Source organism: Idiomarina sp. D18 (assembly GCF_057748155.1).
In genome coordinates this window covers 1-57,671 of the sequence record NZ_CM173240.1, presented here as the reverse complement: position 1 = coordinate 57,671, position 57,671 = coordinate 1, and the positions used below count along the sequence as shown (strand labels likewise).

Genomic DNA, 57,671 nt, shown 5'->3' with positions numbered 1-57,671 from the left:
CCACTACCCGCCGGCCCCGTCAGAATGACCATGTCCAAGCTTGTGTCAAGCAGTGCGTGCATCGCCATCGCTTGATATATATTCTTAGGGTGAATCCCCCACGCGCTGTAACCCATTAAGCGCTCATGTCCCAAATCCATCAGCGTTACAGAGGTATCGTCAAAAGTGTCCACCCGAGCTGCGAAATGTTCTGTTTCATCGATAAAATATTCGTTATAGAAAATTTGCGGCATGTGTTCGCGCGAAACCGTGTGATAGGCATCTCGCCCCTCTTGCAACGTACTGACATCACCCACTTGTTGCCAAAAGTCCCCTTCAAACTGATAGAAACCTTTCGTCAATAAACGAATATCATCAATTAATTGGTCTGTGCGATAATCCTCAACATGTTTTACGCCCGCACCTTTGGCTTTTAGGCGCATATTGATATCTTTTGTGACCAAAGTGACCGTGCTACCCGCAAACTTAATTTGCAGTTCTAACGCCACTTGAATAATACGATGGTCATTTTCATTGAGCGCCAAAGCAGACGCACTTTGCTTCAACTCGTAGTCAGGGAAAATAGCTAACGTGCCGCTCGCTTGGTGGTCGCCACTTAACTGCGTCAAAGGGACACCTTTAACTATCTGCTCAGGTGTTGCATCCTTTAACACCTCCTCCAATGAACGAATCGCAACACGCGCATCTCGGCTCACGTCCTTATTGCGATCCTTAATATTATCTAACTCTTCTAACACGACCATAGGAATAACGACGTTATGCTCATCGAAGCTGAGAAAAGCGAGAGGATCATGCAATAGAATATTGGTATCTAAAACGAAGTACTTAGTAGCTTGGGAGGTTTGACTAACATTTGCGGTCATAGCGTACACCTTTTGTTATCGTTTGATTAAAGCTTAGACCAAAATTCGTGACACAGGGATGACAGTCGCATTGTTTTTTTCTAATCTCCCCATTACTATTGCCGACCTTTAAAGTTAGCGCATAGGAAGGACGAAGTGAGCGAGTTTAGTTTAGGGCAACGTTGGTTAAGCGAAACTGAAACAGATTTAGGCCTTGGCGTAGTCACTGCCGTGGATGGACGCCAGGTATCGGTGATGTTCCCTAGCACAGGGGAAACACGAATGTACGCTAAATCCGACGCACCTCTCGCTCGATTTGTGCTGAATGAAGGACAAGAAGCAACACATGCTGATCAATGGCGTTTTATCGTCACCGAAGCAAAAGAGCATCAAGGGTTAGCCATCTATTTCGGTGAACGCGAAGACTCAGGCGAAGAGGTGATGGTGCCAGAGTCCCAGTTAGCTCATCAAATTGATACCAATCCAGCATTAACGCGCTTTATTGCAGGGCAAGCCGATCGCCACGATCTGTATCTTCTGCGCATGCAAGGTCAACAACAATTAGCGCGCTGGCAACAAAGCCCTGTCGCGGGTCTCCTAGGCGCACGTGTGAATCTGTTAGCGCACCAGTGTTACGTCGCATCAACCGTGGCGAACCGCTACCACCCTCGAGTTATGCTCGCTGACGAGGTCGGCTTAGGAAAAACCATCGAAGCGGGCATGATTATCAAGCGCCAGCATGTCACGGGGCGTAGCCAACGTATACTAATTGCCGTACCCGATAGCCTCCGTCACCAATGGCTTGTTGAGATGAAGCGCCGATTTGCGCTTGATTTCAGTGTGTTTGATGAAGCCAGAATCCGAGAAGCGCAACTCGATAGTGATAATCCATTTTCTACTGAACAATTAGTGATTATCAACAACAAAATCCTACACGATGAACAGTGGCATGACGCACTCATGGGTGCCGAATTTGACATGTTGGTGGTCGACGAAGCCCATCACCTTAATGACAGTACACCGGGCTATGAACACTTTACTCAGCTAGCGAAAGCCATCCCAGGCTTATTGTTATTAACCGCAACACCTGAGCAAGAAGGTAACGAGGGACACTTTAAGCGTTTGCAGTTACTTGACCCAGACCGCTTTAACGATTTTAGCGCGTTTGAGGAGGAGCAAACTCATTATCGCGAACTGGCAGATAAAGCGACGGAGCTTAAAGGAGAGGAACTCGACGAACTCCTTGATGAACACGGCACAGGCCGGGTTATGTTTAGAAACCGCCGTCAAAATGTCGGTGGATTCCCAGCGCGTCAATTTCACCCGGTTAAACTACCTGAGCCCGAGGATGACATGCGTGAACCTTGGTGGCTGGGCGACCCCCGTGTGACTTGGCTTATTGACCATATAAAAGGTAACCGGGATGACAAAACGTTGCTTATTTGCCACAGCGCGAAAACGGTAAATGAGCTCGCCGAAGCATTGCGTGTGCTTGAAGGGATAAACGCTGCCGTTTTCCACGAAGGGATGTCATTACTTGAACGCGACCGCGCTGCCGAGTTCTTTGCCGACGATGATAATGGCAGCCCGATTTTATTGTGCTCAGAGATAGGTAGCGAGGGGCGGAACTTTCAGTTTGTGCATCAACTCGTATTATTCGACTTACCTGAAAACCCAGACTTACTTGAGCAACGGATAGGACGACTTGACCGTATCGGGCAAACCCATGATATCGCAATCTACCTGCCCTACACCGAAGATTCCGACGAGGGCATTTTACTGCCTTGGTATCACACGATGAATGCATTCGAACAATGTAACCCCGTCGGACGCCGCATGTATGACGACTTTTCTCAGCAGATTAAAAAGGCTTTGCTAAGCTGCCAGCCGCTTCCGAAAGAAGTGCTGCAGCAGAGCGCAGAGTTACATCAGCAACTCATGGCCGAGGTTGAAGCGGGTCGCGATAAACTACAAGAGTTAAATGCATGCCGTCCAGAACAGGCTAAGTCGGTAATCTTGGCTATAGAAGAAAGCAGCGACGTATCAACTCTGGATGAGTTTATGACCACATTCTGGGAGCGCTTTGGTATCGATATCGAAGAACTCGACGAAAACCGAGTGTTCGTTAAACCGAGCGAGCATATGCGCGTCGAGGCTATTCCAGGCCTGCAAGAAGAAGGGATGACGATCACCTTTGACCGCACCACGGCACTTAATTACGAGGATATCGAATTCTTAAGTTGGGACCACCCTCACGTGCAAGAGGCCTTGGATATAGTGACCCAGCAAGACTTCGGTAGCGTCTGCGTTACTAAACTAAATAACAAAGCGCTGCCTGAGGGCGCTTGGTTCATGGAGGTTGACTTTAGTGCACAGATTAACGCCCCCCAAAGCGCGGTAGCTCAGGAGTTCTTCCCGCTTCAGAACCATCGTATATTGCTTGATAGTCAAGGGCGGGAACTGACGAGCAAAGTGCCACGCGATGCATTAACCAAGCAAGCCGACTTTATGGATAAAAAAACCTCACGGCAAATTTTAAAGCAGTTGCGTGATATCACTAAGTCGCACTTAGAAGTAGCGCGTAGCTCCGCTGAAGCTTGGTTAGAGCAACAAAGCGCTGCTATCGGTTCGCGTATCAGTGAAAACTTAGGAAAGGAACTTGAACGTCTGACCAAACTAAAGCAGCGCAATCCTTCCGTACGCGAATCTGAAATTGAAGCTATCAAAATGCGCCAGCAAACCTTATTAGAATCGCTAAAGCAACCGCAGCTTTCGTTGTTTGCCGTGCGTATTTTGGTCAATCATCACTAATGGCACTGCTTCACTATCAACCACCAACCAACCCTTATCTCAAGATAATACATCGAGATAATGCGTTGGTTGTGGTCGATAAGCCCGCAGGACTGCTTAGCGTACCAGGGAAATTACTCGAACATCGAGATTCCGTTTACACTCGCCTCGCTCGCATATTTCCTGATATCAAGTTAGTACACCGGCTAGATATGGCCACATCGGGTGTGATGGTGTTTGCGCTTGGTAAAGCCGCGCAAAGCCACCTAAGTAGACAGTTTCAACAACGAACTCCAAAGAAAACCTACTTGGCAAAAGTGTGGGGAGCATTGCCCGCTGACAATGGCTGTATCGATTTACCACTTAGCTGCGACTGGCCTAATCGACCGAAGCAACAAGTCGACTTTTTCAATGGCAAGCCCAGTCAAACCTTTTACCGAGTGCTAAAACGTCAAGCTCAGGGATGCACTGTCAAACTATCACCCTACACAGGTCGTTCACATCAGCTACGGGTGCACATGTTGGCATTAAACTGTCCTATTTTAGGTGATAAGTTTTATGCACACTCAGCCGCTTTTGAGGCGGCTGAACGACTGCTCCTACATGCATTTGAACTGCGTATTACACACCCTCAGACCGAGCAAACGCTAACCTTCACCAGCCCCTGCCCGTTTTAGCTAAAGTTTAAAGAATTTCAGTCTTATGACGATAACAAAGCATGAATATTATGCGCGTTGCCATCCTGTTGTTTGTCATCTGCTGGTCTGTTATTTCACACGGACAGGATGATCGTGCTCGTTTCGTCCCCCCTGACGAGATAGTCTGGCTCAAAGACGCGACAGAGAAAGACGTACAGTATTTAGCACTGCAACTTGAGCCATTAAGAAGCTTCGAACGAGGGCAATTTGTTGCCTTGCCGGACTGGGGTCTACACCCCTTGCAATCTTCGCTCATTAAATCCAGTTATCATGAAGCGTCGAAGATGGGTTGGCGTAGTTGGGGATTGACACCACCGAGTATGCTTATCCAACCCACCTCGTTAGCGCATCACACCCCTGACTCTGAGTTTACTCAACCCGATGATAACGCACTGGAGCCTTATAGAGCCGCGTTATTTAAGCGCCTTGAAGCACTGAATGAAAAAGTGAGTCAACACCCCGGTTTCGTTGTGTGGCTTGTTGAGGGAATCAGTGGTGCGCTCTGGATTGATTGGATCAATAAAAATCCTTCAGCCGCGCCCGATGCGGTCATCTTGTTGGATGTGTATCTGCCGCAGCCAGCACTTAATCGAGTCCTAGGCACCAAAATCGCTAAGCTCACCTTCCCGGTACTCGATATTAAATCAGCTTCAGCCAACCGATGGGTCGCTAAGCAATGGTCTATGCATGAAACACTTAGCCAAAAATATCAACAATTAAGCTATCGACCGCGTAGCTTATTGACCCGTCCCCCAGAAGCCGCCAACGAACTAAAGAGTGTCATTCAAGGTTGGTTTAAATTCCATGGCTTTTAATAGCTACCGTATGTCACGGTGTTTTTTGATTGCTTCATAGGCTGATTGGATATCCTGGGCGCGTTTTTGTGCTTCTTTCATCACATGCTCCGGCAACCCTTTTGACGCAAGCTTGTCAGGATGATGGCGCGCCATCAGCTTGCGATACGCTTTTTTAATCTCCGCATCTGACTGTTCTGGCTTCACTCCTAATACTTCATATGCATCTTGAAGTTCATTACGCGACGGCTTAGCCTGTTGGCTCCCCGCGTTTCCTTGCGAACGGTGTTGATGAAACCTAAATGCGGCTTTCTGCATCGCAAGCCACTGATCAATCTGAAACCGCCTGAAACCTAGCGCTTTACCAACATTAACAAGGACTTCATGCTCACCTCGATCAAGTACACCGTCATTAAGAGCCAAAGCCATCAACTGTTCCATAAAGATCTGAAATACCTCACGGTTGCCATAAAATGACTCCCTAAACCGCTTCATCGTATCTTCCAGTGGAAAAGTCGCCTGCTTCCCTTCTCGAAACGCCTCTTGCGCCTCTCCTCTCGCTTCAGAATCGAGTCGGAATCGGTCCATCAGTTCCGATGCTTGTGCAATATCTCGCTCGGTCACGCGTCCTTTTGCTTTAGCAAGATGTCCCATCACTGCAAACAGGGTATATAAAAATAATGCATCTTTATCGGCATCACGTTTGCCACTCATAAATTGCCCAAAACCACCACGGCTGGCAAAGTCCTGAGCCATTCCTCGATCAAACCAGTGTCCAATTAATACGCCGATGATAGCTCCAGGCAATCGCAAAAACAGATAGCCCGCTAGCGCACCAATCACCTTTCCCCAAATCATTATGTTTCCTCTACTTCTTGATTTAACTGACTCAAACGCGTTGGCGTTCCCACATCCGTCCAGGCACCTTTTAGTAGACTCCCCGCCACTTTTCTCTGATTAATGGCATCGAGCAGCAAGGGCTTCAATGGCCTATACCCATCGCCGTAACCGGCAAAAAATGCGGGGTCATATAAGCCAATGCCGGCGAACGTAAATCCAGTCTGCTCGGGAGACTGGGCTATTACCCGGCCATCTTGCAAGGCAAAGTCGCCACTTAGATTATGTTCAGGGTTATCGACGAGTAATAGGTGAGCCAAGTCGTTCGTCTCAAGTTGAGTTGGCAAGTCTGTTAAGTCGGATGAGATAAAAATATCGCCATTAATGACCCAAAAAGGCGCTGTTCCCAGCATCGGTAGAGCATTAATGATGCCGCCCGCTGTTTCTAACCCACCGTCAGGTTCGGGAGAATAAATAATCTTCACGCCCCAACGTGAGCCATCGCCAAGCTGAGACTCAATTTGCCCCCCTAACCAAGCATGATTAATCACAATTTGCGAGACCCCGGCCCCCACCAACTTCTCAATGATGTACTCGATCAAAGGTTTGCCCGCAACGGTTAAAAGTGGTTTTGGGGTCAAGTTAGTCAGAGGTTGCATACGCTTTCCGCGACCTGCGGCCAGTATCATCGCTCTCATGAGTTTTCCCATTTGGGTATAATACGTTGGGTCAGCCATTGGTGGTAGTTACTTAATTCCGGATAACGTGCACTGACTTTACTCAGATAGCCTAATGTACGAGGCACGTCTTTCAAGTAACCGGTTTTATCATCACGGTGCGCTAGTCGGGCAAAAATGCCTGCGGCTTTCGTATGCCGCTGAAGTCCCATCCAGTCGAACCAGCGTTGCCACTGTTCTGGCTCAATATCTGCACTTAGTAGCCCATCCTCCTGCAGTTGGCTCCGTAACCGTTGAGATAGCTCATCGACTAACTCATCAGGCCACTCAATGTAACAATCTCTCAGTAGCGAGACCGCGTCATAGGTAATCGGCCCGATAACCGCATCTTGAAAGTCGATAACACCAAGCCCTTTAGGCGTCACCATCAAGTTGCGGGAGTGATAATCTCGGTGCACACCAACCTGTGGCTGAGCAAATGCATTACTCACTATCAGCTCGCAGAATTCAGACCATAGTTCGTCGTCGCGATCATCCCAGTCAAGATCGAGGTGCTGCATCAACAACCAATCTTTAAACAATGCCAGTTCGCGATCTAACAATGCTCGGTCAAAGCGGGGTAAATCGCCTTCCGCTGTTGCCGTCACACCCATAACTCGTGGCAAAATCGAGAGCGCTTGATCATAGTATTGGCGTGCGTTTTGCGCTTGGAGTTTCGACAATAGTACCGTGTGGCCCAAGTCTGTCTGCAACATGTATCCCTGCTTCAAATCAACGTTCAATACCAGCGGCACGGGAATGTTTGCCGCTTGATAAGCGTCCGCTACGAGAAGAAAAGGGCGCATATCTTCTTTATCTGGTGGGCAATCAACAGCAATTAAGCTACGTTGACCATCTGAAGCTCGAAAGTAGCGTCTAAAGCTCGCGTCCCCAGAAACCACTTCCAGTTGCGTTTGAGGATACCCCGTCTGCGCCTCACACCATGCTGCCAGACCAATCTCACGAGAATCTTCCAAAATGCCCCCTCTGTGTGCCATTATTTGGCAAATTTAATCTCTATTTATGCGTACTAAAATAGCAGAATACGCAGATTTGCTTTATTATACCAAGCTTGTCTCTAATCATTAATTAACAACTCAAAACGGATTAGTATCTTGCCATTGCGTTACAAAGTTGCCAAAGCGTCCGCTGTCTTATTTACCTTACTCAGCGCGTCAGTTTCTGCTCAGCAGGAGCTTACTAATGTGTGCTCAGCCCGCTATAATCAGTGGCGTTTCGAAGAACCCGACTTCGACGTTTCTGCACAACTCCCTGGTAGCATATTAGTCCACTCAGATAACTCCAATGTCAGCAACAATGGCGAAGCGTTATTCTCTGGTAACGTGAGTATCCGTCAGGATGGTCAATGGCTTCTCACTGAGTCTGCACGGATCAATCAAGAAAAACAAACCATCGATGCGAATCAAGGCGTTCTGTTTTCTGACGGTTATATTCAAGTCAAAGGTCAATCGTTTAATTATAATGGCGTTTCAGCAACCGCCGAATTACGCGATACTGAATATCGAATGAAAACCACACAAGCGCGTGGCGAAGCCCAGCTACTGCGTTTATCTGAGCAGCACGTCAATCTGTTTTCTTCAAGTTTCACGACCTGTCCAACGACGGATCCGGCTTGGAAACTGACTGCTGATCGAATCGAAATCAGTCAATCAGAAGACTTTGGTGAGGCATGGGGCGCTAAAGTTGAGTTGTTCGATATCCCAGTTATTTATTTACCGTATTTTACGTTTCCAGTTAACGATAGACGTAAAACAGGGTTTCTTTATCCGACCATTGATACTTCATCTGTCAGTGGCCTTGAGGTAGAAGTCCCTTATTACTTTAATATTGCGCCGAATATGGATGCAACGATTGCTCCCGTATACATTAGTAAGCGCGGGACAATGTTAAAATCAGAGTACCGCTTTCTCACCGATAGCTATGGTGGTCAAATCAATCTTGAGTACCTTCAAAGCGACTCACTTCGACTCGATAACGCCGATCGCTATTTATGGCATATTGATCAGCAAGCTCAACTCGGTGAGCACTGGCGCGCCTATGTGGATGCAACGCAAATCAGTGATGACAACTATCTCAATGATTTTGGTAGTGATTTTGCGGGGCGAGCAGACACCCACTTATACCGTGTGGCGCAAGTTGATTATTTAAAGGATAACTTTTTTGCACGCATCCGTGCTGAAGACTACGAACTACTGGGGCAATATCAAAGCCCGTTTAGAACATTGCCACAAATTTCAATGCGTTACGATGAAGGTGCATACACGGGCTTTAACTGGGCGATCGAAAGCGAACTCACCTACTTTCAAAGCCAAGACGATTCAAACGTATACGCGACACGCGCCCACCTTCAACCCAGCTTAAGTTACGCGCTCGAAGCGCCTGCTTACGATGGTGAAGCTGAAATCACTTATTTATATACGCACTATCGTCAACAAGGGACAAGCCCTGAGCTCGACGAGTCCGTGTCGCGCGCGTTGCCAAGAGCTCGCTTAAGAGGTCGCCTGCACCTAGAGCGCTTTTTTGACGGCGACGGCGTTGACGCATACCGCCAAACATTGGTACCACAACTTCAATACCTCTACGTCCCGTACAAAGACCAGTCTAATATCGGCATCTATGATACATCGCTGATGCAAGACGATTATTACGGCCTGTTCCGCGCCCAGCGCTATTCCGGTTTAGACCGCATTGCAGAAGCGAATCAAATAACCTATGGTGCCACAACAAGCATTTTTGATAAGCGCGAGCGTGAACTGTTGCGCTTTGCGTTTGGCCAAATTTATTATTTTGATAAAAGTCGGACCGAGCTATTGCAGCAAAATACATCGCGGACATCCAGCAATACAGAATGGGTTGCCGACTTAACATGGGCGATTACCCCTCATTGGAGTATCAAGAGCGCGTTACAATACGATACGGAACTAAATCAAACACGAAAGAGTCAGACCGCTTTAGAATATCGCTTTGACAATAAAAACTTGCTTCAAGTGAATCATCGTAAAGCAACCAATATTTTAAATAGCGATATTGAACAAGTCGGCGCGCAAGCGGTTTGGGAAATTAATAACCAATGGCAGGTCGCTGCTAACATTTACTATGATTTGGTAAATCGCCGCACCAATGATGCCATTCTTGGGGTGCAGTACAGCAGTTGTTGTTGGGCGCTACGTGTAAGTGCGTACCGTCGAATCAACCTGAATTTAGAGCCTGCTATGGCTGGAGCGGCAAACGCTGGTATGATGCAAAGCACGTTTGCGGCACCCGAATTTGACAACGGTGTTAGCTTACAGTTTATCATCAGCGGCCTTTCAAGCGACGGAAGCAGTCTGATCGAAATGTTAGAGAAAAGCATTTACGGCTACAGACGACCTTTTTACTTAAGTAACTAGTGGTACAAATAATGAAACAGTTAGTTAAATTCAGCACATCAGTCAGTATCGCGTTGATGATGTGCATAACCGCAACGGTGGCGCATGCACAACAAGTGCTGGACCGCGTGGCAGTTATTGTCGACGATGGCGTTATTTTAGAAAGCCAAATTGAGCAGCTTATAAAACAAGTAAAACAATCCGAAAACTTCTCATCGGCTAATGCACCATCAGACAAGGTGCTACGCACGCAAGCGACCGAACGCTTGATCCAGCAGGAGCTTCAGCTGCAGATGGCGGAACGCATGGGTATTGAGGTATCGGAAGCTCAGCTTGACCAAGCCATCTCGAGGATAGCGCAGGATCGCGGCATGAGTGTCGACGAGCTGCGCGAGAATACAATTAACTCTGGGCAAAGCTGGCCGGCATTTCGCGAGCAGATTAAAACTGAGATAATCACGAGCCAAGTTGAGCGAGCCGCTGTTCAGAGACGTGTTTCTGTCACGCCACAAGAAGTAGAGAATTTAGTCAACTTGATTGAGCAAAATGACGCTTCACCTACAGAGTACCGTTTACGCCAAATTTTGATTGGTGTTGACTCTGACGCACCGAATGAAAAGCAGGAAGCGGCCAAACGTCGAGCGCAAGCCGTCATCGATCGCCTCGAGGAAGGTGAAGACTTTTCGCAACTTGCTATTCGTTCATCGTCAGGCTCAAATGCGCTAGACGGCGGTGATCTTGGCTGGATGACTGAGAATTCCATGCCGACATTGTTCGCAGAGGTCGTAAAAGGTAAATCAAAAGGTGAAATTATTGGCCCTATCCGCAGCGGCGTGGGCTTTCATATTTTACAAGTCGCAGATAAGCGAGGCGAGCAAGTCGTCGAAGTACAGGAAGTCAAAGCGCGACATATTCTTATTAAGCAATCAGTGATTTTATCGGATAACAAAGCCAAAGAAATGCTTGCGCAGTTTCGTGAGCAAATCTTAAGTGGTGAAAAAACATTTGCCGAACTGGCGAAAGAGCACTCCGCTGATCCAGGGTCCGCATCACGCGGAGGGGACTTAGGTTGGTCACGTCCAGATCGGTATGCCGAAGAATTCAAACAACGCGTCAGTACGTTGGAAAAAGGTGTGATCAGCGAACCTTTCCGCACGCAATTTGGCTGGCATATTGTAGAGGTAACTGATCGCCGCACGCTCGATGCCACGCAGGAAAGTAAACGCGACAAGGCATACCAAATGCTATTCTCGCGCAAGTATCGAGAAGAAGTGGACACGTGGCGACAAGAAATGCGCGATCGTGCTTATGTTCGCGTCGTAGCCAAGTAAAATGCGACCATTACTCGCTTTTACCCCCGGCGAGCCCGCCGGGGTAGGTCCCGATTTAGCCGTTATGATGGCACAACAGCATTGGCAAGCAGATATTGTTGCCATTGCGGATGCAGGCTTACTCAAACAACGAGCCACGGAACTCAACCTGCCACTTGAACTCATTCCCTATGAGGGCGCCCGCCCTCAGTCGCCAATGCAACCAGGTCAGTTGCTTATAAAACACGTTCCCCTTGCTGAAACCGCAATTGCTGGAGCGCTGAACGTTGCTAACGGTCAATACGTTGTGGAGACCCTATCCATTGCCTCGGATGGTAATTTAAGCGGAGAGTTTGACGCTATCGTTACCGGGCCTGTACACAAAGGTATTATTAACGAAGCAGGTGTCGCTTTCTCTGGTCATACCGAGTTTTTTGCGAATAAAGCAGACTGTCCTGATGTTGTAATGATGCTGGCAACAGAAGGATTACGCGTTGCGTTAGTAACCACTCACATTCCGCTTGCTTACGTATCAAAAGCGATTACACCTGAACGTCTAGAAAAGATTATCACAATCTTGGACGCGGATTTGCGACAAAAATTTGGAGAGGAGCAACCCAACATATTAGTGTGCGGATTGAATCCGCATGCGGGCGAGGGAGGTCATCTCGGGCATGAGGAAGAAGCAATTATTGCGCCCGTAATAAGGTCATTACAAACTAGGGGAATGACGGTGTCTGGCCCTTACCCTGCTGATACAGTCTTTCAGCCCAAGTACTTGGAGTCGGCGTCAGCTGTCGTTGCGATGTACCACGATCAAGGTCTACCTGTGTTAAAATATAAAGGCTTTGGCAAAGCGGTGAATATTACACTCGGATTACCTTATATTCGAACATCAGTCGACCATGGTACGGCATTGGATATGGCAGGCAGTCCAGCGATTAACTCAGGTAGCTGTCAACTCGCCATAAAGACAGCAATTGATATGGTAAATAACTCAAAATTATGAGCAAAACTCACTTAGGTCACCGAGCGCGAAAGCGATTTGGTCAAAACTTTCTAAATGATGAACACATTATCGAATCAATTGTCGATGCGATTCACCCACAGCCGGGTGAAAATTTAGTTGAGATAGGACCAGGCCTAGCAGCATTAACCGAGCCAGTGGCAGAAAGGTGCCAGCAACTTCGCGTTGTAGAGTTAGACAGAGATCTCGCCGACCGTTTAGAGACCCATCCGTTTTTGAGTCAGCATTTGGACGTCATTCGTGGCGATGCCATGAAAATCGACTTTAAAGCGTTCGCCTCTCCTGAGCAAAAACTACGCGTGTTTGGTAATTTACCTTATAATATTTCGACACCTCTAATTTTTCATTTGTTAAAGTTCAGCGATTATGTCGAGGATATGCACTTCATGTTACAAAAAGAAGTGGTTGATCGATTAACAGCTGAGCCTGGCAGTAAAACATATGGTCGTATCAGCGTGAGTGTGCAACAACGCTGCGAGGTTCAAAAAGTATTGGATGTGCCACCTGAAGCATTTACTCCACCGCCTAAAGTTGAATCAGCTGTTGTGCGTTTGCGACCCTACGTGAAGAGCCCAACGCCTGTAAAGGATGTTGAACAATTGCAGTCGTTATGTTTGACAGCTTTTAATCAAAGACGTAAAACAATTAAAAACAACCTTAAAAAGCTCATTGATGATACGCAATTAGAGGCACTAGGCATTAACCCGAGTGCTCGCCCAGAAACACTCACAGTTGCTGACTATTGTAGAATATCGGATTGGCTGACGGATAATCAGAAGTCCTTATGACGGTAAAAACACAAGTCCATATCGAAGTTTCTACGCAATATATTGCGGCTCAATCTAACCCTAATCAGGGTCAATATGTGTTTTCGTATACCATAAAGATTAGTAATAACGCTGCCCAAGACGTGACACTTAAAAGTCGCGAGTGGCGTATTACTGATGCTGAAGGCAAAATCACCCGCGTCGCTGGCGAAGGGGTCATTGGCCAGCAGCCAACGATTGCGCCAGGAAAGTCATTTAGTTATACCAGCGGTACTGTTATTGCGACTCCAGTCGGCATGATGGAGGGTCATTACTTAATGTTTTCTGAGCAAGGTGAACAGTTTAAGGTGCCAATTCCCTCATTTCGTTTAGCCATTCCCAATATTATTCATTAGATCGATGGCGACATATATAGTTGGTGATATCCAAGGCTGTTATTCCGAACTTATGGAGCTACTGAATCAGGTAGGCTTTTCCCATAAATCGGACTCACTGTGGTGCGTTGGTGATATCGTTGCGCGAGGGCCTGACTCAAAAGCTGCGATAGATTTCTTCCTTAATAGCGGCTCTTCTGTACACACGGTACTTGGCAATCATGACCTGAATTTATTAGCTATCCTGTTGGGTGCGCGCGAAGTGAATCCAAAGGACAAATTAGAGGCTGTTATTTCATCGTCTAGACGACTTGATTATATCGACTGGATCCGTCAGCAACCATTACTACATCATTTCAAGCACCACAACACGTTGTTATGCCATGCTGGCGTCTATCCGCTTTGGTCAACTCAGCAGGCGGCTGAGCATGCAAACGAAGTTGAACAGTTACTAACCAGTGATGACATGCCGCGGTTCGTAAACCATATGTTTTCTAATCAACCTAGCAATTGGCGCTCAAGTCTTAGTGGATTTGACCGATACCGATTTATAATCAATGCGTTTACGCGCATGCGTTTTTGTAGCAAAACCGGTGAGCTGGACTTTCACCGAAAAAACCATCCACGAATAGACACGGACGCTCAGTGGAAACCCTGGTTTGAATTGTCCCATAGTAATGACCGCATTGTTTTCGGACACTGGGCGGCACTCATGGGAGAAACTCAAAATACGAAATATATTGGTTTAGACACAGGTTGTGTTTGGGGTCAACACATGACGCTTTTTCATTTAGAGGAAGCGAAATACTTTACACAGCCTGCTCTGTCCCAACTGTAGTTGTAGCGATGCTGAGGACTATCTTATGAAAATGACTGTTGCAATGCGAGTTATTGGTGGCTTCGCACTGATTACTTTGCTTTTGCTTGTGATCAGTTTGAGCTCACTGTTTAACATTAACAGTATAGGCTCATCGGTTGAACGTTTAAATGATAAGGCAGTTCCTGCCCTAGAAAGCGTAGCGGGTCTTAAAGTCGACGTATTGCAGCTCGGCGCTCTGCAAAGTGAAACGTATTACGATGAGTCATTAGATCAGCTCCAAAGCCACACTCAAAGCTTCTCCAGCACAAGACAACAGTTTTCGAATTCGCTTGATCAAACCATGAACTTAATTCGAGGCGAAGGTTATTCGAAGCTCGTTGAGCGACTAGAAACCGATGCCAATAAGTATGTCGACTCGATAGACAATCTATTCGCACAGCAACGCAAATATTTAGAGCTAGAGCAAACGGCAAAAGCTCAGTTAGACGACATCGCATTTAATATTGATGACGCATCAATCATGATGCTTGATACCTCAGACATGTCAGGTGTGCCTGAGGTTAAACAGCTAGCACGCTCCATAGAATCATCTTTATCGTCGTTAGTAACACTGATGTACGATTTAAGTAAAGCAGATGCAATTGATCGCGCAGAAGTAATTCAGAGCGAGATCGGAATCAATATCGATTCACTGCGCCCACGTTTAGACAGCTTGGAGTCTGCGGTAACGAGTGATAACGAAAAATTGGTCAATGACGGACTTACTCTTATTCGCGGTGCTCTGAGCAATTTGCAAGGCGCGGGGTCTTACCCAGATAACATTGTCGCGCGTTTGAAAACACGTGATGTCGAACAACAAACGTTAGCTCAATCGAAACAAGAATTGGATGGGTTGATTGAGTTAGCAAATGAACTACAAGCTGCTGTGCGTAGCATCGCTGACGAAACACGCACTAATGTTGAGTCATCCATCTCGACCTCAAGCTGGATAAATAGCATTTTAACTATTGTATCTATTGCGCTTGCCGTCGTGATATCGTGGGTAACCGTCCGAAGCATCAGCAACCCGCTCGGCAAAGTAAACCACATGCTCAATATTATGGCCGAGGGAAATCTTACTGAGCGTGTTGCATATGATTCGCAAGATGAGTTTGGTACGCTCGCTGAGAATACCAATAAGCTAACCGACAACCTGCGTAAACTGATCGAAGGTATTGCGAATCGAGCAACACAGTTGGCAACGGCAGCGGAAGAGTCCTCAAGCGTCTCGGATCAAACCACACACGCGATTGAAGAACAACGCAGTCAAATCGAGCAAGTTGCAACAGCAACTCAAGAAATGAATAGCACGGCGAGTGAAATGGCAAGTGGCGCCGACCAAGCGTTAGCTGAAATCCAACATTCCGACCAAGAAGCTAAACGAGTACGCGGTATTTCAGAACAGAACCGCGCTACAATTGAACAGCTCGCGAAAGAAATAGAAGGTGCCTCATCGGTCATCAATCAGCTTTCTGAAAACAGTAAAAATATCGGCGGTATTTTGGATGTGATCCGCGGTATTGCTGACCAAACCAACCTATTAGCGCTCAACGCGGCTATTGAAGCAGCGCGTGCGGGTGAGCAAGGACGCGGATTTGCAGTCGTTGCCGACGAGGTGCGCACGTTGGCGAGTCGAACTCAAGAGTCGACTGAAGAAATTCAAAGTATGATCGAATCTCTGCAAACCGACTCTCAACGTGCTGTCGAAGTGATGGAGCGCGGTCGGGCACAGGCGGAGCAAAGTGTACAGCAGACCGACGAGGCCGCTTCAGCACTCAATGCAATCACCGAGTCAGTGCATCAAGCGGCGGATAGCAGCACTCACATTGCCAGTGCAGCGCAAGAGCAAAGCCGTACGGCGCATGATATCAGTGAGCGTCTGGAAGCCATCGTATCCATTGCAGAACAAACCGCGTCGGGTTCGAAACAAACAGCGCAGGCATCCAATGAAGTTGCCAAGTTGGCAGATGAATTACAAGACTCAATTAAGAGCTTCACCGTTTAAATTAGGTGATTATCCAAAAAAGGCTTGCCCAGTGGGCAAGCCTTTTTTTTATCGCCATCGCGAATTAAACAAAGATAATTTTAGCAAATTTGCGCTTGCCGACTTGATATACGCCTGAATCTTCTTTTGTGCACATCAGTTTCGTGTCAGTGATTTTCTCACCATCCCGCTTGACGGCCGACTGTTTAATCATACGCATCGCATCAGACGTTGACGATACCAGCCCCGCCTCCTTCAAGGCGTTGCCAATGGCGATACCATCGTCTCCAACGGTGACCTCAACTTCTTTGATATCATCCGGTATCGCATTTTTCTGGAACCGCTGGATAAAGTCCTGCTCCGCCTTATCTGCTGCTTCTTCATCATGGAAGCGCGCAATGATTTCCTTAGCTAGAAGAACTTTGATATTACGCGGGTTTTCACCATTAGCGACTTGCTGTTTAAAGTCTTCGACTTGTTCCAACGGACGGAAGCTCAATAACTCAAAGTAACGCCACATCAGTTCATCTGATATCGACATGACCTTGCCGAACATCTCATTAGCGGGCTCAGTAATACCAATATAGTTATTCAATGACTTCGACATTTTCTGAACGCCGTCGAGCCCTTCGAGTAAAGGCATCATGATGACCGTTTGAGGGCGCTGTCCTTCTTCTTTCTGAAGCTCGCGTCCCATCAACAAGTTAAAACGCTGATCGGTACCCCCCATTTCAACATCGGCCTTAAGTTCGACAGAATCCCATCCTTGCACAAGAGGATACAAAAACTCATGGATCGCGATAGACTGATTGGCCTGATAGCGCTTCTTGAAATCATCTCGCTCTAACATACGGGCCACAGTCTGGCGCGCTGCTAGTTTGATCATGCCATCGGCGCCGAGATTATTCATCCACTCTGAATTAAAGCGAATTTCTGTTTTCGTCGGATCGAGAATTTTAAAAACTTGCTCTTTGTAAGTTTCCGCGTTTGCCAGAACATCCTCTCGCGTTAACGGTTTACGCGTAACGTTTTTGCCCGTCGGATCACCAATCATCCCGGTGAAGTCACCAATGAGGAAAACCACCTTATGGCCATAATCCTGAAATACACGCAGCTTATTAATTAAGACCGTGTGGCCTAAATGAAGATCCGGTGCGGTCGGATCAAAGCCTGCCTTGATAATCAGAGGTTTACCCTGCTCTAGCTTGTCAGCAAGTTCACTCTCGATAAGGACTTCATCGGCACCGCGTGTAATTTCTGCTATTGCTTCGGCCACCTGAGGGGTCATTGAGCCAATCTCCTACGTCGTGAATAAAGTGTAAAAGTGTTAGTTTACGCCATTTATAGCCCTGTTTTAACCTCTTTAATACTGGTATTCTTGAATTTTTCATATTATCCTCAAGAAAATCGCCTTGAGCGAAGTTTAAACAAATAACGAAGTGCGCAACCAAATGAATGTCCAAGCAGTACATAAAATCAAACAGTTTATCGTTGATTTACCTCGCTCCCATAGAGTGCTAATCAGCTCTGTGAGTGCGCTGTTATTCTTGTTGCTGTTCGTGCCAACCGAACAAGCAACTGCTTCTAAAAATAGCACAAAGCCAGAGCAGCTTTTGCCGGGTCAACGCTATCAGCTTGATCTCGTTTTTGAGCCCGAGCAACAAGTCGATAATCAACAGCCTGAACTTTTCTGGCAAACCTACGTGGTTAAAAGTGGCGATAGTTTAGCTAAGATATTTGATACGCTGGGCTTTTCCGCACAGCAACTTTATCGCGTAACGCATTCGGGTAGCGAGGCGAAAAAATTACGCAATATGCATCCCGGCGATGAGCTCCGCATTGCAACCGATAGCAACGACGAGCTCGTGCAACTGGTTCATCATATTAGCGGTTTGCAAACCTTAATTATCACACGCCAGAACGAAGACTTTGTATCTGAGATCGAAACGCGCGAAGTAGAGACGCGTACGGAGTTTGCTCATGCTGTCATCGATAGCAGCTTCTGGAGCGCTGCGATGAACGCGGGAATGACCGATAACCAGATCATGAGCGTCGCGAATATTTTTGGTTGGGATATCGACTTTGCACTCGATCTCCGTAAAGGAGATGAGTTCAGCGTATTATTCGAGCGCGAATTCGTCGACGGTGAGTTTGTTGGTTATGGCAAAATTCTAGCGGCCGAGTTTGTTAATCAGGGCGAAGTTTTTCAAGCTGTATTGAACGCGGAAAATGGTCGTTATTACACACCGGAAGGTCGTGCGATGCGCAAAACTTTCTTGCGTTCACCGGTCAACTTCACATACGTGAGCTCAAACTTTAATCCGCGTCGACTGCATCCCGTCACGGGTCGAGTACGTCCTCATAATGGGACCGACTATGTAGCGGCGGTTGGGACGCCGGTCATGTCCGCCGGTGACGGTCGCGTAATAAAGGCAAGCTATAACTCACTCAATGGTAACTATGTGTTTATTCAGCATGGTGAGCGTTACGTTACTAAGTATCTTCACTTGAGTCGTAAACATGTCAAAACGGGCGACCGCGTTTCACAGGGGCAGATTATAGGTCGAGTGGGTTCTACAGGTCGTGTGACGGGTGCTCATTTACATTATGAATTCTTAGTTAATGGCGTACACCGTAATCCACGTACCGTGGAGTTGCCAAAAGCTAAATCGCTTTCAGAGTCGGAGCTGCCAGCATTTAGAGCACACGCCCAACAACTCGTTGCGGTACTCAACGACAACAAGCGAATCTATCTGGCAATGCGCTGATGAGCTTGTATATTGGTTTGATGTCCGGCACCAGCATGGACGCTGTTGATGCAGTGCTATGTGACATCAAACCCGATAGAGTTCAATTTATTGATGCACACGCAGTTTCCATTCCAAACGAGCTAAAGCAACGGCTCGAAAACGCCTGTCGTCCTGATCTATCCGTTACCGATTATCAATACCTTGCTCGCGAATACGCAGCGTTATGTGCTGACGCTACGTTGCAACTGATCGAGAAGGCTAAAGTCGAAAAGCAAGCAATTTCAGCCGTTGCCAGCCATGGTCAAACGCTTTGGCATGCTCCTCCAAAGCACAGCGGACAGGTCGGCTATAGCATTCAGCTCAATGATGCCGATTGGTTATCAGTTCAAGTAGGCCTACCGGTTATTTTTGATTTTCGTGCCCGTGATCTCGCACTTGGTGGTCAAGGTGCACCGTTAGTACCGGCTTTTCATCAGTTTATTTTTACAAACACTCATCGAGCCCCTATTGCAATACTGAACCTTGGTGGTATTGCTAATATCAGCTATTTAGATACTCAAAAGGGCATCGCGCTTGGTTTTGATACGGGCCCAGCCAACACCCTGCTCGATCAGTGGATCGAACGTCACCAAGGGAAACGGTTTGATCAGCAAGGTCGATGGGCGCAACAAGGCACATTACAGGTCAAGCTGTTAGAAGCTCTACTCAATGATCCATTCTTTCAAAACTCTCCACCTAAGAGCAGTGGTCGGGAGCATTTCAATTTAGCTTGGTTGGAGCGCTTTATAGATGAGCCATATCGCCCACAAGATGTGCAACGCACGTTACTAGAATTAACCGCTAAAAGTGCTGTGGATAGCTTTCAATGGTTACCCGAGAGTCCTACTCAGCTCATTGTATGCGGTGGCGGTGCGTTTAATTCGTTTTTACTGGAGCGCATCGCTCAGTGCCTACCCGACAAGGTGACATTGGCAGACAGTGCCCAATACGGTGTCGCGCCTCAACACGTTGAGGCAATGGCATTTGCTTGGCTAGGATGGTGTTTTGACAATAACAAACCAGCCAACCTGCCCGCAGTGACGGGGGCCAGTCGGCTGGCTACTTTAGGTAAACGCGTTAACGCATAGTATTACTCAGCGCCGAGCTCTTTAAACGCATCACGCGTTAAATTTTCATTCTCGGTTTCGCCCACCACAATACTATCCTCAATACGCACGCCGCCGTATGGACGAAGTTCATCCACGCGTTGCCAATTGATATCTGAGCTACCTTCGAACTCCTCAAGCAACTGGTCAACAACGTATAAGCCTGGCTCAATCGTGAACACTTGCCCTACTTCCACATCGCGTAACAAGCGTAAGAATGGGTGGCGTTCATTACGTGGGTAACTATCACCTTTATCATTCTTTAAGAAGCCCCCTACATCGTGTACTTGTAGTCCAATGAAGTGACCTAAACCATGCGGCATAAAGGCACTGGTGATACCTTTTTCATACGCTGACGCCGCGTCAATCGTGATAAAGTCGAACTGCTCTAAGATAGCCGCAATTTTATGGTGCATCGACACGTGCAAGTCGTAATAGCTCACCCCCGGCTTGATTTCAGTCAGGAGCTCTTGTTGTGCAGCATCGACGGCGCTAATCAAATCGGCGTAAAAACCTTCTTCTTTCGCGTAAGTGCGTGTGATATCAGCGCAATAGCCCTTATATAATGAACCCGCGTCAATCAGAAACGACCGGCTCACAGCAGGTGCTTCAGTGTCGTACACATCATAGTGCAGAATCGCGGGGTGTTCATTTAACGCGACGATACTATTGTAAGGAACCTGAGACTCGCGGAAGTTCATCGCCGCTAAGTAGTCCGCATGAATTTCGAGCTCACTTTTGCCTGCATAGAAGGCTTCTTTAGCTGCGACATGCGCTTTTGCTGCAAGCTTATTGGCTTCGCGTAAGTTATTTACTTCCCATTCAGTTTTAACCGCTCGATGAAAGTGCAAATGGTCAATCAAGCCCTGTGGGTTACGCGCTTTCACGTTCCAGCTACAGACCGGTTCGGCAAAGTCTTCGCCGATAAATGCTGAGTTTTCAAGCTCACTCCCCAGATCGGCAACCATCGCATCTAAACTATCGATGATTTTTAAATCAACGTGTTGCTGCCAATCTTCTTCTGGGATTTTCGCTTGCGAGTGCCAAAAGTCGCGTGCTTGAAACAAATAAACAATTGGCTTACCGGCACCCTTTCTGTAGAACACAGCACTTTTGGGGCTTTCAAGTACAGGTACCCAATATTTAAACAGAGGGTTTACTTTATATGGTGCGGGGTTGTCATCTAAAAATGCAACGCGCGGTTGACCTGCGTAGACCAACACAGACTCAAACTGATTGTCCTCTAGCGCCTTGTCAAAACGCTGCGTAACCGTTTCTAAATGCTTTGCGTATAAACTCATAATACTCCCTCAAATCGGAATGGATAGGAGTATTCTACCTAAACGCTGAAATGAATTCAGCCTATTGGCTAAATTGAGAAGCTCGAACCGCATCCACAGGTCGTTGTCGCATTTGGATTGTTCACAAAAAAACGCGAACCTTGTAGACCTTCTTCGTAATCGACAACGCCACCCACTAAGTATTGTAAACTCATAGGGTCAACAACGAGCGTAACGCCATCCTTATCGATCTGCATATCACCCGCGTTTATCTGCTCTTCGAAGGTAAAGCCATATTGAAATCCCGAGCAACCGCCCCCCGTGACATACACACGAAGTTTTAGGTTTGGATTCTCTTCTTCGGAAATTAACTTTTTAACTTGGGCCGCCGCATGTTCTGAGAACTCGATCGGCATTGCTTGCTCTACTGCCATAACATCACCTTGGTGAGCGTATTCAATACGCAATTTTCGCTTATATCGGGCGTTAAGGTCAAGATTGCTGGTTACTTTCTAACTCAAGCGAGCGATTCTTGCGTATACTTTGTGTCCAGTAAAACCGACGTTCCAATTGTCCTTGTCCACCCTCAGTGAGCGTCACCCTAACATCGACGTGCTCAGGAAGTACGCCTTCCGGTAAAATAAAGTCACCTTCGAGCAAACTAAAATAGCGCATTGAAAATGCGTGAGGTCGTGGCTCAATATTCGCTAGCTCAAGTAAGTTATAGCGTTTCACCGTTTTTTCACCGGTTCGTGCCTGCAATTCGATGGTGATATTACCTTCGACAAATTGTCGCCGCTGCTCAATCTGTAAGAGAGCGAGAGAGAAATGGAAGTGTCGCTTATTGGCATTTGGTGTTAACGCAAATGACTCAATCACCACCCCACCTTGCTCGAGCTCAGGCGCCATAATCTTCTGATAAAAAGCGACATCTCGTCGTAGCGCATAGTTGTCATTTTGCAGCTCTGTCAGCTCTGCCTGCAGCTCTTCATTTGCTGAGCGCTCAATATCAAGTTCAACACTCAACACATTGGTTTGATATTCTAAACCTTCAATTTGTTGGTAAAGTTGATCAAGACGTTCGCTTTGTTGCGCTACGGTTTTTTCGTCAACGTCAGCCAGCCGCCCACCTAACCAGTAAGAAAAGTAAATACTTACACACAGCAGTGACATGATGCCGAGATAGAAAGCCAGCGGACCTATACGCTGTTTGAGTTTTTTAGGCAGATTTGTAAACTTCATCATTTGTTAACGTCTGTTTATTCTCGGTATTCATGGTATGTTAGTGCGTATTAATGACCCACTCACCTGCAAGCTGCGTGTAGGACAAAAAACATGCAATTTTCCCGGCAAGCGATAATTAAACGAGCGCGTAAACAACTCGCCGCCCCGACAACAACGGTTGCTATCTGTTTATTAGGACTACTCGGTGGCATTGTCGCGGCTCTTTTTATTGTCGTTTTCCGGTTTGCTATTGACCAAAGTGCCTATCTTGTCGGTAATGTGACTCACTGGCAACAGCCTTTACCGACTTTTTCTCGGTTTGCTCTACCTGTTGGTGCCGCGCTGGCTTTGTTCGTTTTATTTAAGCTGTCCAGAGCTAAGCGCGTTCGTCTCGGTATCCCTTACGTAATCCATCGTATGAAACAGCAATATGGCATGCTTCCCTGGCGTAGTACGGTGAATCAATTTTTTGGTGGTATTATTGCATTGGCGGCAGGGTTTAGTGTCGGAAGAGAGGGGCCGGCTGTGCATTTAGGCGCGGCAGCCAGCACTTGGTTAGGTTATCACATTGATACACCCAAAAACGCAGTACGTACACTTGCTGCATGCGGAATCGCAGCGGCAATAGCAGCATCTTTCAATACACCATTGGCGGCAATGGTGTTGGTGATGGAGGTCGTACTGCGTGAATATAAAGTCCATATCTTTATTCCCGTCATGCTAGCAGCCGTTGCAGGGTCTATTATCACTGACCAAATTTTTGGTCCCGCCACCGAGTTAACGTTGTTGAAGGGGCAAGAATTGCCAGAGTCTCAGTTTGGCTTTGTCATACTGCTTGGTATATCGGTTGGTATTATCGGCGTGCTATTTAAAAAGCTCATGCTAGACGTCATGAACACGGTAAAAGACACCGCAATGCTTACGCGGTTGCTATTCGCAGGACTCATTACCGCTTTTCTCGCTGTCATAATCCCAACCAGTCTTGGCCCGGGTCTATCGACGATTCAACAAGTCGTTCAGTTCCAAGATCAACAAGCCGTACTCTTAACACTGCTACTTGCTAAGCTCGTCGCGAGCGCTATTGCCTTGGGCATGGGAACACCCGGTGGCTTAATCGGTGCTGCCTTTGGCGTGGGTGCAGCGGTCGCCGCGTTATTCGTCAACATCCTCGTGCAATATCAGTTAATTGGCGCGGAGCACTTAGACTCCTATATATTATTAGGCATGGCTGGAATACTGGCTGCGTGTATTCACGCGCCTATGGCCGCTCTACTCGCCATTGTAGAGCTCTCAGGCAGTGTCGAAATCATTGTACCCGCAATGCTGGTTATCGTTCCTGCCTATTTGATTTCGTCCCAACTGTTTAGGTCAAAGTCTGTCTTTATCGCACAGCTCGAATTACAAGACCTGCCCTATCAAATTCCGCCTGTCGCCGTCGCGTTGCAAAAGACAGGAGTTGAACATGTCATGGAGACACAATTTAAATTGTTGCTGGAGCCGACCCAAAACGAGCTCTTAGATGTATTAGAAAAAGCGAGTAACCAAACCGTTATTGTCATGAATGTCGACGACAACAACCTTCCGCAGTATCGGATTGTTACTTACGATATAGGCGCTGGCGACAGTCCTTCACTTAATTACATGCCCATTAAGGGCCTCAAGGTCACTTCGACCTTGTCTGAAGTGTGGGATGAACTGAGTGGTCAGCGTCGAGGCGCTGTCTACATTTTTGATCAAGACAATGGCGAACCCTGCGGTATTGTGACCTGGGAAATCGTACGTCGCGCACTACAACGAGAACTTGCCTAAGAGGAGCTGTACCCACGATGTCCACTTTGCTTTGGATTAAAGCCTTGCATGTCATATTTATGGTGGCATGGTTTGCCGGGATATTTTATCTACCCCGTTTGTTTGTCTATCACGCCATGTCCAATCAACCAGCCGTTGATGAACAATTTAAAATAATGGAACGAAAATTACTCTATTTTGTAACACCGTTTGCCGTTCTAACCTTAATTTTTGGTGTAACTTTAATGGCTATGTACGGTAGTGCTTGGATTGCAGCTTCTGGCTGGCTGCACGTAAAGCTGGTCCTGGTCGCTTTACTGTATGGGTATCACGGGTACTGCTTTAAATTACTAAGTGACTTTAAAAACAACCGTAATAAGCGCAGCCATCGTTTTTATCGCGTTTTTAATGAATTCCCCGTGTTATTGTTATTTGCCATTGTCATTTTAGCGATAGTGAAGCCGTTCTGATTTTTTTGCAGACAATATCTGATATACTGAGCGTCCAGTGACATCCGCTGGCAAAGGGCTTTATACGTTATGAATTTCACCGGCTCCAACATCCTCTCGGTCAACCAATTTGATCGCGACAGTGTCGAATACATTTTCTCCGTTGCGGATAAAATGCAACCCTACGCGCGACGTCAAAAGCGCACAAAAGTGCTCGAAGGTGCCATTCTCGGGAACTTGTTTTTTGAGCCCTCCACCCGCACACGGGTCAGCTTTGGCACTGCTTTCAACCTACTCGGTGGTGAGGTGCGCGAAACAACCGGCATGGAAAGTTCTGCGATTGCTAAAGGTGAATCACTTTATGACACGGCTCGTGTGTTGAGTAGCTACAGCGATGTTATCGCAATGCGACACCCGAAATCGGGTTCAGTCGCTGAGTTTTCTGAAGGTAGCCGCGTTCCAGTGATTAATGGAGGCGATGGTGCCAATGAGCACCCAACACAAGCCTTACTCGATTTGTATACCATTGAAAAAGAACTCGCCTACCACGGCCAGACTATTGATAACATGCATATTTGCATGATCGGCGACCTCAAGTATGGACGCACCGTACACTCGTTATCGAAGTTGCTGACCATGTATAAAAATGTTCGCTTTACTTTAATTTCGCCGCGCGAACTATCAATGCCGAGCTCAGTGCTCGATGCACTCGATGCCGCGGGTCATGCCTTCCATATTACAGAAACGATGGAGGGTATCGTCGATGCGGATATCGTCTACCAAACGCGCATCCAGCAAGAACGTTTTGCATCTCCTCAAGATGCTGACCAATACCGCGGACGTTTTCGGTTAAACCAAGATATCTACACCAAGCATTACAAACCTAATACCGTCATCATGCACCCGTTACCGCGTGATTCGCGCTCAGAAGCAAACGAATTAGATAACGATCTGAACCAAAATCCGAATTTAGCGATATTCAGACAAGCCGATAATGGCGTCTTAATTCGGATGGCACTGTTCGCGCTCACCTTGGGTGTTGTCGATCAGGTCGACCAATATGAGTGCCCGGTAAACTGGTACAGCGATAAGCGTTAAATCTGTCAAACAAGTTTAAGGAACTGTTCATGAGTCGTTCAGAACAATTATTTACGCAAGCACAAATTAGTATTCCAGGCGGCGTAAATTCGCCGGTACGTGCATTTAACGGTGTGGGCGGCAGCCCTATTTTTATTGAGCGCGCCGATGGTGCATACATGTTTGATGCCGATGGTCAGCGCTACATTGATTACGTCGGTTCTTGGGGTCCGATGATCCTAGGTCATAATAATCAAGTCGTTTTAGACGCCACCATCACAGCAGCGCAGCGGGGTTTAAGCTTTGGTACACCGACCGAAGTCGAAATCACCATGGCAGAGAAGATCCGTGAGTTGGTACCTTCTATTGAAAAAGTACGCATGGTGAACTCTGGCACCGAGGCGACCATGACAGCGATTCGTTTAGCGCGTGGCTATACAGGTCGCGATAAGATCCTTAAGTTTGAGGGTAACTATCACGGTCACGCCGACGCACTCTTGGTTAAGGCTGGCTCCGGTGCTCTGACCCTTGGCGTACCCAATTCACCGGGTATCCCAGAAGATTTTGCAAAGCACACGCTGACAGTTGAGTACAACAATATTGACTCTGTTAAAGATATTTTTGCTCAGTATGGCGACCAAATCGCCTGTATCATTGTTGAACCCGTTGCTGGCAACATGAACTGTATTCCTCCCGTACCTGGCTTCCTAGAAGGCTTACGCACGATTTGTGACGACTACAGCTCAGTACTTATTTTTGATGAAGTCATGAGTGGCTTCCGTGCGGCCCCGGGTGGCGCACAAGAGCGTTACAACGTAACGCCCGATCTAACCACCTTGGGTAAAGTCATTGGTGGTGGTATGCCTGTGGGTGCCTTCGGGGGTAAAAAGGAAGTCATGGACCATATCGCGCCAACGGGTCCGGTCTACCAAGCAGGTACCTTATCCGGCAACCCAGTAGCCATGTCAGCAGGACTTGCCGCACTGTCTCAATTAAGTCAGGAAGGACTTTACGAGCAGTTATACGCGCGTGTCGACCAATTACTCGACGGCATGCAACAACTCGCGGACGAGGCGGGTATCCCGTTTACCACTAATCGCGCCGGTTCGATGTTTGGTTTCTTCTTCACTAAAGAGAAACAAGTGACTTCATATAAACAAGCTACCGAGTGCAATATGGATCACTTTAAAGCGTTTTATCACAGCATGCTCAAGCAAGGTGTCTATTTAGCACCTTCTGCCTTCGAAGGTGGATTTATGTCTGCTGCTCACTCCGAACAAGACATTGAAGACACTTTGGCGGCTGCTAAGATCGCGTTTAGCGAACTCTCAGCTTAACCACCAAATAGACGCTCAAGCCAGCTTTTCTCTTCCACTTGGGCGTCACAATTCATATTTTCAGCAAGCGGTTTAGGTATAGCAGGTAAAACAATCGCTTGCTGACAATTATCCGGAATCCTCGTGCCTTGTTTTTGGTGAAAGCTCTGGAACGTCAATCCTTCGACAGGAACGAGCGATAGCGGCTCTGGCTTAACTTGCTGATAAAAGCGTGACACCATTGGTAAGGCGCCCGAACTGCCGCTTAACCAAGTGGTTTTGTTATCATCTGTACCGAGCCAAGCAGTCACCACATAGCGTCCATCGATAGACACAAACCAGCTGTCTTTGTAGTCATTTGTAGTCCCTGTTTTGCCAGCCATCGGTGTCCCCGGAAACGCCTCGCCTAACGCATGTGCCGTCCCTTTACTGACTACCCCTGCCATCGCATAGCGAGTTAAGTACGCGACTTTAGAACTTAATACACGCTTTTTAACCTCTTTTGCATTCTCGTACACCGGTAGCCCGTCGTGCGTAGTAATCGCATTGATCGCTTTCAATGGTTGAAATACACCATCATTTGCAATGCTAGAAAATACCCGAGAAACCGCTAGGGGTGACATTTCGACAGCCCCCAGTGTAAGGGATGGATAGTCACGAATCGGTGTTACTACACCCATTTTTCTTAATTGGGTAATCAGCCTCTCAACACCTACTTGCAAACCAATACGAACTGCTGGCAGATTGCGCGAATAAACGAGCGCGTCATAAATTGTCATGTCTCCCCAAAACTCGTCATCGTAGTTTTGGGGCTTCCACGGCTTACCACGCTCATCCGTTAACGTAACAGCCTCATCAACAACGTGACTATTTAGACCCATTGTCTCGGACTCGCTCATTGCGGTGGCATAAATAATGGGTTTAATGAGTGAGCCTATCGGTCTCAATGCCTTAATCGCACGGTTAAAGCCAACTTGATTCGCATTGCGACCACCGACCAAGGCGACAATATTTCCATGTTGGTAATCACTGACGACGAAAGCACCTTCTAAGTCTTTAATCTCCCGACCAGGAATACCATCAGCCATGACGCGTTCAGCCCGATGCTGTGCTTCGATATCCAGCGCTGTGAAGATTTTGAGACCATTTTCTTGCCAATTGGGTGGTAGCTTGATGCGACTAAGCTCATCTTTTACACGCTCAAGATAGTGAGGAAAGCTATCCTCTACTAGCCGACGCGAAGCACGTACTTTGATGTCAGTCTCGATCGCTGCGATAAAATCGGTTTTACTCAATAAATCGTTTTCATACATTAGCCTTAACACGAGATCTCGGCGCTGACGTACGCGTTCAGGATAACGTCTCGGATCATAGTAAGACGGCCCTTTAACCATCGCAATCAGCATTGCCACCTGATCAGCGGTTAGTTCCTGCACCTGACGCCCAAAGTAATACTGACTTGCAAGCCCTACCCCATGAATCGCATGGCGTCCGTCTTGACCAAAATAAACTTCATTAAAGTAAGTTTCGAGGATCGTGTTTTTGTCGAACCGATAATCGATGACTAAAGACATCATCGCTTCGTGGAACTTACGCCACAATGTTTGTTCGCGTGTCAGATAGAGGTTCTTAACAAGCTGTTGAGTCAGCGTGCTACCACCTTGCACGGTTCGACCCGCGCGGATATTTGCAGCGAGTGCACGCAGCACTGAGAGAGGTGAAACGCCAGAGTGATGGTAGAAATTTTTGTCTTCAACCAATAATAGTGTCTCAGTCATCAAGCTCGGGATCATCTCTAATCCCACTAACAAGCGATCTTCATTGCTCAGCGAGTTAATGCGACCAATGAGCTGAGGCTCCAGTTGAATGTTCTGTAGCTGACGTCCGTCTGGCCAACTCACAATGGTTGCAATTTTTCCACGATGAAAGTTTAGCTCAACGCGTTGCGACATCTTGGGCCCGTCAGCAAAGTCAAACGGCCTTCGATGCACCATGAGTCTATCGCCAGCAACCGAAAAGTATCCTGTTGCTTCGGTTGAACTACTGCGCTGATAACTTAAACGCTCAAGTACATCTATCACTTGCGCCTGACTTATCGAGTCACCCACACGAAGTGTTTTTTCCGCCGCATAGACCAGTGCAGGCGCCTGATAGCGTTGATTGGCAAAAACTCGCGTGAGGGTGGCGTCCAAATAGATTAGATAGAAAGCCGAAATGACGACCACAATCAGGCCGAGTTTTAGGCCTGTTTTAATAATGTAGTTTAACCAGGGTTTACTTGTCATTCAGTTGTCGCTTCGTTTTTACTGTAGCAATTGCGTGTGTCGGATCATCGGGCCATGGATGCTTGGGATACCGTCCGCGCATCTCCTTTTTAACTTCCTGATAGCCTGAGCGCCAAAAAGAAGCCAAATCATGCGTTCGTTGCAATAACCGACCTGCCGGTGAGAGCAAATCTATTGCAATGGCGACTTGTCCGTTTAGCACGGTAGGTGATGCGACTTCACCAAAAGCTTCTTGCAACTTTATTGCAACCTTTGGTGAGCGTTCAGACTCTGTGCTACTCGGATAATCAATGATGACGCGTCGACCACTGGGCGCCAACCAATGCGTCGGGCACCACTTATTCAACAGTTGCTGCCCCTCGTAAGTCAGCGTATTGAGTAACGCCTCATTCGGTTGCCATCCCTTCAACTGTCTTAAGCCCGTCATACCATGCCAATAAGGCAATGCCCAATCGGCTAAGTGCTCAAGTAAGTCCGTTTCATACGGGGCGATATTAAACAGTTCAGGTCGTGCGCGATATAGAAATTGTAGCCTGGCTAATAACCCTGCGGTACCGCTGTTCCAGCCGATGGCGTTAAGGCCCTCAGCCCGCAACCAATGAGTCAAAGCATCATTTAGTGCGTCTCTTGTTAATGCGGCGGGCTCCTGATGCCTATCCAAGACAAGTGCGCCACACATCTGCTCACTGGTTTTTATGAGCCGCTCGCCGTCTTTAGTCCAATTGTAAACCTCTCGTTCGACCAAACCTACTGCGGGATGACTCAGCAGCCTGTGTTTGTCGATCGATAAATATCCGATCAGCCGGTTATGACGTTGTTTTTCGCTCAAGCTCAGTTGCGTAACGATAAAGTAGGATGAGTTGTTTCGGTTACCAAATGAGTTCTGCAAATCGTAAATACGCGCCCCACTTGCAAGTTGTGCCTCATCAGTCCTATCCTGATAAGCAATGCGGTCAGCAAAGCCAAATAATACGGCTTCTTCGATATCTTCAAACTGTGTAGCGCCTTGCCGTTCGATTGAAAATACCTGACACCAATACGCAAACCGCTTCCACCATATCGAACCGCGTGTTGCGTTACGAAAATGTTGCTGAGCGGAAATCACGCTATCACTATTTGTGAAGCGTTTATCGGGCTGCTCATAAGTCGCTAGCCACTGCGCTAGTGCGCGCTGCTTTCCTTCAGGAAGTTTACCCCGGGCGTGTAATGCTATACACGACAGTCTAATATCGGTTCCAAAGCCAGCGACTTCTTGTCCCGCAAGCGTTAGTCGTTGCTCTTTTAACAACCCCATATCAGTCAGCGTGTCTTTAGCGGCTTCGACTAACGCGCTATCCGGTGGAGTAAACCAGTTAAGCTCCTCTACTTCTGTTCCCCACGCTTTGACTTGAACGATCAAATCCGTTAGCTCTTGAGTGGCTACATCGGGTGGACTATACGCGGCTAAGCGCTGTTGAGTATCTTCACTCCATAATCGGTAGGCTCTACCAGGCTGCTGTCTCGCTGCACGACCTGCCCGTTGCTCACTATTGGATTTAGCGATCATTGCCGTTGTGAGACGACTGTCTCGATATTGAGGCAAATATACGGATTGTCGTTCTCGCCCCGTATCAACTACCGTATCAATACCTTCAATGGTGAGTGAGGTCTCAGCGATATTAGTAGCCAAAACCACCCGTTTACTAGCGCCCGCACGAATCACCTGCTGTTGCACATCGGCGGTTAGGCTACCATGCAAAATAGACACATCCTCACCTATTAACGTCTCCTGTAGACGTTGCTCAACATACTTGATCTCGCGCATCCCAGGCAAGAATACTAACACTCCTTTACGTGCGTGTTGAAAAGCTTCCACAATAACCGGTACGCTCTCTTCTAACCATCGTTCTAGGCGAGAGGGGGGTCGATAATGAACATCAAGATCAAACCGTTTCACGTCTACTGAGAGCAACTCAAAGCGTTGTTCTGTCGCGTTCGTGAGCCAGGTCGTTAGCGCTTCCCCCGGTAAGGTAGCCGACATGATTATCAAATTTAGCTCGGGCCGTAATGGCAGCAAGTCTAGCACCAAGCCAAGGCTCAAGTCGCTGTGTATGTTACGTTCGTGAAATTCGTCAAAAATGACAGTGGTAATCTCATGTAACTCGGGATCTTGTTGCAACCAGCGAGTGAATATACCCTCTGTAATAACCATTAGCCGTGTATCTTGGCTGCGTTTTGAATCGCCGCGAATACTGTAGCCGATGGTTTTACCGACAGGTTCATTGAGTTGTTCTGCTAGAAAATTCGCTATTGATAGGGCAGCGACTCGCCGCGGTTGTAATAAAACAATGAGCCCTTCATTGTCACCGTGAAGAGCACTTGAAGCCAGTAAATGTAAGGGTAGAGCGGTCGATTTACCTGCCCCGGGAGGGGCTTCTATAACAACTCGAGCGCCTGGGCAGCGCTCGAGTAAAGATAGCTTAATCGCATCAATCGGTAGGTTTAACACGTCAGCCTACTCGTCATACATTAATCAGCCAATAAGGTTGCAGCGATTGTGCGTGCGCCCATCGCTGTCGCGCCCGCAGCCCACATTGGCGTTGATGACTTCTGATACGCACCGGCCAAATCAAAGTGCAACCAACCTTGTCCATCATTCGGTGCAAAACGCAGTAAAAAGCCAGCCGCGTTGCTTGCACCACCCGCACCGCCACCTTTCTGTGGACGACTATTCGCACAGTCTGCAAAAGGTGAAGGTGTATTTTCCATATGCCATGTTGCCAACGGCAAGCGCCATAAAAGCTCGTTCTCTTGTGCAGCGCAGTTCAGCGCAAGCGCCGCTGCCTGTTCATCAATACTGAACACCGCATTAAACTCATTGCCCACAGCCATTTGCGCGGCACCGGTCAGCGTCGCAGCATCGATCACCTGCTTAGCCCCCGCTTCACCTGCAGCCATTAAGCCATCGGCTAGCACGAGTCGCCCTTCAGCATCGGTATTGACCACTTCCACGCGAAGCCCATTTTTATAAGTAATGATATCGCCCAGCTTGTAGGCTTTGCCACTGATCATGTTCTCTGCGCAGCACAAGAATAGCTTCACGCGTTTATTCAGGCCTCGACGAATGGCCGTTGAAAGTGCACCGGCGAGCGTCGCGGCGCCACCCATATCGCACTTCATGCTCAACATACCTTCACTTGGCTTGATACTATAACCGCCCGAGTCATACGTAATACCTTTACCCACGAGCGCGTAATCAACAGGCGCGTTTTCATCGCCCGTCGGGTTGTAATCGATGACAGCCAGCACAGGCGCATGTTGGCTCGCGCGACCGACAGTATAAATACCCATCCAACCTTCGTTTTTGAGTTCATCGCCGACAATAAAACGTGCACTGACATTCTCTGGCGCAATACTCTTTAAATGCTCACTGACGCGCTCAGCTAAGCTTAACGGATAGATTTCTTCGGCCGACAAGTTCACCAGTTCGCGAGTAAATTGATTAGCCGCTCGCATATCATCAAGCTGTGAGGCGACTCCTTCATCGGTTTCGTTCCATGCCACTGTATTGTCTGACATGGTTGAATTAAAACCTTGATAGAATGCCCACTGACTTTCCATATCCCAACCCGCGCCAGCGAGTTGAACTGAAGCATAACCCTGTCCATCAAGATGACGGCCTGCTTTTTGGATTTTCCGTAAGTTTTCAACGCTGTCCGATCCAACATGAACGTTAACGCCTTGGTCGGAGTGACTCACTAAAGCCGACTGCTTTAAGAACGCCGCAGGTTTATCTAAAGTTAGAAAAACATTTACTGAACTAGACATCAGAATCATCTCCCATTAATTTGTCGATGCGTTTACTTTAGGGTTATAAGGACAGTCATGCAATTTAACAAGCCACTCGAAGTGGGTATCTTACACCAACGATATAAACGATTTTTAGCGGATATCGAGTTTGCTGCACAACCCCAAAGTATCGAAACAGTTCATTGCCCTAACACCGGCGCCATGACAGGCTGCGCGGAACCAGGCTACAAAGTATGGTGTAGTGTATCAGATAATCCCAAGCGCAAATATGCAAAGACTTGGGAGTTAGCACAAAACTTTGCCAGTGATTGGATTGTTATCAATACCCAGCGGGCAAACCAAGTTGCCGGTGAGGCATTACAGCAGGGGCTTATCACCGAGCTCGCTGAGTTCAACGAGTGGCTTGCTGAACAACGCTACGGCGAGCAAAACAGCCGTATTGATTGGCTCGGTGAAAGTAATACGGGCGCAAAGTGTTACGTAGAGGTCAAAAGCGTCACCCTGGTTGAGCAACAATGCGGCTACTTCCCCGACACCGTGAGCGCTCGAGCAATAAAGCACGTGCAAGAGCTCGAACACATGCGTGAGCAAGGTCACCGAGCGGTAATGCTATACGTCTGCATGCACTCTGGCGCAGACCACGTAAAACCTGCCGCCCACATCGATCCAAAATATGCAAACGCCTGTATTAATGCAGCGCAAAAAGGCGTCGAGTTTTATGCATTAAGCACCGATATAAATGAGCAAGGTATACGAGCTACCGGTGTGTTACCTGTCATGCTGAGTCACGAATAATACAGGCTGTATGAGTGTTCAAAAAGTACGAAAAGACGTTGCCTTAGGATGGCCTTTCTGCTATATGTAGCGTCCTTTTTTTCAGCTTGTTTAATTTAAGAGCAGCGAATTAACTGTAGGAGAACCATGATGCCAGAGGGCAAGAAGAAAACGCATGGCATCCTGGCGCTTGCCGGGCTAGAGCCGTATCAAGAGAAGCCGGGCGAAGAATACATGAATGATGAGCAATTAGCTCACTTTCGCAAAATTCTAGAAGAGTGGCGCCGCCAATTACGCCAGGAAGTGGACCGTACGGTTCACCACATGAAAGATGAAGCTGCAAACTTCCCTGATCCGGTCGATAGAGCCGCTCAAGAGGAAGAGTTCAGTATTGAGTTGCGCACGCGTGATCGCGAACGCAAACTTATCAAAAAGATCGAGAAAACTCTGCAAAAAATCGAGGAAGATGACTTCGGTTTCTGCGATTCATGTGGCATCGAAATTGGCATCCGCCGGTTAGAGGCACGCCCAACAGCCGATCTTTGTGTCGACTGCAAAACGCTTGCAGAGATTAAAGAAAAACAGATGACCGGTGCTTAAACCGATTCAACCTCAGTCTTCTGATAGCTACCGGGGTCGGTTTGCACCGACCCCGTCGGGTCCTTTGCACTTTGGCTCACTTGTTGCCGCATTGGGCAGCTTCTTGGATGCACGCGCGCACCACGGTCAATGGCTCGTGCGCATCGAAGATGTTGATAAAACCCGTGCCGTCCCCGATGCCGACACGCAGATACTCAAACAACTGGAAGCCCACAATTTACATTGGGACGAAACAGTTATTTACCAAAGCCAGCGCGACGACGTCTATGCGCGCGTGCTCGCTGATATCAGCGCGCAAACTTATCAATGTGATTGTAGCCGAAAGCAAATACGTGCCCAGGGCGAGTATTACACTGGTTACTGCAGAACACGCCAACCACGCCCGACTCCTTATGCTATCCGCTTCAAAAACGACAACGCGAAAACTCACTTATTTGACCGTCGTCACCAGTACGTCGAGGCAGAGGTCCAGTTTGCCCAAGAAGATTTTATTCTACGCCGCCGTGATGGTTTGTTTGCCTACCAATTAGCTGTCGTGGTCGATGATCTAGCACAAGGCATCACCGATATTGTGCGCGGTTCGGACTTGTTAATTCCTAGCTTCTGGCAAGCAACACTGTGGCAAACATTAGGCGGAAGAACCCCTCGCTGGTTGCACCTGCCCTTAGTTACTGACCCTAACGGACGCAAACTGAGCAAGCAAAATCACGCGCCAGCGATTGATGCAACGCATCCAATAGCGAACCTCATCGCAGCCGCCAAGGTGTTATCACTCTCCCTAGGGGATGCCAACGATTATGATAGTGTCGATGCAGTGTTGACTGCAGCGATTCTACAATGGCAATCACAGTGGCAAATGATCGTATAATAAAGGTACAATATGCGCGCCCATCAATGAGCGTGCAGACTTAAAGCGGAGAACAGTCATTATCAAGCAATTCAAAAAGCTAGCTGAACGAGCAATGTCAAGCTTTAAAAAATCATCGAATAGCCGTTTACCACAGCTAACTAAGCTGACTCGCGATCAGCATCCAATATCTCGCAAAAATATAAGCGATAACGCGCTTAAAGTTTTATATCGCCTCCATAACTCAGGCTTTGAAGCCTATTTGGTGGGCGGGTGTGTACGCGATCTGCTTCTAGGTATTCAACCGAAAGACTTCGATGTCACAACCAACGCAACGCCTGAGCAGGTAAAAAAATTATTTCGCAACTGTCGCCTTGTCGGTAGACGTTTTCGCTTAGCACATATCGTATTCGGGAAAGATATTATTGAAGTCGCGACCTTCCGCGGGCATCACAAAGAAGACGATAGTGAAGCAACATCACAAACACGTAAACAACCGACAGCCAAAACCGATGAGCAAGGTTTTTTAGTGCGCGACAATGTTTACGGCTCAATCGAAGAAGATGCTGAGCGACGCGACTTTACTGTTAATGCGATGTACTACAATATTGCTGATTTCTGCATTTACGACTTTGCGGGTGGCAAAAAAGACTTAGACGCCGGTGTGATACGACTGATTGGCGATGCTGAACAACGCTACCGTGAAGACCCAGTGCGTATGTTGCGAGCCATTCGCTTTGCCACAAAGCTTAACATGCAGATGGATAAGCATGTCCAAGAGCCTATTGTCGAAATGGCATCTCTTCTCAGGAACATCCCACCCGCACGGTTGTTTGACGAATTCCTGAAAATGTTTATGGCAGGTAAAGCCAGCGCGAACTTTGAAATGATGGTGCAGCACAACTTGTTCCAACAGATGTTCCCGGTGCTTAAAACCTATTTAAAAGATGAGCAGTCACCCGCGATAGCTCTTATCCAACGTGCACTCTCGGACACTGATAAACGAGTCAATAACGAGCAGCGCGTCACACCCGCTTATTTGTTAGCGGTCATGCTCTGGTATCCAATGGAAGCACGTCGCTCACAATTGGAGGTTGAGTCAGGACTGCCACCAATGGATGCGCTCAATATTGCCTCTGCCGACGTGATCGATAGGCAAAACCAAACGGTTGCTGTACCAAAACGCTTTTCGCTCCCCGTCCGTGATATGTGGCAATTACAGCTGCGCTTACAAAGTACCCGTGGTGGAAAGGCGATGAAGGTGCTTGAACATAAAAAGTTTCGCGCGGCATACGACTTCCTCATGCTGCGCGCCGAAGTTGAAGGTTCTAATGAGCTGATTGAGCTGAGTCAGTTTTGGACTAAGGCACAGAAAGCGCCTAATAAGGTCATTGGCAAAAAGCCAGGCCGCTCAGGACCTAAACGCCGTCGGCGACCTCGATCACGCAAAAAACCGAAGGGCTCTGAGAGTAATGAGTAATGCCTTTATTGCGTTGGGCGCTAATTTGGGTGACCCAGCGCAACAGCTCAAACAGGCGTTGTTGCACCTGAGCCAATCAGCGCATCTCAACTTGATCAATGTATCGTCGCTTTACCATTCCAAACCTATGGGACCACAAGACCAGCCCGACTACGTCAATGCCGTTTGCCAAGTCGAATGTCATGATTTAACGGCTGAGCAACTGTTAGCGCTTCTCCATCACGTCGAAGACGAATTTGGACGACAAAGAATTCGTCACTGGGGCGAGAGGACACTCGATCTCGATTTACTGCTATTTGATGACGTTCGTTCCGATACTGAAGTGCTTAAACTGCCGCATCCAGGTATTTATGAGCGCCGCTTCGTATTACAGCCGCTAGCTGAGTTTGCCCCACAGCTCGAATTACCCAATAATAATACGGTAGCACAGCAACTTGCCATGCTTACTGATGAACCGCTTGCCGTGTTATGCTCACATTCTGAACTCATGACTTTGCTCAGTTAAGGATAGTCCTATGGTTGCGATGACCATTGCCAAACTACAAAAAAAGAAACAACAAGGCGAGAAAATTGCTTCTCTTACGGCATACGATGCAAGCTTTGCAAAACTAATGGTTGAGCAAGGCGTTGATTGCATTTTGGTAGGCGACTCACTCGGCAATGTTGTGCAAGGCCGTTCGTCGACTGTGCCGGTCACAATGACGGACATGGTTTATCACACTGAATGCGTTCGTCGTGGCGCGCCAGAAGCCTTTATCATGAGCGACTTACCGTTTATGAGCTACGGCACGCTAACCGATACTTTAAAAAACGCGGCTCAGCTTATGCAGGCAGGGGCCAATATGGTGAAGCTCGAAGGGGGTGACTGGCTCGTTGATTCGGTTAAAGCACTCACCCAACGCGGCATCCCGGTCTGTGCACACCTTGGTTTACTTCCCCAGTCCGTCAATGTGCTAGGTGGTTACCGGGTACAAGGTAAACAAGAGGCGCAAGCAGTGCAGCTGATTGAACAAGCAAAACAGCTCGAAGCTGCCGGCGCACAATTACTCGTACTCGAGTGTATTCCCAACTCTTTAGGCAAGCGCGTCACCGAAGCACTTACCATTCCTACTATTGGCATTGGCGCGGGTCCTGACACCGATGGCCAGATCTTAGTGATGCATGACATGCTCGGTATGAACAGTGAGTACTTACCAAAGTTCGCTAAAAACTTTTTGGAAGAAGGTGATGGGATAGCCGGTGCTTTTCGTCAGTTTAGCGAACAAGTGAAGTCGGGTGACTTTCCTGAATTAAAGCATAGCTACGAGGGCTAGTTATGTTAGTACTAAAAAACTTAAAAAGTATGCGTCAGTGGCGCTCGGAACAAACCACTTCGGTTGCTTTAGTGCCTACCATGGGCAATTTACATGAAGGTCACTTGAGCCTAGTTAAAAAGGCACAAACACTGGCAGATAAAGTTGTCGTCAGCATCTTTGTGAATCCCATGCAATTTGGAGCAGGCGAAGACCTTGATAGTTACCCACGAACGTTGGAGCAAGACTGCCGTCTGTTAAGTGATGCCGGTGCGCACGCAGTCTTCACACCTACTGTCGATGAGGTTTACCCACGCGGACTCGAGCAACAAACCCGCGTCGAGGTTCCCGGCATCAGCGACATACTATGCGGTGCGAGCCGCCCAGGCCACTTTACCGGCGTGGCGACTATCGTATGTAAGCTGTTTAACATGGCACAACCCGACGTTGCGGTGTTTGGTGAGAAGGATTTTCAGCAACTGCAAGTAATTCGTTTAATGGCGAGCGACCTCTCATTACCCGTTCAGGTTATCGGTGCACCGATACAACGTGAAGGCTCGGGTTTAGCGATGAGTTCAAGGAATGGATACTTATCAACTTCGCAACGCGAGCAGGCAAGTCTTATTTATCAGCAGCTGTGTTGGGTCAAGCAACACTTGAGTAGCGCCTCTAAAGCCACTTCGTTATGCCGACAAGCAAGCCAACAGCTTTCGCAACATGGTTTTGCTGTCGACTATTTTGAAGTGCGTAATGCTCACGATCTGACGGTGGCCTCTGACGACGCCCCGGAGTGGGTGGTGTTGGCGGCTGCCAAACTCGGCAGCACGCGCTTGATTGATAACTTACGCGTCGCGAATCAAACCTAACTCGCGCATTTCAGTGTGCAACGCCCCTCTTAGGCTCGTTGCTTTCTCAGCAATTTCGCGTTGTTCCGCGATAATTTCACGTAGCATGTCATGGGTCGTGAGCGGATTCGCCAATACGACCCTAAAGACAACGGTCGGCACACGGTAGTAATGCTCAGGTGTCAGCTTTGTACGCGATACGAATGAGCGGCCACTTTCACGCTGCCGCTTCTGAATGTAGCGCGTGAGTGCATTAAGATGCGGAGTTAGGCGCTCCACTTGCTCAACATTGGCTGCTTCCAGCGCTAGCTTCACGCGCTTAGGTACAAAGCGATAGGTTAATAAACACAACTCGGGCTCTGTGATAACCTCGAAGTCATCTTGTTCGGCGATCAAACTAGAGAAGTAGCGGGCTTTTTCAAGGCTGTTATTGATTAGAAGCTCATAACCACGACGTCCGATTACATGCATGGCTGAAAAAACCATCATCGCCATACCCGGCCGTGAACCCTCCATGGTGTGAGAGCCCAAATCTTTCGAACCCTGACGGATAATGTATTCGGCATGATGTTCAATCGCCTTAACCATTGCAGGGTCCTTAAACAGCACCAAGCCCGCGCCCATGGGCACATACATTTGCTTATGCGCATCAATGGTGACACTATCAGCGCGCTCTATGCCACTTAATAAATGTCGATAATCGTTGGACAATAACGTCGCACCACCCCACGCCGCATCAACATGAAAGTGAATACCTAATTGCTCAGCAATATCAGCCATGTCAGCCAATGGGTCTATATGCCCAGTCTCTGTGGTTCCCGCGACGCCTACTATCGACAGCACTTCGCCGCCTTGTTCACGTACGTCCTGACAGGCCTGTCGCAACGCATCAATCTTAATTCGATTATTAGCATCGGTAGCGACGGCCACTAAATTCTTACGACCAATGCCCAGCACATCAGCGGCCTTGCTCAACGAGTAATGTCCGCGTTCCGAAACTAATACCACCAAGCGCTTGTAATTATAATGCGCCAGTCCCGCAGCTAAGCCTTCTGCGGCTATCCCCGCAAAGTCACCGTCTGGCTTCAACAGTTGGTTGCGCGCTACCCAAAGTGCGGTCATATTCGCCACGGTCCCGCCCGAACAAAATGCGCCAAGTGAATGTTGTGCACTATGCATCCAGCGGTTGTAAAACGATGACTCGCGTTGGTAAACCAAGTGATGCAGCATACCAATGACATTACGCTCAAGCGGCGTAAATGCTTTGGAGGTTTCAATTTTGACAAGGTTTTGATTGAGACCAACCATCAATTTCGCGAGCGGCATCAAAAAGTAGGGTAGTGCCGACGTCATATGGCCGATAAACTTCGGTGAAGCTGTATGTACTGAGTGCGCAACTAATTTCTCAAGTAAAAACTCAGTATGGTCTGAGACAAACTGCGGATTTTCTGGAATCGACGCTTTCTCAAAGTCGCGCTCGATATCTTGTAGTGGCTTTTCTTTTGCCACGATATGATCGCCCAAGAATCCTAAAAGGTTTTCAGACAGATCTTTCTCGATTCGGCTTAGCGTTGAGTCGGGCGCCTCGGGCAACGTAAAAATCCGATACAAAGACTCTTGGTTTACTTCCGCGTATGACTTATCGTCAACGTCATTCATATGCTTACCTGTCCACATTCTCAACTGCAGTAACTGCAGCCGTTAAATCAGCGGTTAACCGCCATAGTGCCTGTCCACTGGCTAAATATTTACGCTCAAAAGGTGTCATCGCCTGCTCAGGATCCATCGCAAGGTAACCCACCGAAGCATCCACCTGATTGAGACTTAACGCTTGCGCGACCTCGAGCAAGTAGGTACTCCAATTAGAACGCATCTGTAACTGGCCACCTATTTGAACCACCGCAGGCCACACGGGTGAGCCATGCCAGCGTCGAGATAAATGCGCCTGCTTGGGCCATGGATTCGGGTATAAAATTGTATGCAATTCAACGGGCCACTCAGCTGCCGCAACCAAACGCCAGAAATCGAGTAAATCTGCTCTCACCAGATAGTAACGCTGTCCTCGCGATGAGCCCTCGTAAAAGTCATGTTTATCTAATCGATGACTCGACTTATCGACCCCCACGACTAAGGCGTCAGGATATTGTTCTGCCAACTTAGCGGTACTCTCACCGACACCGCAGCACGAGTCTAAAATAATCGGTCCCTGCCATGATTGCACAGGCTCATTCACCGCATCAAATGCTGCTTGGTTATGAGCCTGTATGGGCTTTAAAAACTCCGACCCCCAGTGCCGACGAGCGACACTCAGGGTATCTTCATGAGGACCTGTTTGGTTCGAGTGTACTGGGCGTGCTTCTTGGTTCACGAACGAATTCCCTTACCTTTTTCTAGCAAGTAATAGGCACCTGAGAAAAACACCACGTTAAAAGCAATTAAAACCCACATGGCAGTCGCAATACCCACATCTGACTGACCTAAAAAGCCATAGCGGAATCCATTTACCATATATAAGATTGGGTTTGCCATCGACACGTTCTGCCAGAACTCAGGTAGCAATGACACCGAGTAAAACACACCACCGAGATAAGTTAGCGGTGTTAAAACGAAAGTCGGTACGATAGATATGTCGTCAAATGTCTTACCGAATACACCATTCAGTAAACCACCTAGAGCAAATAGCGTTGAGGTTAATACCACGGTCAGAATGACATAGCCAATGTGCGCGATGCTAATATCGACAAACATAAAGGAGACGAATGTCACAATGACCGCCACGATCATTGCACGTGCCATACCACCACCAACATAACCAAGAATAATGGCCCACGTCGGTACCGGCGAGACCAGCATCTCTTCAATGTTGCGTTGAAACTTTGCGCTAAAAAACGACGAAGCCACGTTGGAGTAGGAGTTAGTAATCACCGACATCATGATAAGGCCCGGTACGATGAACTCCATATAAGTCACACCACTCATGGTGCCGATACGCTCACCCACAATGCTACCGAAAATGACAAAATAGAGTGTCATGGTAATTGCAGGCGGCACTAAAGTTTGCACCCAAATACGCAGAAAACGCGTGCACTCTTTTATCCAAATTGTTTTTAGCGCTATGATATTGGCCGATGCGTTACTCATTGACTACTCTCCTCTTGTTTTCGGCCGTTCTCAACCATATGAACAAATAACTCTTCGAGACGGTTGGCCTTGTTTCTCATCGATAAGACCTTCGCGCCTTGCCCGCTCAGCTGCTCAAATACGTTATTCAAGCCAGCGTCTTTCTCGACATCAACTTCGAGGGTGTTATCGTCGCTCCAGCGACTGTCGAAACCATCGATTGAGATGTCTTTATGACCTTCTGCCAAATCTAGAATAAAGGTTTCACGGCTTAATTGAGTAAGCAGCTTCTTGATAGAAGTATTCTCCACAATACGACCCGCATCGATAATGCCAATATTACGACATAACATCTCAGCTTCCTCTAGATAGTGAGTCGTTAAAATGATGGTGATGCCTTCTTTATTAATTTGTGTGAGGTAATCCCACATCGAACGGCGTAGCTCGATATCAACCCCAGCAGTCGGTTCATCTAAAATCAGTAATTTGGGCTCGTGCAACAAGGCGCGTGCGATCATGAGCCGACGCTTCATGCCGCCTGAGAGCGCGCGTGCAGGCTGGTCACGTTTGTCCCATAACCCCAATTGCTTTAGATATTTCTCTGAACGTTGATGCGCCAACTTTCGTGGTACGCCATAATAACCCGCTTGGTTAACGACGATCTGACGTACTGTTTCAAACTGGTTAAAGTTAAACTCTTGTGGTACGAGGCCAATTTGTCTTTTTAAATCGGCAAGCTGCGTATCAAGGTCATACCCAAACACCGTTACCTTGCCTTCGGTCTTATTGACAAGGCTTGAGATAACGCCAATGGTTGTAGACTTACCTGCGCCATTAGGACCTAGTAACGCATAAAAGTCACCTTCTTGAACTGTTAAATCGATCCCTTTAAGTGCTTCAAAGCCACCCTTATAGACTTTTCTTAACCCTTTGATTTCTAGTGCATTAGTCATTACTAAAGTTTACTCCTTTCCATAGCCCCAACGGTGCATCAACGACTGTTCAAGACCTAAGTGATCTAGCATCCGAGCGACCATGAAGTCGATTAAATCGTCGATCGTCTCCGGTTGGTGGTAAAAACCCGGTGCAGCGGGCATAACCGTGACTCCCTGCTCACTCAACTGCAACATATGACGCAAGTGTATTGCCGAAAGTGGGGTTTCGCGTGGAACTAGTATCAATTGCCCGCGTTCCTTGAGAACGACATCGGCAGCTCGCTCGATCAAGGTATTACTGCTACCTAACGCCACTGATGACAAAGTACTTGTCGAGCAGGGACAAATAATCATTCGCTTAGGCGCGGCGGAGCCCGAAGCAACCGGTGAAAACCACTCTTCTTTACCGAATACTTGTAGCTGGTTTGAGACAACTTCAACGCCGCGTTTTTCAAGCAACTCGACCCATTGCTGCTGCATCTTTTCAGGGGCCGCAGATAAGCTTACGTTATGTTCAGTTGCCATCACCACACGAGCCGCACTCGAGACAAGTAAATAAACCTGTTGCTTCTGCTGCAGAAGACATTCTATCAAACGAATAGCGTAAGGGGCACCCGATGCTCCAGTAATTGCGACTGTGATGCGGTTATCTTCAGATCTCATTATTAACTACCCAACTCATGATTTATGTTGCTTGTAGAGCTTTGACTAAGCGATTTTGCATACCCTCGAACCCACCGTTACTCATAATAACCACCGTATCACCAGGTACTAGATCGTCGATAGCATGTTGCAACATTGCTTCTGTGTCACTAAATACACACGCATTAGGCACTGCGCTAGCAATGTCCCACTCGATAGACGCAGGAGCAAATATATTAATACTATCCGCATCGGCAAGTGCGTTTGCCAAAGCGTCTTTATGGACACCGCTTTTCATCGTATTTGAACGAGGTTCAAGAAATACCACTAGTCGTCCTGTTTCGCTCTTTTTAAGCGCTTCCACCGTGGTTTTAATGGCGGTAGGATGATGTGCAAAGTCATCGAACACTCTTATTCCGCGGTGCTCAAGCAATAACTCCAATCGCCGCTTAGGGGCCTTAAATGTTGCTAACGCTTCAGCCGCCTGTTGCGGTAATACGCCAACATGGAAAGCCGCGATCATTGCCATCACAGCATTCTGCATATTATGGGTACCCACTAAAGGCAACTTAACAGCGACTTCGTTATCGTCTCGACGAAGATTAAATAACGACGCATCCGCTGAATTAGCATGGTAATGCCAGTCTTTGCCAACCCTTACCACGTCACTCCAACAACCCTGTGTGATCACCTGTTCGATGGCATCGACTTGGTCGGGAATGATGACTTGCCCATTTCCAGGAACAATTCGCAATAAATGGGAAAACTGCTTTTGAATATCAGCTAACGTGTCGAAAATGTCAGCGTGATCAAACTCAAGATTGTTGATAACTAGAGTGTTCGGTGAATAATGAACAAATTTAGATCGCTTATCAAAGAATGCGGTATCATATTCATCCGCCTCAATAACAAAGAAGTCACTTTTACCCAGCGCTGCACTCACATCAAAGTTACCGGGTACGCCACCAATCAAAAAGCCAGGCTGATAGCCATTCGCTTGCAAAATCCAAGTAAGCATGCTGGCTGTCGTCGTTTTACCATGCGTCCCGGAAACAGCAAGCACCCAACGCTGAACTAGGACATTATCGTGCAACCATTGAGCGCCGGAACAATAACTCATCTTCTGATCGAGTACCGCTTCCACCTCTGGGTTTCCACGACTCAAAGCGTTACCAATAATGACAAGTTCGACCGTTTTATCGATATTCTCAGCACGGTAGCCCTCGATGAGATCAATACCCAAAGCTCGCAACTGATCACTCATCGGCGGGTAAACCTGCTGGTCGGAACCTGTAACCTGATGACCCAGTTCAATTGCTAAACGAGCGATGCCGCCCATAAATGTGCCACAGACACCAATAATGTGAATATGCATAGTTAGTTTTCGAGCTAAAATAAAAGGCTAAGTGTATCATTCAAGCGCACAATCAACAGGATTTTTGCGCAGAATTAATGTACGATACGCGTCCATACACCTGTCACGACAAAAAGGGAATGGAACGACATGAAACGCCTGCTTCCAACGCTCCGTGCTGATAATGCACCTGAAGGACTTATTTCAGTTCTAAATACCATACAAATTGCCGCTAAAGAGATCTCTTTTCGGCTGCATCAAGGCGCCCTCGCCGGGGTATTGGGCTCAACACTGGACGAAAATATCCAGGGTGAAACGCAGAAAAAGCTCGACGTGGTCGCAAACCAATTGCTCAAAACCTTATTGCTTGAGTCTCCTCGTGTACACGCAATTGCGTCGGAAGAAGAGGACAGCATTGTATTGAGTCCGAATTCAGGCGAGTACTTAGTTGCTTTTGATCCGCTTGATGGCAGCTCAAACATCGATATCAATGGTACAGTGGGTACTATTTTTTCGGTTTTACCCAAGCCAGAAAATAGCGCCAATGACGAATCTATGTTTCTGCAAAAAGGGCGTAACCAAGTCGCGGCAGGATACGTACTTTATGGTCCCTCGACTATGTTGGTAATGACAACAGGATCGCATGTCCGCACCTACACGCTCGACCAAACAGTAGGTGAGTTTTTACTGACTAAGGACACTGCGTCTATCCCAGCGGACACTCAAGAGTTCGCAATAAATATGTCTAATCAACGCCACTGGGGTACGGCGGTGCGCGAATACGTCGAACACCTGCTTTTGGGTGAGGACGGCCCTCGACAAAAGAATTTTAATATGCGTTGGAACGCGGCAATGGTTTCTGATGTCCACCGTTTAGTCACTCGTGGCGGCTTATTTACATATCCGTGGGATGCTCGTAATCCTGACAAGCCGTATAAACTGCGCTTAATGTACGAGGCTGCACCAATGGCTATGATTGTAGAGAAGGCGGGCGGCTCGGCAAGTAATGGCTATGTGCCCATTTTAGATATTGAGCCTGAGCAGATTCACCAACGTGTAGCTGTTGTCATGGGCTCGACAAATGAAGTACAAAAATGCGTTGAATATCATGAGAAGCATGGGTAAGACCTTAGCTTAATCCCTTGCCCCGATAGCGACAAACGATATAATTTAGTGGTTAACAATTAACTGATGTAGGAAACATTATGAGTTTAGGTAACGTACCTGCGGGTAACAATCTTCCCGATGAAGTGAACGTAATCATTGAGATTCCAGCAAATGCTGACCCGATTAAATATGAAGTCGACAAAGACACTGGCACCCTTTGGGTTGATCGTTTCATGGCGACGCCAATGTTCTATCCATGCAATTATGGTTTTGTGAACCATACCTTGTCTCTCGACGGTGACCCCGTTGACGTGCTTGTTCCTACACCTTATCCATTGCAAGCCGGCTCGGTCATTAAATGCCGCCCTGTCGGCGTGCTTAAAATGAGCGACGAATCAGGCGAAGATGCGAAAGTCGTTGCTGTCCCGGTGAGTAAGCTGACTAAAGAGTACGACCATGTTCAGGACATTGATGACCTTCCTGAATTACTTCGTGCACAAATCACGCACTTCTTTGAGCGTTACAAAGAACTCGAAAAAGGCAAGTGGGTCAAAGTCGAAGGCTGGGGTAACGCAGCAGACGCGAAAGAGGAAATCGAGTCCTCTTACAAACGCGCTCAGAAGTAATTATGGCTTATGCCATAGAAATCGACCACCTTGCCTTTGCGTGGCAAGGTGGTCAACTCACTTTAGATATTCCTCACTGGCAGGTAGAAACGGGTGAATCCGTTTTGCTCCGCGGACCGAGTGGCAGTGGTAAGTCGACGTTGTTATCGTTGCTTGCGGGTATCAACGTAGCTCAACAGGGGAATGTGAGTTTACTCGACCAGTCCTTATCTAACCTCAGTGGCCGCAAGCGCGATAGATTTCGTGCTAATCACATTGGCTATATTTTTCAGCAATTCAATTTACTCCCATACTTAAGCGCGCTCGACAACGTGCTCCTGGCAACTCAATTTTCTCCTAAACGCCGCCAGCGCGTAGCTGAAAGTGGCCAGTCGGCGGAACAGCTCGCTATTCAATACTTAAAACGGCTCGGTCTTAGTGCCTCGCAGCAACAACAAGCGGCGGCTAACTTGAGTGTGGGTCAACAGCAACGCGTGGCAGCTGCAAGAGCATTGCTCGGTGCACCCGAGTTATTGATCGCTGACGAACCGACTTCAGCGCTCGATAGCGATCGCAGAGATGATTTTATAAAACTTTTGCTCGAACTCAGCGAACAGAATAATACAACCGTATTATTTGTGACGCACGATGCGAGTCTCGGGCAGTATTTTAATCGTCATGTTGAGTTAAGCGACATCAATCGAGCAGCGGGAGGTTCACCCCATGCTTAAACTTGCTATTAAAAGCTTGGCTAATCGCAAAACCAGTGCGTTACTGACGGTTATTGCAATCGCTGTCAGCGTCGCACTACTGCTCGCCGTTGAACGAGTAAAAGAACAAGTCCAAGCGAATTTCGCGAATACCGTATCGGGCACCGATCTCATCGTCGGCCCCAGAAGCGGCGACGTACAACTGCTACTGGCGTCTGTTTTTCATATCGGAGCGCTTAACAATAGCATGAGTTGGCAGAGCTATGAGAAGCTTAGCCAAAATCGTCAGGTAGAATGGTCAGTACCCATTTCCTTGGGTGATAGTGTCAGTGGCATGCCGGTTGTTGCGACGACCGCCGGTTACTTCCAGTATTTTAAGTATGCCAACCAACAGCCACTTAAATTGCAGCACGGCGAGTGGTTTAATCATTCTGAGCAAGCCGTATTAGGCGCTGATGCCGCAGAAAAGTTGGACTTTAGAGTTGGCGACCAACTCATTATCGCACATGGCACAGGCGGCATAAGCTTTAGCCAACACAGTGGACATCCAATTGATGTTGTTGGCGTTTTGAAACGCACAGGCACCCCTGTTGACCAATCCATTTATGTTGACTTAAAAACGCTTGAGGACATTCATGGCGGAGAGACTGCTAGCGAAGCCGAAGAGCATGCGCACGAGCACACCGGTCATGATGAGCACGCTGACCACCATCACCCGACCAGCGCTATAAGCGCGGCATTGGTGGGTTTAAAGTCGCGCCAAATGGCGTTATTTATGCAGCGCGACATCAACACCGCAGATGGTGAGCCACTGACTGCATTAATGCCGGGACAAACATTGCAACAACTTTGGAAGACATTACGTGTGTTTGAGCAAGCTCTTAATGGTATCTCCGCTATTGTAGTTATCATTGGCCTACTCGGCATGCTAACGATCTTACTGGCAAGTCTACGTGAACGCAGCCGAGAGATGGCTGTGTTAAGAGCGGTAGGTGCGGGTCCTGGCACGCTGTTCACGTTGTTGGTCACTGAGGCAGTATTATTAACGATCATTGCTACGGCGTCGGGGCTGGCGTTGCTATATATCCTGCAAATTTCCCTTGCCGGCGTGATTCAGCAGCAAACGGGATTATTGTTTGCTCTGCAGTGGCCTACCGCTGCAGAATGGTGGAGAATGTTATTTGTGGTTGTTGCAGGCTTCTTAATGAGTCTTGTACCTGCTTGGCGCGCTTACCGCCAATCACTTGCAGACGGTTTAACGGTGAAAGTATGAAGAATAGTTTGAAAGTAATGATGAGCACAGCGTTGCTATTTCTGGCGAGTCAGAACATGGCGTTCGCAAGCGAAAAAATTGGTTGGAAAGATTTAGTACCTGAAGGCTTTACCCCTCCCCCTGTAAAGCCTCAGTCGTATTACGACCAAAACCCTGAAGAAGCAGAGCAAAAGTTTCTTGATGCACCTGTTGTACAGGCGCTAGATGGCAAGAAAGTGAAAATTCCTGGCTATGTCGTACAACTGGAAGGCAACGCGGATGCGGTTACAGAGTTCTTATTAGTCCCGTATTTTGGTGCTTGTATCCATGTTCCACCACCGCCTCCTAACCAAATTATCCACGTTAAGTTCGAAGAAGGTGTTCCTTACGAGAACACCTACGATGCGGTTTGGGTCGAAGGAACTATCTCAACTCAACGCACAGACAGTGATTTAGCGGTTACGGGCTATTCAATGAAAGCTGATAGCGTCACGGTTTATCAGTAAAGATATTAATCTATGTTGGCGGATTGTTTAGCAAGCAGCTCCGCCAACCGTTGTGCTGGCATGGGTTTCGCGAAATGAAATCCCTGTGCCTCCGCCACCTGTAAGTTTTTGAAATAACTCACTTGCTCTTCAAGCTCAATACCCTCTGCTAACACACTCATTCCAAGTCGATGAGCCATATTCACAATAGTCTCAATAATGATACGGCCACTGTCTTCATTTGAGTTGTGTACGAATGTCTTGTCGATTTTAATACGATCGAGTGGAAGTTTCTGAAGATAACTCAACGATGAGAAGCCGACGCCAAAATCATCAATAGCCACATGAATACCTTGCCGTTTTAGACGGTAAAGTATATCGGCCACAAGATCAGGATCTTCCATCACAATACTCTCAGTGATTTCCAGCTCAAGTCGGTCTGGGCTGACATTATGGTTTTGTAACTGCTGTTCGACTAACTCAGGAAAATCACGCATTCTAAATTGCGGCACTGATACGTTGACAGCAACGCGAAGTTCGGGCAAACCTAGCTCGTCAAACTGGCGGATCTGCTGGCAAGCCTCTTCAATGACCCAAGCACCGATATCAACGATTAACCCTGAATATTCTGCCAGCGGAATGAACTCGCCAGGAGAGATAAAACTACCATCGCGCTGCGGCCATCGCAGCAAGCTCTCAACACCAATAATCCGTTTTGAAGCTAAACAGACTTGCGGCTGATACCACACCTCTAACCGTCTTTCTGCGAAATCGGCCCGCAGCATGCGTACAATATGTAACCGACGCTGAGTTTCCTGCTCCATATAAGGCAGATAGTAATTATGACGCTCAAAAGAATTCTTCTTCGCATTTTTAAGTGCAATATAAGCTTGCTTAAGCAAGCTCTTACCGCTCTCATGCTCGCTATTCGATGCAGCAGTAAAGCCACAGGTAATGCTCAATGGAATATGATGCTCTCCCGCTCTATACGGAAGTCTAAATAACTCATTCAGATTACGGGGCGAGATAATTTCTTCGGGACCAATTAAACCAAAGACATCAGCGGCAATGCGTGAAATAAACACCTCAGACCCCAGTTGCTCACTCAAGCGCAAAGCGACCGACCGAAGTAATAAGTTGCCGACATCCTGTCCGAGCCCGTCATTCACATCAGAAAAATGGTCGATATCCATAATTGAAACGACAATATGTTCATCTTTCTGCTTTGCGAGGTCTGATAGGCGTTTAGAAAACTCGCTTCGATTTGCGACACCTGTCAATGGATCACGATAAGCCGCGGCACGCAACTCCTCAAACAAGTTCGCGTTTTCAAATCCCACGGCAATATTGGCGAGAAACACTTCGAGTAACTCTTGGTCATAATTCTCCAGCAACTCTTCTGTTTCTATGTAAGCAGCGGCTTGATGAACTTGTCCATCGATGAAAAATACGGAAGCGCCCTGTAATTGAATATGACGCTTTTCCCGCAAGCACTGTTTCACCGCTTCTTCTATAAATGCCGAATTAAGACTCGAAATTGAGCGATTAATACTTCCAGCGAAATGCCCTGCTGCCCCAAGTACAAGAATGTCATCATCTTTATGTGGCGCTCGCGCTCCTACGATACCCTCGGCTGACAACCCTAATAGCGAAGCTAACTGAGTCACCACGCCCTCAGAAAAATTCACAATAGAGTGCTTTTCCATCAGATTCGATGCAGAGTGAATAATTTTTCGTAACCCGCGGCGGTTTTCGTTGATAGTACGTAGTTGTTGGTATGAACGGATGGCAGCAAAAACGGTGGTTAACAAGCGACTTCGGGTCAGTTCCGTTTTTGTTTTGTAGTCGTTTATATCATAATCTTTGATAACACTTTCTTCTGGCGCGTAACCGGGTTGACCGGTGCGTAGCACAATTCGAACTTCTTCGTTACGTAATTCATTACGTATGGCTCGTGCAACCTTGAGTCCAGCATCATCGGATTCCATGACAACATCCAACAACACCATTGCAATGTCGTCATGGTCAGCCAGCATATCCATTGCTTGCTGACCATTATAAGCATGAATGAACTCAAGCGACTTGTCAGCAATCAGCACATCCGAAAGCGCCATTTTAGTCACGGCATGAATCTCCTGATCATCGTCGACGATCAAGATTTTCCAACTCTCTAATGCACTAACTGCCCTCGTTTCCTCCTCATCGTCGATAAGAAACAGCGGCTCTTCATTTTTACTGCTCATTCTTGCCTGCAATTTGTTAATTCCGATATAACAATCTAGCCATATCGAACTTTAACTGCAAGTATTTATAACAGGCTATCTAGAAATGAACGTCAACTGACACGAACGGACCCGAGAACCGAATATCACTGTATGTATCGTCGATATCATCGAGCTTAATTTCCATATCGCGGTACCCTAAACGCACGCTCGCATCTATCGCCGCATTATCTAAGAACTGATACTCCACTGACGCACTAACATCGCGGATATCGCTATCGTCAAAACTTAATGCACTCGCCTCAGCATTGATCCACCAAGAAGTGAATGGTAGTCCGATTTTTGTTGATGCGTAAGCCATCGGTACCGTACCAGAGAAATCAACGGGAGTAACAGCGGCATCTGCGACGATATAACGGGTGTTTCCATCAAAGCGTTTTGCATTGACACCTAAGTCAATCGAGACGATATCGTTGTCAAAGATTTCATAATAAAGAATATAATCAACGTGACTAAAATCGCTTTTTGGATTTATGCCATCACCGTCGACCGTCATGTCGTTCCAACGTGCTTTAAAATTCGGAATTAAGGGTATTGGATGTTCAAGTGCGACATAGTAGCTGGAGAACGTCTCGCCTTGATCATCATAATTGCCTAACTGTACTAACGGATCAAAAGCTGAAATCGAACCATCGACATTTCCATCCCAATACTGCCCACCAGCGAACACACCTAATACGGTGTCGGCACTTGCTGCCATAGGAGCTAGCGCTAAACCAGCAAGTGGTAATACCTTCGCAAATTGCTTCATAGTGTTATCCTATTTAAATTGTTCAGCCTTGTGCTAATAAGCTACGTAATTCAATAAGCGCAGCGTTTGCACGAGAAATATAATTAGCCATGACTAATGAATGATTTGCCATCAATCCAAATCCAGAACCATTAAGGACCATTGGGCTCCATAACGTCTTCTGCGTTGACTCTAATTCACTAATTATCTGTTGCAAGCTAATTAACGCATTTTTATCTTCTAGGATATCCTTGAAATCGATTTCAACTGCTTTTAAGTAGTGGAGTAAGGCCCAAGACGCGCCGCGAGCCTCATAAAAGACATCGTCAATTTTCCACCAGCTCGTTTGCTCACGAACGATACGAGGCGTTGGCGTTGACTGCCGTGCATTCGCATCACCCGCCAAGGTGACATCGGGCTCTACTCGCGCAACACTGGCACTCAAACGGCGAGATAGAGAACCTAAACGCTTCTCTACTTCTGCAACCCACGCACGCAAATTATCGGCTCGCGAGTAAAATTGAGCTGAGTGATCGTTAGGATCTGCAAGTGCCAAACGATACTGCTTAAGTTGACTTATCACTTCACTGAATTCACTTTCGGGTGATGGCGCAAACCAACTGGTATGATCAATGTTCATTGCCGGCTGAGCTACGACAAGAAAAGTATTCTCAGCTGACTGGGACTGTGAGCGGCTATACTCGTTACGCATAACTAACAGCAAATCACGGGTCATTTGGACAACCCCATATTCCCAGGCAGGAATATCGTCGACCCAGGCAAACGGTGGCAGAAGATCATTACTCATATAACCGCCGCGCTTATTTAGCAGCGTATCCAACACATCGATGGCCGCCGTTGAAGTTGCGAAACCATTTACGGCCTCTAGATTGAGACGCTTAGCTTCGGCTTCAACACGTTGTTCAACGTCAAACGTATCTGGCTCTTCAGAAAACCACCACGCAACTATCCACAGTAAGATTAAAAAGGATACTAATGAAATGAGTAACCACTTTACACTTAACTTTAATTTGCCTATTCGCATAGCCTGTTATCGACCCTCAATCGGAATTAAAATAGTTTGTGTCTGATTATTATCGTACGAAATGCTCAGATTAAAAGTTTCCCCCTGAGACAAAGGGTGCTTCAACCCCATCAACATGAAGTGATAACCTCCACTTTGAAATACAACTTGCTCGTTGGGAGCAATCGCAAGTTCAGGAACATGCATCATCGACATCATGCCATCTTTCATTTTATGCGTATGGATCTGAGTCATTTTACTGACATTTGAAGACACGCTTTTAATCACTATGGTTGCAGCCGAGTTGTTCTTTATTGTTGCGAACGCGACGCCATTATTTGAGCCTGGGATTGACTCTTTCGCGCGCGCATCTGTAATAGTCAACGCATCTTGCGCTATAGCTCCGCTAGAAACCATGAGCGCAAGACCAAAGAAGAGTTTTAACATGATATTCACCTCAATTATTGATCATTGAGATGATGTTACACGGTTTTGCGTCGATCCCGAAATACAAAGTAAAGAATCAGCAAACAAATGATAAGCGGCCAAAACATACCAATCCCGGTAAATATCAAGGCAAGAAAACCTGCACCAAGTCCCAGTAGTACGCTACCAAACACGGTCATCACGACAAAAAATACTAATCCAACAATGGCGAAACCGACCAATAGACTGATTGTAAATTCAATAACTGAACCGACCGCAAAACCCAACCCCGAAAGTATCTCTGGGGCGAAAAATAGCGCGCCCACAATCACTAATGCAATGAGCCAACCTTTACCGGCACTTCGTTTATACGTGGACATATTGTTCTCCTAAACTGTTCACTTCAGTGAATATAATTCAAATGCCATGCCAACATATAAGTGATTGTTTATTATGTAGTTTTTATATTTACGGCGTTTGTTTCCAAAATTATTAAGCGTTAAACATAAAAAAACCGCCACTTTGTGGCGGTTTTGACTAACTCGATTTTATTAGAAACGGTATTCAACTTCTGTATAAACATAGCCGCCATTAAATCCAATTGGCGAGTTAGTGAGTGGATATTTGAAGATACCATTAAATTGATTACCTTCACCCCGTTCGTCTGGGTATTCGTTGAACAGGTTTTGCGCTCCGACCGTGATATCAAACTGATCATTTAGCGCGTAACTCACTGTAATGTCGGTAATCCAATTCGGTCCGTAAGTCTCTTTACCACTGGAATAATTGATACTATAAGTACCAAAGTAACTCAATTGAACGTTGCTAGTCCAGCGACCTAATTGGTGAGTCAAGCCAAGTGAAGCACTACTTGAGGGAACCGACTCTGTCATTCTCACGCGCTCGTCTTCATCAAAAAGAACTTGCTCTAAACCATCAAGTAGCGGCGGTAAGTTTACAGAGTCAATCTCGGTATCATTGTAGCCATATGCAAGTTGCGCTTTGAGTGACCCATAATTATTAAGTTCGAAATCTTTGCTCACGACAAGGTCAATACCCTGAGTGGTGGTATCCACTGCGTTCACAAAGAATCGAGCGTTATCGGCGTTAGTTTGCGCTAAAGCATCAGCCACGGCCTGCGAATCAGTAGGCGAGACGTCACCTGATAGAATGATGCGATCATCTATCGCTATCTGATACGCATCCAATGTCACCGCGAGACCATTATAACCATTCCACACTAAGCCTAAACTGTAACTCTGTGACTCTTCTGGCTGCAAACGACCGATGTTGAGTGCGTTAGCTACGTCGCTCAGATTATTAAAAGTTCCTGATTGTTCTGGTACTAAACCGTCCCCTCTATCAACAAACAAAGTCGATACATTGGTAAAGTAAAGTTGCTGAACACTCGGAGCTCGAAAGCCAGTATTCACTGCACCACGAATAGCCAATCTGTCTGTAATGTCGTAACGACCTGACAGCTTCCAGCTTGTATTATCACCAAAGTCAGAGTAGTCCTCGTAACGAACGGCTGCGCCCCACATAAAATCAGTGGTTAGCTGGTTCTCTGCTTCTAAATAAATACCGACGTTATCGCGACTTTGATCGACTTCCGAATCCGGAGTGAAGCCACTGAAGCCCTGACTACCGGACGGACGATCTTGATAACCACCATCAATATAAGAGGCCTCTTCACCCGCTGTAATTTGATAAGTGTTTTTTCTATAGCTAATTCCCGTCGCTATTGATAAGTCGGAATTATTAAAAAACGGCAAAAATCGCTGAGCGTCAATGGTGACGTTTGTCTCTTTATTTTCCAACGTGCCTGCTTCAAATGACGTCGGTGTTTGAGTCGGCCCTAAAGAGGCATTCAAAGAGTTTTCAACGTTGTATTGAAACTCGCTAACGCCATGACCCGCACTGACATCAATCGTCCATTCCCCCTGCAACCATTCGTAGCCTAAATATGCAGAGTAGTCTTTAACGTCGGGTGCAAGGATTGGCAGAAAACCATCTGGATAGATTTCAGTCAGCGTATTAGATTGCAATGCACGACGATAAAACGCACCCGATTCCGATGAGCGGTCACTTACGCCAGCAAAGGCATACAAAGTGCCGCCTTCAACCACTTCTTGCTCATAGTTTGCGAATAAGGCAGCGTTCTCATATTCTGCATCACCCACGTGAAAGCTGTAGCGATCGAATGTTTCTTCTCTTGGGTCAGGCTCTCCGTTAGGCAATTCCGGATACTGCTGACGAGGATCAGGTCCCGCGCGATTGGTACGGTTCTTGTGATGAAATTCGCCGGATAGCGTTAGTGAGCCGTTGTCACCGACCTTAAACCCACCACTAGCAGATAGCTTATACTGCTCCCCGTCGCCTTCGTAGGTTTGACCGACTTGTGCATTAGCTGTGCCGCCAGAATCGTTGTCTTTAAGCACGATATTGATCACCCCAGCAATTGCGTCCGAACCGTAAAGTGCTGCAGCACCGTCGCGTAACACTTCGATTCGCTTAATCGCTGAAATAGGAATCGCATTCAAGTCTACGTTGGAACTACCGCGGCCGGTTGTGCCACTTAAGTGTACTAGGGCCGACTTATGACGACGTTTGCCATTCACCAATACTAAGGTGTGATCTGGAGATAATCCCCGTAGAGACGCTGGGCGCACCGCATCAGTTCCGTCAGTAACCGATGACGACGGGAAATTAAAACTCGGTACTGCGTATTGAAGCGCTTTCGCCGTCTCGGTAATACCCGTAGCTGCTAAATCGTCAGCTGAAATAATGTCGACAGGTGCAGCACCATCGGTAGCAGTTCGGTAAGAAAGACGTGAACCTACAACCTGTATTACCTCTTCAACATCCGCCTCAGCTTGATCTTGCTGCTGAGCTAATACGGGTAAGCTACCCAACGACGTTGCCGTAGCAACGGCGAGCGTGATTGCATTATATTTATTCATTACTGCTCTCCATGGGCCATAACACAAAGAATTTATGCAAGGCAATATACCAGTAGTTAGCAATACGAAGATAATGCAGTTTACGATTATATATAAACAAAAATTATAGGTAGCGTGCGCCTTGGGCGCACGGGGCGATATGGATTGTCGCGCAGGATGCGCGACGTACGCGGTGCGGTCGTAGCGTGCGCATTCTGCGCACGGACCGATATGGGTTGTCGCGCAAGATGCGCGACGTACGTGGCGCGGTGGTAGCGTGCGCATTCTGCGCACGGCTCGGTGTGGATTGTCGCGCACAATGCGCGACGTACGCGGCGCGGTCGTAGCGTGCGCCTTGGGCGCACGGGGCGGTGTGGATTGTCGCGCACAATGCGCGACGTACGCGGTGCGGGCGTACCATCATGCGGTGGTAGCGTGCGCCTTGGGCGCACGGGGCGATATGGATTGTCGCGCAAGATGCGCGACGTACAGGGCGCGGTGGTACCATCATGCGGTCGTAGCGTGCGCATTCTGCGCACGGCGCGGTGTGGATTGTCGCGCACAATGCGCGACGTACAGGGCGCGGTCGTAGCGTGCGCCTTGGGCGCACGGGGCGATATGTATTGTCGCGCACAATGCGCGACGTACGTGGCGCGGTCGTAGCGTGCGCCTTGGGCGCACGGCGCGGTGTGGGTTGTCGAGCACAATGCGCGACGTACGCGGTGCGGG

At 47.5% G+C, this 57,671-nt stretch carries 51 protein-coding genes (1 of these 51 running past the window's edge); 28 read left to right on the top strand and 23 right to left on the bottom strand.

Going from position 1 to position 57,671, the window contains the following annotated elements:
- Positions 1-863, bottom strand: partial view of a PhoH family protein gene (locus AC3AP5_RS00255; protein WP_006954261.1) — the 5' portion only. It extends 541 nt beyond the left edge of the window; only the first 863 of its 1,404 coding nucleotides appear in the window; it begins with the start codon at positions 861-863; the stop codon falls past the left edge of the window.
- Between the two features lie 135 nt (positions 864-998).
- On the opposite strand from AC3AP5_RS00255, the gene rapA reads away from it, so the two are divergent.
- Genes rapA through AC3AP5_RS00240 form a run of 3 tightly spaced genes read left to right on the top strand, consistent with a single transcriptional unit; the run spans position 999 to position 5,145 of the window.
- Positions 999-3,653, top strand: coding sequence for an RNA polymerase-associated protein RapA (gene rapA / locus AC3AP5_RS00250; protein WP_487326869.1), 2,655 nt, complete (start codon positions 999-1,001; stop codon positions 3,651-3,653).
- Positions 3,653-4,309 (top strand): pseudouridine synthase, encoded by a 657-nt coding sequence (locus AC3AP5_RS00245; RefSeq protein ID WP_006954263.1) that lies wholly within the window; start codon positions 3,653-3,655, stop codon positions 4,307-4,309. The genes rapA and AC3AP5_RS00245 overlap by 1 nt, the downstream gene beginning before the upstream one ends.
- A 41-nt stretch (positions 4,310-4,350) precedes the next feature.
- Complete coding sequence (locus AC3AP5_RS00240; RefSeq protein ID WP_006954264.1) at positions 4,351-5,145, top strand: DUF3530 family protein; 795 nt, start codon at positions 4,351-4,353, stop codon at positions 5,143-5,145.
- 3 nt (positions 5,146-5,148) lie between these two features.
- Here AC3AP5_RS00240 and djlA read toward each other — a convergent pair whose 3' ends face one another.
- The 3 genes from djlA to AC3AP5_RS00225 are packed head-to-tail and all read right to left on the bottom strand — an operon-like array spanning position 5,149 to position 7,654.
- Entirely contained in the window at positions 5,149-5,982 is an 834-nt protein-coding gene (djlA, locus tag AC3AP5_RS00235) for a co-chaperone DjlA (protein ID WP_272978656.1), read from the bottom strand.
- Positions 5,982-6,659, bottom strand: a complete 678-nt coding sequence (gene murU / locus AC3AP5_RS00230) for an N-acetylmuramate alpha-1-phosphate uridylyltransferase MurU (protein ID WP_272978655.1) — start codon at positions 6,657-6,659, stop codon at positions 5,982-5,984. The genes djlA and murU overlap by 1 nt, the downstream gene beginning before the upstream one ends.
- The gene (locus AC3AP5_RS00225; RefSeq protein WP_006954269.1) at positions 6,656-7,654 is read right to left on the bottom strand and encodes an aminoglycoside phosphotransferase family protein; all 999 of its coding nucleotides are present in this window, start codon (positions 7,652-7,654) and stop codon (positions 6,656-6,658) included. Before AC3AP5_RS00225 ends, murU begins: the two co-directional genes overlap by 4 nt.
- 138 nt (positions 7,655-7,792) lie before the next feature.
- Between AC3AP5_RS00225 and AC3AP5_RS00220 the strand changes: the two genes are divergently transcribed.
- From AC3AP5_RS00220 to AC3AP5_RS00190, 7 genes are read left to right on the top strand one after another with little or no spacing between them, the layout of a single operon-like run.
- Positions 7,793-10,087: an LPS-assembly protein LptD gene (locus tag AC3AP5_RS00220; RefSeq protein WP_287830864.1), complete on the top strand. Its 2,295-nt coding sequence runs from the start codon at positions 7,793-7,795 to the stop codon at positions 10,085-10,087.
- A gap of 11 nt (positions 10,088-10,098) precedes the next feature.
- On the top strand, positions 10,099-11,397 hold the full coding sequence (gene surA / locus AC3AP5_RS00215) for a peptidylprolyl isomerase SurA (protein WP_272978651.1): 1,299 nt from the start codon (positions 10,099-10,101) through the stop codon (positions 11,395-11,397).
- Between the two features lies 1 nt (position 11,398).
- Entirely contained in the window at positions 11,399-12,385 is a 987-nt protein-coding gene (gene pdxA / locus AC3AP5_RS00210; RefSeq protein ID WP_272978650.1) for a 4-hydroxythreonine-4-phosphate dehydrogenase PdxA, read from the top strand.
- The gene (rsmA, locus tag AC3AP5_RS00205; protein WP_487326868.1) at positions 12,382-13,191 is read left to right on the top strand and encodes a 16S rRNA (adenine(1518)-N(6)/adenine(1519)-N(6))-dimethyltransferase RsmA; all 810 of its coding nucleotides are present in this window, start codon (positions 12,382-12,384) and stop codon (positions 13,189-13,191) included. The genes pdxA and rsmA overlap by 4 nt, the downstream gene beginning before the upstream one ends.
- Entirely contained in the window at positions 13,188-13,565 is a 378-nt protein-coding gene (apaG, locus tag AC3AP5_RS00200; RefSeq protein WP_006954280.1) for a Co2+/Mg2+ efflux protein ApaG, read from the top strand. Before rsmA ends, apaG begins: the two co-directional genes overlap by 4 nt.
- A gap of 4 nt (positions 13,566-13,569) precedes the next feature.
- A complete protein-coding gene (locus AC3AP5_RS00195) occupies positions 13,570-14,382 on the top strand; it encodes a symmetrical bis(5'-nucleosyl)-tetraphosphatase (RefSeq protein WP_272978646.1) in 813 nt (270 codons plus the stop codon).
- 25 nt (positions 14,383-14,407) lie between these two features.
- The gene (locus AC3AP5_RS00190) at positions 14,408-16,408 is read left to right on the top strand and encodes a methyl-accepting chemotaxis protein (protein ID WP_272978644.1); all 2,001 of its coding nucleotides are present in this window, start codon (positions 14,408-14,410) and stop codon (positions 16,406-16,408) included.
- 64 nt (positions 16,409-16,472) lie between these two features.
- On the opposite strand, the gene tyrS is transcribed toward AC3AP5_RS00190, so the two are convergent.
- Entirely contained in the window at positions 16,473-17,675 is a 1,203-nt protein-coding gene (gene tyrS / locus AC3AP5_RS00185; protein ID WP_286681559.1) for a tyrosine--tRNA ligase, read from the bottom strand.
- 163 nt (positions 17,676-17,838) lie between these two features.
- Between tyrS and AC3AP5_RS00180 the strand changes: the two genes are divergently transcribed.
- Positions 17,839-19,155 (top strand): peptidoglycan DD-metalloendopeptidase family protein, encoded by a 1,317-nt coding sequence (locus AC3AP5_RS00180; protein ID WP_006954288.1) that lies wholly within the window; start codon positions 17,839-17,841, stop codon positions 19,153-19,155.
- Positions 19,155-20,264: an anhydro-N-acetylmuramic acid kinase gene (locus tag AC3AP5_RS00175; RefSeq protein WP_286681558.1), complete on the top strand. Its 1,110-nt coding sequence runs from the start codon at positions 19,155-19,157 to the stop codon at positions 20,262-20,264. Before AC3AP5_RS00180 ends, AC3AP5_RS00175 begins: the two co-directional genes overlap by 1 nt.
- A 2-nt stretch (positions 20,265-20,266) precedes the next feature.
- On the opposite strand, the gene pepQ is transcribed toward AC3AP5_RS00175, so the two are convergent.
- The 3 genes from pepQ to AC3AP5_RS00160 all read right to left on the bottom strand — a co-directional run bounded on the left by pepQ (position 20,267) and on the right by AC3AP5_RS00160 (position 22,807).
- Positions 20,267-21,583, bottom strand: a complete 1,317-nt coding sequence (gene pepQ / locus AC3AP5_RS00170; RefSeq protein ID WP_487326867.1) for a Xaa-Pro dipeptidase — start codon at positions 21,581-21,583, stop codon at positions 20,267-20,269.
- 68 nt (positions 21,584-21,651) lie between these two features.
- Entirely contained in the window at positions 21,652-21,996 is a 345-nt protein-coding gene (erpA, locus tag AC3AP5_RS00165) for an iron-sulfur cluster insertion protein ErpA (RefSeq protein ID WP_006954293.1), read from the bottom strand.
- 58 nt (positions 21,997-22,054) lie between these two features.
- Entirely contained in the window at positions 22,055-22,807 is a 753-nt protein-coding gene (locus tag AC3AP5_RS00160; protein ID WP_272978637.1) for a DUF6776 family protein, read from the bottom strand.
- A gap of 90 nt (positions 22,808-22,897) precedes the next feature.
- Between AC3AP5_RS00160 and AC3AP5_RS00155 the strand changes: the two genes are divergently transcribed.
- The 4 genes from AC3AP5_RS00155 (at position 22,898) to hemL (ending at position 27,437) form a co-directional block, all read left to right on the top strand.
- Positions 22,898-24,595 carry a chloride channel protein gene (locus AC3AP5_RS00155; RefSeq protein WP_006954297.1) on the top strand — a complete coding sequence of 566 codons (1,698 nt, stop codon included), beginning with the start codon at positions 22,898-22,900 and terminating at the stop codon, positions 24,593-24,595.
- A gap of 17 nt (positions 24,596-24,612) precedes the next feature.
- The gene (gene hemJ / locus AC3AP5_RS00150; RefSeq protein WP_006954299.1) at positions 24,613-25,044 is read left to right on the top strand and encodes a protoporphyrinogen oxidase HemJ; all 432 of its coding nucleotides are present in this window, start codon (positions 24,613-24,615) and stop codon (positions 25,042-25,044) included.
- A 69-nt stretch (positions 25,045-25,113) separates the two neighbouring features.
- Positions 25,114-26,121: an aspartate carbamoyltransferase gene (locus AC3AP5_RS00145; protein ID WP_487326866.1), complete on the top strand. Its 1,008-nt coding sequence runs from the start codon at positions 25,114-25,116 to the stop codon at positions 26,119-26,121.
- A gap of 29 nt (positions 26,122-26,150) precedes the next feature.
- Positions 26,151-27,437 carry a glutamate-1-semialdehyde 2,1-aminomutase gene (gene hemL, locus AC3AP5_RS00140; protein WP_487326865.1) on the top strand — a complete coding sequence of 429 codons (1,287 nt, stop codon included), beginning with the start codon at positions 26,151-26,153 and terminating at the stop codon, positions 27,435-27,437.
- Here hemL and mrcB read toward each other — a convergent pair.
- The 3 genes from mrcB to pepB are packed head-to-tail and all read right to left on the bottom strand — an operon-like array spanning position 27,434 to position 33,508.
- Positions 27,434-29,701, bottom strand: coding sequence for a penicillin-binding protein 1B (gene mrcB, locus AC3AP5_RS00135; protein ID WP_272978633.1), 2,268 nt, complete (start codon positions 29,699-29,701; stop codon positions 27,434-27,436). The two genes, hemL and mrcB, sit on opposite strands and share 4 nt — an antisense overlap.
- Positions 29,691-32,189 carry an ATP-dependent helicase HrpB gene (gene hrpB / locus AC3AP5_RS00130; protein ID WP_487326864.1) on the bottom strand — a complete coding sequence of 833 codons (2,499 nt, stop codon included), beginning with the start codon at positions 32,187-32,189 and terminating at the stop codon, positions 29,691-29,693. The genes mrcB and hrpB overlap by 11 nt, the downstream gene beginning before the upstream one ends.
- A gap of 20 nt (positions 32,190-32,209) precedes the next feature.
- Positions 32,210-33,508, bottom strand: coding sequence for an aminopeptidase PepB (gene pepB, locus AC3AP5_RS00125; protein WP_006954306.1), 1,299 nt, complete (start codon positions 33,506-33,508; stop codon positions 32,210-32,212).
- Between the two features lie 57 nt (positions 33,509-33,565).
- On the opposite strand from pepB, the gene sfsA reads away from it, so the two are divergent.
- From sfsA to panC, 7 genes are all read left to right on the top strand, one after another.
- Complete coding sequence (sfsA, locus tag AC3AP5_RS00120) at positions 33,566-34,285, top strand: DNA/RNA nuclease SfsA (RefSeq protein WP_006954307.1); 720 nt, start codon at positions 33,566-33,568, stop codon at positions 34,283-34,285.
- 129 nt (positions 34,286-34,414) lie between these two features.
- Positions 34,415-34,864: an RNA polymerase-binding protein DksA gene (gene dksA, locus AC3AP5_RS00115; protein WP_006954308.1), complete on the top strand. Its 450-nt coding sequence runs from the start codon at positions 34,415-34,417 to the stop codon at positions 34,862-34,864.
- Complete coding sequence (gene gluQRS / locus AC3AP5_RS00110) at positions 34,857-35,732, top strand: tRNA glutamyl-Q(34) synthetase GluQRS (protein ID WP_006954309.1); 876 nt, start codon at positions 34,857-34,859, stop codon at positions 35,730-35,732. The genes dksA and gluQRS overlap by 8 nt, the downstream gene beginning before the upstream one ends.
- 94 nt (positions 35,733-35,826) lie before the next feature.
- Complete coding sequence (gene pcnB, locus AC3AP5_RS00105) at positions 35,827-37,191, top strand: polynucleotide adenylyltransferase PcnB (RefSeq protein ID WP_272978629.1); 1,365 nt, start codon at positions 35,827-35,829, stop codon at positions 37,189-37,191.
- Positions 37,184-37,696: a 2-amino-4-hydroxy-6-hydroxymethyldihydropteridine diphosphokinase gene (gene folK, locus AC3AP5_RS00100; RefSeq protein WP_287830758.1), complete on the top strand. Its 513-nt coding sequence runs from the start codon at positions 37,184-37,186 to the stop codon at positions 37,694-37,696. The genes pcnB and folK overlap by 8 nt, the downstream gene beginning before the upstream one ends.
- Before the next feature lie 10 nt (positions 37,697-37,706).
- A complete protein-coding gene (gene panB / locus AC3AP5_RS00095; protein WP_272978626.1) occupies positions 37,707-38,504 on the top strand; it encodes a 3-methyl-2-oxobutanoate hydroxymethyltransferase in 798 nt (265 codons plus the stop codon).
- A 2-nt stretch (positions 38,505-38,506) separates the two neighbouring features.
- A complete protein-coding gene (gene panC, locus AC3AP5_RS00090) occupies positions 38,507-39,349 on the top strand; it encodes a pantoate--beta-alanine ligase (protein ID WP_487326863.1) in 843 nt (280 codons plus the stop codon).
- On the opposite strand, the gene panP is transcribed toward panC, so the two are convergent.
- From panP to mpl, 6 genes are read right to left on the bottom strand one after another with little or no spacing between them, the layout of a single operon-like run.
- A complete protein-coding gene (gene panP, locus AC3AP5_RS00085; RefSeq protein ID WP_040487582.1) occupies positions 39,326-40,987 on the bottom strand; it encodes a pyridoxal-dependent aspartate 1-decarboxylase PanP in 1,662 nt (553 codons plus the stop codon). The genes panC and panP overlap by 24 nt on opposite strands.
- Positions 40,988-40,991: 4 nt before the next feature.
- Positions 40,992-41,696, bottom strand: a complete 705-nt coding sequence (gene trmB, locus AC3AP5_RS00080) for a tRNA (guanine(46)-N(7))-methyltransferase TrmB (protein WP_006954315.1) — start codon at positions 41,694-41,696, stop codon at positions 40,992-40,994.
- Positions 41,693-42,469 carry an ABC transporter permease gene (locus AC3AP5_RS00075; RefSeq protein WP_006954316.1) on the bottom strand — a complete coding sequence of 259 codons (777 nt, stop codon included), beginning with the start codon at positions 42,467-42,469 and terminating at the stop codon, positions 41,693-41,695. Before AC3AP5_RS00075 ends, trmB begins: the two co-directional genes overlap by 4 nt.
- The gene (locus tag AC3AP5_RS00070; RefSeq protein ID WP_006954317.1) at positions 42,466-43,401 is read right to left on the bottom strand and encodes an ABC transporter ATP-binding protein; all 936 of its coding nucleotides are present in this window, start codon (positions 43,399-43,401) and stop codon (positions 42,466-42,468) included. Before AC3AP5_RS00070 ends, AC3AP5_RS00075 begins: the two co-directional genes overlap by 4 nt.
- 9 nt (positions 43,402-43,410) lie before the next feature.
- Positions 43,411-44,046, bottom strand: coding sequence for a flavin prenyltransferase UbiX (locus AC3AP5_RS00065; RefSeq protein WP_006954318.1), 636 nt, complete (start codon positions 44,044-44,046; stop codon positions 43,411-43,413).
- A gap of 22 nt (positions 44,047-44,068) precedes the next feature.
- A complete protein-coding gene (gene mpl, locus AC3AP5_RS00060; RefSeq protein WP_487326862.1) occupies positions 44,069-45,400 on the bottom strand; it encodes a UDP-N-acetylmuramate:L-alanyl-gamma-D-glutamyl-meso-diaminopimelate ligase in 1,332 nt (443 codons plus the stop codon).
- 129 nt (positions 45,401-45,529) lie between these two features.
- Between mpl and AC3AP5_RS00055 the strand changes: the two genes are divergently transcribed.
- The 5 genes from AC3AP5_RS00055 to AC3AP5_RS00035 all read left to right on the top strand — a co-directional run bounded on the left by AC3AP5_RS00055 (position 45,530) and on the right by AC3AP5_RS00035 (position 49,559).
- Complete coding sequence (locus AC3AP5_RS00055) at positions 45,530-46,504, top strand: class 1 fructose-bisphosphatase (RefSeq protein WP_006954320.1); 975 nt, start codon at positions 45,530-45,532, stop codon at positions 46,502-46,504.
- 80 nt (positions 46,505-46,584) lie between these two features.
- A complete protein-coding gene (gene ppa / locus AC3AP5_RS00050) occupies positions 46,585-47,112 on the top strand; it encodes an inorganic diphosphatase (RefSeq protein WP_006954321.1) in 528 nt (175 codons plus the stop codon).
- A gap of 2 nt (positions 47,113-47,114) precedes the next feature.
- Positions 47,115-47,822, top strand: coding sequence for an ABC transporter ATP-binding protein (locus AC3AP5_RS00045; protein WP_272977650.1), 708 nt, complete (start codon positions 47,115-47,117; stop codon positions 47,820-47,822).
- Positions 47,815-49,074, top strand: coding sequence for an ABC transporter permease (locus tag AC3AP5_RS00040; protein ID WP_487326861.1), 1,260 nt, complete (start codon positions 47,815-47,817; stop codon positions 49,072-49,074). Before AC3AP5_RS00045 ends, AC3AP5_RS00040 begins: the two co-directional genes overlap by 8 nt.
- The gene (locus tag AC3AP5_RS00035) at positions 49,071-49,559 is read left to right on the top strand and encodes a DUF3299 domain-containing protein (protein ID WP_487326860.1); all 489 of its coding nucleotides are present in this window, start codon (positions 49,071-49,073) and stop codon (positions 49,557-49,559) included. Before AC3AP5_RS00040 ends, AC3AP5_RS00035 begins: the two co-directional genes overlap by 4 nt.
- A 5-nt stretch (positions 49,560-49,564) precedes the next feature.
- Here AC3AP5_RS00035 and AC3AP5_RS00030 read toward each other — a convergent pair whose 3' ends face one another.
- The 6 genes from AC3AP5_RS00030 to AC3AP5_RS00005 form a co-directional block, all read right to left on the bottom strand.
- Entirely contained in the window at positions 49,565-51,781 is a 2,217-nt protein-coding gene (locus tag AC3AP5_RS00030) for a GGDEF/EAL domain-containing response regulator (RefSeq protein ID WP_348671147.1), read from the bottom strand.
- A gap of 79 nt (positions 51,782-51,860) precedes the next feature.
- Positions 51,861-52,571, bottom strand: a complete 711-nt coding sequence (locus tag AC3AP5_RS00025) for a TIGR04219 family outer membrane beta-barrel protein (protein WP_272977517.1) — start codon at positions 52,569-52,571, stop codon at positions 51,861-51,863.
- A 22-nt stretch (positions 52,572-52,593) separates the two neighbouring features.
- Entirely contained in the window at positions 52,594-53,595 is a 1,002-nt protein-coding gene (locus tag AC3AP5_RS00020; RefSeq protein ID WP_487326859.1) for a DUF2333 family protein, read from the bottom strand.
- A gap of 6 nt (positions 53,596-53,601) precedes the next feature.
- On the bottom strand, positions 53,602-54,021 hold the full coding sequence (locus tag AC3AP5_RS00015; RefSeq protein WP_487326858.1) for a copper chaperone PCu(A)C: 420 nt from the start codon (positions 54,019-54,021) through the stop codon (positions 53,602-53,604).
- Positions 54,022-54,056: 35 nt separating this feature from the next.
- Positions 54,057-54,380 carry a hypothetical protein gene (locus AC3AP5_RS00010; RefSeq protein ID WP_272977518.1) on the bottom strand — a complete coding sequence of 108 codons (324 nt, stop codon included), beginning with the start codon at positions 54,378-54,380 and terminating at the stop codon, positions 54,057-54,059.
- A 171-nt stretch (positions 54,381-54,551) separates the two neighbouring features.
- Positions 54,552-56,963 (bottom strand): TonB-dependent receptor plug domain-containing protein, encoded by a 2,412-nt coding sequence (locus AC3AP5_RS00005; protein WP_272977519.1) that lies wholly within the window; start codon positions 56,961-56,963, stop codon positions 54,552-54,554.
- Positions 56,964-57,671 lie beyond the last annotated feature (708 nt).

Coding starts and splice junctions, on each gene's coding strand:
- AC3AP5_RS00245 (WP_006954263.1), top strand. CDS start 3,653: ATGGCACTGCTTCACTATCAACCACCAACCAACCCTTATCTCAAGATA.
- AC3AP5_RS00240 (WP_006954264.1), top strand. CDS start 4,351: ATGAATATTATGCGCGTTGCCATCCTGTTGTTTGTCATCTGCTGGTCT.
- djlA (WP_272978656.1), bottom strand. CDS start 5,982: ATGATTTGGGGAAAGGTGATTGGTGCGCTAGCGGGCTATCTGTTTTTG.
- murU (WP_272978655.1), bottom strand. CDS start 6,659: ATGAGAGCGATGATACTGGCCGCAGGTCGCGGAAAGCGTATGCAACCT.
- surA (WP_272978651.1), top strand. CDS start 10,099: ATGAAACAGTTAGTTAAATTCAGCACATCAGTCAGTATCGCGTTGATG.
- pdxA (WP_272978650.1), top strand. CDS start 11,399: ATGCGACCATTACTCGCTTTTACCCCCGGCGAGCCCGCCGGGGTAGGT.
- rsmA (WP_487326868.1), top strand. CDS start 12,382: ATGAGCAAAACTCACTTAGGTCACCGAGCGCGAAAGCGATTTGGTCAA.
- apaG (WP_006954280.1), top strand. CDS start 13,188: ATGACGGTAAAAACACAAGTCCATATCGAAGTTTCTACGCAATATATT.
- AC3AP5_RS00195 (WP_272978646.1), top strand. CDS start 13,570: ATGGCGACATATATAGTTGGTGATATCCAAGGCTGTTATTCCGAACTT.
- AC3AP5_RS00190 (WP_272978644.1), top strand. CDS start 14,408: ATGAAAATGACTGTTGCAATGCGAGTTATTGGTGGCTTCGCACTGATT.
- tyrS (WP_286681559.1), bottom strand. CDS start 17,675: ATGACCCCTCAGGTGGCCGAAGCAATAGCAGAAATTACACGCGGTGCC.
- AC3AP5_RS00180 (WP_006954288.1), top strand. CDS start 17,839: ATGAATGTCCAAGCAGTACATAAAATCAAACAGTTTATCGTTGATTTA.
- AC3AP5_RS00175 (WP_286681558.1), top strand. CDS start 19,155: ATGAGCTTGTATATTGGTTTGATGTCCGGCACCAGCATGGACGCTGTT.
- pepQ (WP_487326867.1), bottom strand. CDS start 21,583: ATGAGTTTATACGCAAAGCATTTAGAAACGGTTACGCAGCGTTTTGAC.
- erpA (WP_006954293.1), bottom strand. CDS start 21,996: ATGGCAGTAGAGCAAGCAATGCCGATCGAGTTCTCAGAACATGCGGCG.
- AC3AP5_RS00160 (WP_272978637.1), bottom strand. CDS start 22,807: ATGATGAAGTTTACAAATCTGCCTAAAAAACTCAAACAGCGTATAGGT.
- AC3AP5_RS00155 (WP_006954297.1), top strand. CDS start 22,898: ATGCAATTTTCCCGGCAAGCGATAATTAAACGAGCGCGTAAACAACTC.
- hemJ (WP_006954299.1), top strand. CDS start 24,613: ATGTCCACTTTGCTTTGGATTAAAGCCTTGCATGTCATATTTATGGTG.
- AC3AP5_RS00145 (WP_487326866.1), top strand. CDS start 25,114: ATGAATTTCACCGGCTCCAACATCCTCTCGGTCAACCAATTTGATCGC.
- hemL (WP_487326865.1), top strand. CDS start 26,151: ATGAGTCGTTCAGAACAATTATTTACGCAAGCACAAATTAGTATTCCA.
- mrcB (WP_272978633.1), bottom strand. CDS start 29,701: ATGACAAGTAAACCCTGGTTAAACTACATTATTAAAACAGGCCTAAAA.
- pepB (WP_006954306.1), bottom strand. CDS start 33,508: ATGTCTAGTTCAGTAAATGTTTTTCTAACTTTAGATAAACCTGCGGCG.
- sfsA (WP_006954307.1), top strand. CDS start 33,566: ATGCAATTTAACAAGCCACTCGAAGTGGGTATCTTACACCAACGATAT.
- dksA (WP_006954308.1), top strand. CDS start 34,415: ATGCCAGAGGGCAAGAAGAAAACGCATGGCATCCTGGCGCTTGCCGGG.
- pcnB (WP_272978629.1), top strand. CDS start 35,827: ATGTCAAGCTTTAAAAAATCATCGAATAGCCGTTTACCACAGCTAACT.
- folK (WP_287830758.1), top strand. CDS start 37,184: ATGAGTAATGCCTTTATTGCGTTGGGCGCTAATTTGGGTGACCCAGCG.
- panB (WP_272978626.1), top strand. CDS start 37,707: ATGGTTGCGATGACCATTGCCAAACTACAAAAAAAGAAACAACAAGGC.
- panC (WP_487326863.1), top strand. CDS start 38,507: ATGTTAGTACTAAAAAACTTAAAAAGTATGCGTCAGTGGCGCTCGGAA.
- panP (WP_040487582.1), bottom strand. CDS start 40,987: ATGAATGACGTTGACGATAAGTCATACGCGGAAGTAAACCAAGAGTCT.
- AC3AP5_RS00075 (WP_006954316.1), bottom strand. CDS start 42,469: ATGAGTAACGCATCGGCCAATATCATAGCGCTAAAAACAATTTGGATA.
- AC3AP5_RS00070 (WP_006954317.1), bottom strand. CDS start 43,401: ATGACTAATGCACTAGAAATCAAAGGGTTAAGAAAAGTCTATAAGGGT.
- AC3AP5_RS00065 (WP_006954318.1), bottom strand. CDS start 44,046: ATGAGATCTGAAGATAACCGCATCACAGTCGCAATTACTGGAGCATCG.
- mpl (WP_487326862.1), bottom strand. CDS start 45,400: ATGCATATTCACATTATTGGTGTCTGTGGCACATTTATGGGCGGCATC.
- AC3AP5_RS00055 (WP_006954320.1), top strand. CDS start 45,530: ATGAAACGCCTGCTTCCAACGCTCCGTGCTGATAATGCACCTGAAGGA.
- ppa (WP_006954321.1), top strand. CDS start 46,585: ATGAGTTTAGGTAACGTACCTGCGGGTAACAATCTTCCCGATGAAGTG.
- AC3AP5_RS00045 (WP_272977650.1), top strand. CDS start 47,115: ATGGCTTATGCCATAGAAATCGACCACCTTGCCTTTGCGTGGCAAGGT.
- AC3AP5_RS00040 (WP_487326861.1), top strand. CDS start 47,815: ATGCTTAAACTTGCTATTAAAAGCTTGGCTAATCGCAAAACCAGTGCG.
- AC3AP5_RS00035 (WP_487326860.1), top strand. CDS start 49,071: ATGAAGAATAGTTTGAAAGTAATGATGAGCACAGCGTTGCTATTTCTG.
- AC3AP5_RS00030 (WP_348671147.1), bottom strand. CDS start 51,781: ATGAGCAGTAAAAATGAAGAGCCGCTGTTTCTTATCGACGATGAGGAG.
- AC3AP5_RS00025 (WP_272977517.1), bottom strand. CDS start 52,571: ATGAAGCAATTTGCGAAGGTATTACCACTTGCTGGTTTAGCGCTAGCT.
- AC3AP5_RS00020 (WP_487326859.1), bottom strand. CDS start 53,595: ATGCGAATAGGCAAATTAAAGTTAAGTGTAAAGTGGTTACTCATTTCA.
- AC3AP5_RS00015 (WP_487326858.1), bottom strand. CDS start 54,021: ATGTTAAAACTCTTCTTTGGTCTTGCGCTCATGGTTTCTAGCGGAGCT.
- AC3AP5_RS00010 (WP_272977518.1), bottom strand. CDS start 54,380: ATGTCCACGTATAAACGAAGTGCCGGTAAAGGTTGGCTCATTGCATTA.
- AC3AP5_RS00005 (WP_272977519.1), bottom strand. CDS start 56,963: ATGAATAAATATAATGCAATCACGCTCGCCGTTGCTACGGCAACGTCG.